This window comes from Pseudarthrobacter scleromae (assembly GCF_014644515.1).
Lineage (GTDB): Bacteria > Actinomycetota > Actinomycetes > Actinomycetales > Micrococcaceae > Arthrobacter > Arthrobacter scleromae.
In genome coordinates this window covers 1,003,639-1,053,602 of the sequence record NZ_BMKV01000001.1, presented here as the reverse complement: position 1 = coordinate 1,053,602, position 49,964 = coordinate 1,003,639, and the positions used below count along the sequence as shown (strand labels likewise).

The 49,964-nt window shown below is 67.2% G+C and carries 46 protein-coding genes and 1 riboswitch (1 of these 47 running past the window's edge); of the genes, 14 read left to right on the top strand and 32 right to left on the bottom strand.

The window, feature by feature from the left end; translation table 11 throughout:
• The 6 genes from aceE to IEX33_RS04880 all read left to right on the top strand — a co-directional run.
• Window positions 1-2,313 (top strand): pyruvate dehydrogenase (acetyl-transferring), homodimeric type (aceE, locus tag IEX33_RS04905; protein WP_188728071.1); only part of this gene is annotated, 2,313 nt, incomplete at its 5' end.
• Between the two features lie 154 nt (window positions 2,314-2,467).
• On the top strand, window positions 2,468-3,712 hold the full coding sequence (locus tag IEX33_RS04900) for a PucR family transcriptional regulator (protein ID WP_188728069.1): 1,245 nt from the start codon (window positions 2,468-2,470) through the stop codon (window positions 3,710-3,712).
• Between the two features lie 88 nt (window positions 3,713-3,800).
• The gene (locus IEX33_RS04895) at window positions 3,801-4,730 is read left to right on the top strand and encodes an ACP S-malonyltransferase (protein ID WP_188728067.1); all 930 of its coding nucleotides are present in this window, start codon (window positions 3,801-3,803) and stop codon (window positions 4,728-4,730) included.
• Window positions 4,727-5,788, top strand: a complete 1,062-nt coding sequence (locus tag IEX33_RS04890) for a beta-ketoacyl-ACP synthase III (protein ID WP_188728064.1) — start codon at window positions 4,727-4,729, stop codon at window positions 5,786-5,788. Before IEX33_RS04895 ends, IEX33_RS04890 begins: the two co-directional genes overlap by 4 nt.
• Window positions 5,789-5,867: 79 nt before the next feature.
• Complete coding sequence (locus tag IEX33_RS04885) at window positions 5,868-6,113, top strand: acyl carrier protein (RefSeq protein WP_009359314.1); 246 nt, start codon at window positions 5,868-5,870, stop codon at window positions 6,111-6,113.
• Window positions 6,114-6,321: 208 nt separating this feature from the next.
• Window positions 6,322-7,557: a beta-ketoacyl-[acyl-carrier-protein] synthase family protein gene (locus tag IEX33_RS04880; protein WP_188728062.1), complete on the top strand. Its 1,236-nt coding sequence runs from the start codon at window positions 6,322-6,324 to the stop codon at window positions 7,555-7,557.
• Between the two features lie 88 nt (window positions 7,558-7,645).
• Here the strand turns inward: IEX33_RS04880 and IEX33_RS04875 are convergent, their stop codons facing one another.
• The 17 genes from IEX33_RS04875 to IEX33_RS04795 form a co-directional block, all read right to left on the bottom strand.
• Window positions 7,646-8,149, bottom strand: a complete 504-nt coding sequence (locus IEX33_RS04875) for a DUF3145 domain-containing protein (RefSeq protein ID WP_066276789.1) — start codon at window positions 8,147-8,149, stop codon at window positions 7,646-7,648.
• A 241-nt stretch (window positions 8,150-8,390) separates the two neighbouring features.
• Entirely contained in the window at window positions 8,391-9,317 is a 927-nt protein-coding gene (locus IEX33_RS04870) for a tyrosine recombinase XerC (RefSeq protein WP_188728060.1), read from the bottom strand.
• A 109-nt stretch (window positions 9,318-9,426) separates the two neighbouring features.
• Window positions 9,427-10,632: a DNA-processing protein DprA gene (gene dprA / locus IEX33_RS04865; RefSeq protein ID WP_377089934.1), complete on the bottom strand. Its 1,206-nt coding sequence runs from the start codon at window positions 10,630-10,632 to the stop codon at window positions 9,427-9,429.
• Entirely contained in the window at window positions 10,629-12,173 is a 1,545-nt protein-coding gene (locus IEX33_RS04860; RefSeq protein ID WP_188728059.1) for a YifB family Mg chelatase-like AAA ATPase, read from the bottom strand. The genes dprA and IEX33_RS04860 overlap by 4 nt, the downstream gene beginning before the upstream one ends.
• Window positions 12,174-12,530: a YraN family protein gene (locus IEX33_RS04855; RefSeq protein WP_066276799.1), complete on the bottom strand. Its 357-nt coding sequence runs from the start codon at window positions 12,528-12,530 to the stop codon at window positions 12,174-12,176.
• Window positions 12,531-12,669: 139 nt separating this feature from the next.
• Window positions 12,670-12,996, bottom strand: a complete 327-nt coding sequence (locus tag IEX33_RS04850; protein WP_056335405.1) for a DUF2469 domain-containing protein — start codon at window positions 12,994-12,996, stop codon at window positions 12,670-12,672.
• A gap of 48 nt (window positions 12,997-13,044) precedes the next feature.
• On the bottom strand, window positions 13,045-13,854 hold the full coding sequence (locus IEX33_RS04845) for a ribonuclease HII (protein ID WP_229675225.1): 810 nt from the start codon (window positions 13,852-13,854) through the stop codon (window positions 13,045-13,047).
• 2 nt (window positions 13,855-13,856) lie between these two features.
• A complete protein-coding gene (lepB, locus tag IEX33_RS04840; protein WP_188728057.1) occupies window positions 13,857-14,684 on the bottom strand; it encodes a signal peptidase I in 828 nt (275 codons plus the stop codon).
• Window positions 14,685-15,359 (bottom strand): signal peptidase I, encoded by a 675-nt coding sequence (gene lepB, locus IEX33_RS04835; RefSeq protein WP_188728055.1) that lies wholly within the window; start codon window positions 15,357-15,359, stop codon window positions 14,685-14,687.
• 85 nt (window positions 15,360-15,444) lie between these two features.
• Entirely contained in the window at window positions 15,445-15,804 is a 360-nt protein-coding gene (gene rplS, locus IEX33_RS04830) for a 50S ribosomal protein L19 (RefSeq protein WP_066276805.1), read from the bottom strand.
• A gap of 275 nt (window positions 15,805-16,079) precedes the next feature.
• Window positions 16,080-16,892 carry a tRNA (guanosine(37)-N1)-methyltransferase TrmD gene (gene trmD, locus IEX33_RS04825; RefSeq protein ID WP_188728053.1) on the bottom strand — a complete coding sequence of 271 codons (813 nt, stop codon included), beginning with the start codon at window positions 16,890-16,892 and terminating at the stop codon, window positions 16,080-16,082.
• On the bottom strand, window positions 16,893-17,441 hold the full coding sequence (gene rimM, locus IEX33_RS04820; RefSeq protein WP_188728051.1) for a ribosome maturation factor RimM: 549 nt from the start codon (window positions 17,439-17,441) through the stop codon (window positions 16,893-16,895). It abuts the gene before it with no gap.
• Window positions 17,442-17,548: 107 nt separating this feature from the next.
• The gene (locus tag IEX33_RS04815; RefSeq protein ID WP_018759999.1) at window positions 17,549-17,791 is read right to left on the bottom strand and encodes an RNA-binding protein; all 243 of its coding nucleotides are present in this window, start codon (window positions 17,789-17,791) and stop codon (window positions 17,549-17,551) included.
• A 1-nt stretch (window position 17,792) separates the two neighbouring features.
• The gene (rpsP, locus tag IEX33_RS04810) at window positions 17,793-18,215 is read right to left on the bottom strand and encodes a 30S ribosomal protein S16 (protein ID WP_188728049.1); all 423 of its coding nucleotides are present in this window, start codon (window positions 18,213-18,215) and stop codon (window positions 17,793-17,795) included.
• Window positions 18,216-18,430: 215 nt separating this feature from the next.
• Window positions 18,431-18,871 (bottom strand): hypothetical protein, encoded by a 441-nt coding sequence (locus tag IEX33_RS04805; protein ID WP_188728238.1) that lies wholly within the window; start codon window positions 18,869-18,871, stop codon window positions 18,431-18,433.
• A gap of 135 nt (window positions 18,872-19,006) precedes the next feature.
• Window positions 19,007-19,882, bottom strand: a complete 876-nt coding sequence (locus IEX33_RS04800; protein WP_188728047.1) for a VOC family protein — start codon at window positions 19,880-19,882, stop codon at window positions 19,007-19,009.
• Between the two features lie 100 nt (window positions 19,883-19,982).
• Complete coding sequence (locus tag IEX33_RS04795; protein WP_188728045.1) at window positions 19,983-21,065, bottom strand: amidohydrolase family protein; 1,083 nt, start codon at window positions 21,063-21,065, stop codon at window positions 19,983-19,985.
• A gap of 77 nt (window positions 21,066-21,142) precedes the next feature.
• Window positions 21,143-21,250: riboswitch (TPP riboswitch) on the top strand.
• On the opposite strand from IEX33_RS04795, the gene thiC reads away from it, so the two are divergent.
• A complete protein-coding gene (gene thiC, locus IEX33_RS04790) occupies window positions 21,245-23,068 on the top strand; it encodes a phosphomethylpyrimidine synthase ThiC (RefSeq protein ID WP_188728040.1) in 1,824 nt (607 codons plus the stop codon). It overlaps the preceding riboswitch by 6 nt.
• A 76-nt stretch (window positions 23,069-23,144) precedes the next feature.
• Here thiC and IEX33_RS04785 read toward each other — a convergent pair whose 3' ends face one another.
• Window positions 23,145-23,876, bottom strand: coding sequence for an alpha/beta fold hydrolase (locus tag IEX33_RS04785; protein WP_188728038.1), 732 nt, complete (start codon window positions 23,874-23,876; stop codon window positions 23,145-23,147).
• 107 nt (window positions 23,877-23,983) lie between these two features.
• The gene (ffh, locus tag IEX33_RS04780) at window positions 23,984-25,567 is read right to left on the bottom strand and encodes a signal recognition particle protein (RefSeq protein WP_188728037.1); all 1,584 of its coding nucleotides are present in this window, start codon (window positions 25,565-25,567) and stop codon (window positions 23,984-23,986) included.
• A 117-nt stretch (window positions 25,568-25,684) separates the two neighbouring features.
• On the opposite strand from ffh, the gene IEX33_RS04775 reads away from it, so the two are divergent.
• A complete protein-coding gene (locus IEX33_RS04775; RefSeq protein ID WP_188728035.1) occupies window positions 25,685-27,088 on the top strand; it encodes a glucose-6-phosphate dehydrogenase in 1,404 nt (467 codons plus the stop codon).
• A gap of 139 nt (window positions 27,089-27,227) precedes the next feature.
• On the opposite strand, the gene IEX33_RS04770 is transcribed toward IEX33_RS04775, so the two are convergent.
• On the bottom strand, window positions 27,228-27,566 hold the full coding sequence (locus IEX33_RS04770; RefSeq protein WP_104184824.1) for a P-II family nitrogen regulator: 339 nt from the start codon (window positions 27,564-27,566) through the stop codon (window positions 27,228-27,230).
• Window positions 27,563-28,924 carry an ammonium transporter gene (locus IEX33_RS04765; protein WP_188728033.1) on the bottom strand — a complete coding sequence of 454 codons (1,362 nt, stop codon included), beginning with the start codon at window positions 28,922-28,924 and terminating at the stop codon, window positions 27,563-27,565. The genes IEX33_RS04770 and IEX33_RS04765 overlap by 4 nt, the downstream gene beginning before the upstream one ends.
• A 281-nt stretch (window positions 28,925-29,205) precedes the next feature.
• Here IEX33_RS04765 and IEX33_RS04760 point away from each other — a divergent pair, with 281 nt between their 5' ends.
• Entirely contained in the window at window positions 29,206-30,396 is a 1,191-nt protein-coding gene (locus tag IEX33_RS04760) for an MFS transporter (protein ID WP_188728237.1), read from the top strand.
• Between the two features lie 16 nt (window positions 30,397-30,412).
• Here IEX33_RS04760 and ftsY read toward each other — a convergent pair whose 3' ends face one another.
• Both ftsY and smc read right to left on the bottom strand, forming a co-directional pair.
• Entirely contained in the window at window positions 30,413-31,621 is a 1,209-nt protein-coding gene (gene ftsY / locus IEX33_RS04755) for a signal recognition particle-docking protein FtsY (protein ID WP_188728031.1), read from the bottom strand.
• A gap of 75 nt (window positions 31,622-31,696) precedes the next feature.
• Entirely contained in the window at window positions 31,697-35,284 is a 3,588-nt protein-coding gene (gene smc, locus IEX33_RS04750; RefSeq protein WP_188728028.1) for a chromosome segregation protein SMC, read from the bottom strand.
• Window positions 35,285-35,517: 233 nt separating this feature from the next.
• On the opposite strand from smc, the gene IEX33_RS04745 reads away from it, so the two are divergent.
• The 3 genes from IEX33_RS04745 to IEX33_RS04735 are packed head-to-tail and all read left to right on the top strand — an operon-like array spanning window position 35,518 to window position 40,270.
• A complete protein-coding gene (locus IEX33_RS04745) occupies window positions 35,518-36,540 on the top strand; it encodes a 3-oxoacyl-ACP synthase III (RefSeq protein ID WP_188728026.1) in 1,023 nt (340 codons plus the stop codon).
• Entirely contained in the window at window positions 36,534-39,302 is a 2,769-nt protein-coding gene (locus IEX33_RS04740) for an alpha/beta fold hydrolase (protein WP_188728024.1), read from the top strand. Before IEX33_RS04745 ends, IEX33_RS04740 begins: the two co-directional genes overlap by 7 nt.
• A complete protein-coding gene (locus tag IEX33_RS04735) occupies window positions 39,299-40,270 on the top strand; it encodes an NAD-dependent epimerase/dehydratase family protein (RefSeq protein WP_188728022.1) in 972 nt (323 codons plus the stop codon). The genes IEX33_RS04740 and IEX33_RS04735 overlap by 4 nt, the downstream gene beginning before the upstream one ends.
• A 35-nt stretch (window positions 40,271-40,305) precedes the next feature.
• Here IEX33_RS04735 and mutM read toward each other — a convergent pair whose 3' ends face one another.
• The 5 genes from mutM to coaD all read right to left on the bottom strand — a co-directional run bounded on the left by mutM (window position 40,306) and on the right by coaD (window position 43,418).
• On the bottom strand, window positions 40,306-41,277 hold the full coding sequence (gene mutM, locus IEX33_RS04730; protein ID WP_188728020.1) for a bifunctional DNA-formamidopyrimidine glycosylase/DNA-(apurinic or apyrimidinic site) lyase: 972 nt from the start codon (window positions 41,275-41,277) through the stop codon (window positions 40,306-40,308).
• Window positions 41,278-41,279: 2 nt separating this feature from the next.
• Window positions 41,280-42,008, bottom strand: coding sequence for a ribonuclease III (gene rnc, locus IEX33_RS04725; RefSeq protein ID WP_188728018.1), 729 nt, complete (start codon window positions 42,006-42,008; stop codon window positions 41,280-41,282).
• Window positions 42,009-42,029: 21 nt separating this feature from the next.
• Window positions 42,030-42,233, bottom strand: a complete 204-nt coding sequence (gene rpmF / locus IEX33_RS04720) for a 50S ribosomal protein L32 (RefSeq protein ID WP_009356569.1) — start codon at window positions 42,231-42,233, stop codon at window positions 42,030-42,032.
• A 36-nt stretch (window positions 42,234-42,269) separates the two neighbouring features.
• Window positions 42,270-42,794: a YceD family protein gene (locus tag IEX33_RS04715; protein ID WP_188728016.1), complete on the bottom strand. Its 525-nt coding sequence runs from the start codon at window positions 42,792-42,794 to the stop codon at window positions 42,270-42,272.
• A 123-nt stretch (window positions 42,795-42,917) separates the two neighbouring features.
• Window positions 42,918-43,418, bottom strand: coding sequence for a pantetheine-phosphate adenylyltransferase (gene coaD / locus IEX33_RS04710; RefSeq protein ID WP_104184832.1), 501 nt, complete (start codon window positions 43,416-43,418; stop codon window positions 42,918-42,920).
• Window positions 43,419-43,461: 43 nt separating this feature from the next.
• On the opposite strand from coaD, the gene IEX33_RS04705 reads away from it, so the two are divergent.
• Window positions 43,462-44,691 carry an aminotransferase class I/II-fold pyridoxal phosphate-dependent enzyme gene (locus IEX33_RS04705; protein WP_229675224.1) on the top strand — a complete coding sequence of 410 codons (1,230 nt, stop codon included), beginning with the start codon at window positions 43,462-43,464 and terminating at the stop codon, window positions 44,689-44,691.
• A complete protein-coding gene (locus IEX33_RS04700) occupies window positions 44,691-45,476 on the top strand; it encodes a spermidine synthase (protein WP_188728012.1) in 786 nt (261 codons plus the stop codon). Before IEX33_RS04705 ends, IEX33_RS04700 begins: the two co-directional genes overlap by 1 nt.
• Before the next feature lie 28 nt (window positions 45,477-45,504).
• On the opposite strand, the gene rsmD is transcribed toward IEX33_RS04700, so the two are convergent.
• The 4 genes in view from rsmD to thiL are tightly spaced (at most 45 nt apart) and all read right to left on the bottom strand, a layout consistent with a single transcriptional unit that may run on beyond the window.
• Complete coding sequence (gene rsmD / locus IEX33_RS04695; RefSeq protein WP_188728009.1) at window positions 45,505-46,128, bottom strand: 16S rRNA (guanine(966)-N(2))-methyltransferase RsmD; 624 nt, start codon at window positions 46,126-46,128, stop codon at window positions 45,505-45,507.
• 45 nt (window positions 46,129-46,173) lie between these two features.
• Window positions 46,174-48,441 carry an ATP-dependent DNA helicase RecG gene (locus IEX33_RS04690; protein ID WP_188728007.1) on the bottom strand — a complete coding sequence of 756 codons (2,268 nt, stop codon included), beginning with the start codon at window positions 48,439-48,441 and terminating at the stop codon, window positions 46,174-46,176.
• Window positions 48,431-49,417 carry a DAK2 domain-containing protein gene (locus IEX33_RS04685; protein WP_188728005.1) on the bottom strand — a complete coding sequence of 329 codons (987 nt, stop codon included), beginning with the start codon at window positions 49,415-49,417 and terminating at the stop codon, window positions 48,431-48,433. The genes IEX33_RS04690 and IEX33_RS04685 overlap by 11 nt, the downstream gene beginning before the upstream one ends.
• Window positions 49,418-49,439: 22 nt before the next feature.
• Window positions 49,440-49,964: the 3' portion of a thiamine-phosphate kinase gene (gene thiL, locus IEX33_RS04680; protein ID WP_188728235.1), read on the bottom strand. It continues 426 nt past the right edge of the window; 525 of the gene's 951 nt are visible here — the last part of the coding sequence; its start codon lies off the right edge, out of view; it ends in the stop codon at window positions 49,440-49,442.

Below are 49,964 nucleotides of genomic sequence, written 5' to 3'. Positions count from 1 at the left end.
GGCGGCGGTGACCAGGTCTTCTTCCAGGGCCACGCCTCCCCCGGCATGTACGCCCGGGCGTTCATGGAGGGCCGGTTCTCGGAGGAGGACCTGGACGGGTTCCGGCAGGAAAAGTCCAAGGAAGGCCACGCCCTGTCCTCCTACCCGCACCCGCGGCTGATGCCTGAGTTCTGGGAGTTCCCCACCGTGTCCATGGGCATCGGGCCGATGAACGCGATCTACCAGGCCCAGTCCAACCGGTACCTGCACAACCGGGGCCTGAAAGACACCTCCGACCAGCAGGTCTGGGCGTTCCTGGGCGACGGGGAAATGGACGAGCCCGAGTCCCGCGGCCTGCTCCAGCTCGCCGCGAACGAGAACCTGGACAACCTGAACTTCGTGATCAACTGCAACCTCCAGCGCCTGGACGGGCCCGTGCGGGGCAACGGCAAGATCATGCAGGAACTCGAAGCGTTCTTCCGCGGCGCGGGCTGGAACGTCATCAAGGTCGTCTGGGGCCGGGAATGGGATGACCTGCTCACCAAAGACACCGACGGGTCGCTGGTGAAGATCATGAACGAAACCCCCGACGGGGACTACCAGACCTACAAGGCAGAATCCGGCGGGTTCGTCCGCGAACACTTCTTCGGCAAAGACCCCCGCACCAAAGACCTCGTCGCGGACCTCACCGATGACCAGATCTGGAACCTCAAACGCGGCGGCCACGACTACCGCAAGGTCTACGCCGCGTACAAGGCAGCCACCGAATTCAAGGGCAAGCCCACCGTCATCCTCGCCAAAACCGTCAAAGGCTACGGCCTCGGACCGCACTTCGAGGGCCGCAACGCGACCCACCAGATGAAGAAGCTCACCCTGGATGACCTGAAGAAGTTCCGCGACCACCTGCGGATCCCCGTCACGGACGAACAGCTCGAAAAAGACCTGTACCAGCCCCCGTACTACCACCCCGGCACCGACGCTCCGGAAATCAAGTACATGATGGAGCGCCGCGCCGCCCTGGGCGGGTCCGTTCCCGAACGCCGGTCCAAGCACGCCGAGATCACCCTGCCCGAGGCCAAGTCCTACGAGGTCGCCAAACGAGGCTCGGGCAAACAGCAGGCCGCCACCACCATGGCCTTCGTGCGCCTGCTCAAGGACCTGATGCGGGACAAGAACTTCGGCAAGCACATCGCCCCGATCATTCCGGACGAGGCACGCACGTTCGGCATGGACGCGTTCTTCCCCACCGCGAAGATCTACAACCCCAAGGGCCAGAACTACCTCTCCGTGGACCGGGACCTGGTCCTGGCCTACAAGGAATCCGCCCAGGGCCAGCTGATCCACCCCGGCATCAACGAAGCCGGCGCCGTGGCAGCCTTCACCGCCGCCGGCACCGCCTACGCCACCCACGGCGTGCCCCTGGTCCCGGTCTACGTGTTCTACTCCATGTTCGGCTTCCAGCGCACCGGCGACGCGTTCTGGGCCGCCGCGGACCAGATGACCCGCGGCTTCATCATCGGCGCCACCGCAGGACGGACCACCCTCACCGGCGAAGGACTCCAGCACGCCGACGGCCACTCCCCCCTGCTCGCCTCCACCAACCCCGCCGTCGTCACCTACGACCCCGCCTACGGCTACGAAATGGGCCACATCATCCGCGACGGCCTCGAACGCATGTACGGGCCGGAATCGGAAGACCGGAACCTCATGTACTACCTCACCGTGTACAACGAGCCGATTACCCAGCCCGCCGAACCGGAGGAACTGGACGTCGAGGGCGTCATCAAGGGCATCTACCTGCTCGCCCCGGCAAAGATCGACGGTCCCCGGGCCCAGATCCTGGCCTCCGGCGTCTCCGTCCCCTGGGCCATCGAAGCCCAGCGGATCCTCGCCGAAGACTGGTCAGTCTCCGCCGACGTCTGGTCCGTGACCTCCTGGAACGAACTGCGCCGCGACGGACTCGCCGCCGAAGAGGAAGCCTTCCTCAACCCCGGCGAACCCGCCCGCGTCCCCTTCGTCACCCGGCAGCTCGAAGGAGCCACCGGACCCGTCGTCGCCGTGTCCGACTACATGAAAGCCGTCCCCGACCAGATCCGCCAATTCGTCCCCAACGAATTCGCCACCCTCGGCGCCGACGGCTTCGGCTTCTCCGACACCCGCGCCGCAGCCCGCCGCTTCTTCAAGAACGACACCCACTCCATCGTGGTGCGTTCACTGGAGATGCTCGCCCGCCGCGGCGAGGTGGATGCGCAGGCCCCGATCAAGGCGATTGAGAAGTACAGGCTTCACAACGTCAATGCGGGCACCACGGGCAACGCTGGCGGCGAAGCCTAGCCTGTCTCCTAAGTAAAGACGCGACGGCGGCCCCCTCCGAAAGGCGGGGGCCGCCGTCGTCCGTTAAGGCCCAGGGGCCATGTGACGCAGGGCAAGGTGGATTGTAGCCTTTGCACAAATGGAGGTTGCGGGACGCTGCCCGTATGCTCAAAGAATGCCAGCACCTGCCACCCCGTCCGCCAAGCGCAAACCGTCCACTCCGGGGGTTACTCCGGAGAAGTCGGAGACCCTCAAGAAACTGCGGGCAAACGTGGGCCAGCTGTCCACCACCACCATGCGCGAGCTGGAAAAGTCCCTGCCCTGGTACAGCCGGCTCAGCTCGGACGAGCGCTCGGCGCTGGGCATGGTGGCACAGAACGGCATTGCGGCTTTCGTCACGTGGTATGAGAGGCCCAGCTCTCCGTCGTGGATCCTGACGGACGTCTTTGGAACAGCACCCACCGAACTGACCCGCTCCATCAGCCTGCAGAAAGCGCTGCAGTTGATCCGGATCGTGGTGGAGGTGGTGGAGGACCAGGTACCGGTCATTGCACCGGAGGCCGACCAGCCGTCCCTCCGTGAAGCCGTGTTGCGCTACTCGAGGGAAGTTGCCTTCGCTGCGGCGGACGTCTACGCGCGTGCCGCGGAATCCCGGGGGTCCTGGGATACCCGGCTCGAGGCCCTGATTGTGGACGCCATCCTGCGCGGCGAGAACACGGACGCTTTGCGCTCCAGGATCGCGGCGCTTGGCTGGAAGGCCCAGGAGCGCTTCACGGTCATGGTGGGCAACTCCCCTTCGGAGCCCAGTGCCAGCTACGTCAGCGAGCTGCGCCGGATGGCCGGCCGGTACGCGGAGGACGCACTGGTGGGCATCCAGGGCGACCGGCTCATCCTCATCCTGGGCGGCGTGCAGGACAGGGAAACCGCATATGTGAAGCTCAGCGAGATGTTTGCTCCCGGCCCTGTGGTGTACGGCCCCGAGGCCGGTTCACTGTTGGAGGCCAGCGGTTCCGCCCAGTCGGCATTTGCCGGCCTGACCGCGGCCAGGGCGTGGCCCTCGGCCCCCCGGCCCGTGGCTGCCGACGATTTGCTGCCGGAACGGGTCATCTCCGGGGACGACGCCGCCCGCCGTTCCCTGGTCAAGAACATCTACCGCCCCTTGCTGGCCGCGTCCAACGGGCTTGTTGAAACCCTCGGCACCTACCTGGAGCTGGGGCATTCACTGGAGGCGACAGCCCGGGAACTCTTCGTTCACGCGAACACCGTGCGGTACCGTTTGAAGCGCGTCTGCGACGTCACAGGGTGGGATCCGCTCCTGCCGAGGGAGGCTTTTGTCCTGCAGGCCGCTCTCGTTGTGGGCCGTCTTTCGACGCCACCGAAAGCTGCGGTTGAACGCCAGCCGTCCCGGAATCAGCCCTGACGCGTTGTAGACTTCCTACAACCTGACCCCGTGAGCTTGGTGCGGACAAACACCGCTGGATCACACAGTAATTTGGAAAGCTGGATACGTGCTTGCAATAGTCTGCCCTGGACAGGGCTCACAGACCCCGGGTTTTCTGGCCCCCTGGCTGGAACTGCCCCCGGTGGCAGGCCAGCTGGCCGCCCTCAGCGACATCGCGGGCATTGACCTGATCGCCCACGGGACCACCTCAGATGAAGAAACCATCAAGGACACCGCCGTAGCGCAGCCCCTGATCGTCGCCGCCGGCCTGGTTGCGGCCGCTTCCCTGTTCGATGTTGAGCTCAGCTCCCTTCCGGTCATCCTGGCAGGCCACTCCGTTGGTGAAATCACCGCCTCCGCCCTTGCAGGCGTACTCACCGAGCAGGAGGCCATGACGTTCGTCCGGGAGCGTGCCAACAGCATGGCTGCAGCCGCTGCCGTCACCCCCACCGGCATGAGCGCAGTGGTGGGCGGCGACCCCGCCGACGTCCTGGCGGCCATCACGGCCGCGGGCGCCACCCCGGCCAACGTCAACGGCGCGGGCCAGACCGTTGCCGCGGGAACCTTTGACCAGCTGAAGGCCCTGGCCGACAACCCGCCGGCCAAGGCCCGGGTCATTCCCCTGAAGGTGGCCGGAGCCTTCCACACGAGCCACATGGCTCCCGCAGTCAGTGCCCTGAAGGCGCTGGAACCCCAGCTGAAGCCGCAGGCACCGAAGGTGCCGCTGCTGTCCAACTACGACGGCGGTGAAGTCACCGACGGCCACGCCGCCGTCGGGAGCCTCATTGCCCAGGTGTCACGTCCTGTCCGTTGGGACCGGTGCATGGAAACTATGGTCGCGCGGGGCGTCACCGGCGTCATTGAACTTGCTCCTGCCGGCACGCTTGTCGGCCTCGCCAAGCGGGGCATGCCCGGCGTCAAAACCGTCGCGGTCAAAACCCCTGACGACCTTTCCGCCGCACTGGCGCTTTTCGCAGAACTGGAGGGCAACGCATGAGCGTTCCCACGCTGAAACAGGCCCCGATTCAGGAGCACACCCGGATTCTCGGCCTGGGTGCCTTCCGGCCGGACGTTATCGTCACCAATGAGGACGTATGCCAGTGGATCGATTCCTCCGATGAATGGATCCGCCAGCGCACCGGCATCGTGACCCGGCACCGGGCCCCGGCCGGAGTCAGCGTCATCGACATGGCCGAGGGCGCTGCCCGCGAGGCCATGGATAAGGCTGGAATCCAGGCCTCGGACCTGGGGGCTGTCATTGTCTCCACCGTGACCCATCCCTACGCCACGCCGTCTGCCGCGGCCGCCCTGGCGGACCGCCTCGGCGCCACCCCGGCGCCTGCCTTTGACATCTCCGCGGCCTGCGCCGGCTACTGCTACGGCATCGCCCAGGGGGACGCCCTGGTCCGTTCAGGCGCCGCGAAGTATGTCCTGGTGGTGGGCGCCGAGAAGTTGTCAGACGTCATCGACAACCGTGAACGCACCATCTCCTTCCTGCTTGGGGACGGTGCCGGCGCCGTCGTCATTGGCCCCTCCGAAACTCCCGGAATCGCACCGTCGGTCTGGGGGTCGGACGGCAGCAAGTGGGACGCCATCGGCATGACCCGTTCCATGCTCGATGTCCGCGACCTTGGCCTGGCTGCCCGCCAGTCGGACTCGACAGGGGACCTTGCCCTGCTCGAGGAAGCCCAGGAACTGTACCCCACCCTCCGCCAGGACGGCCAGACCGTCTTCCGCTGGGCGGTGTGGGAGATGGCAAAGGTGGCCCAGCAGGCCATGGACGCCGCCGGAGTCCGAGCCGAGGACCTGGTGGCCTTCATCCCCCACCAGGCCAACATGCGCATCATCGATGAGATGGTGAAGAAACTGAAGCTGCCCGAGACGGTTACAGTGGCACGGGACATCGCTGATGCAGGTAACACCTCGGCAGCGTCCATTCCGCTGGCCACCCACCGCCTGCTGGCCGAAAAGCCGGAACTGAGCGGCGGACTGGCTCTCCAGATCGGATTCGGAGCCGGGCTCGTCTTCGGCGCACAGGTAGTTGTCCTTCCTTAGGAACGCCCCAACAGGCCGCAACCGCGTCCTGAACCATTTCCGGCAGCCCCTGCCGGCAATACAAGAAAAGGAGCCATCAATGGCTAGCAACGAAGAGATCCTGGCCGGCTTGGCTGAAATCGTCAACGAAGAAACAGGCCTGGCCCCCGAGGCCGTGGAGCTGGACAAGTCCTTCACCGAGGACCTGGACATCGACTCCATCTCCATGATGACCATTGTGGTCAACGCCGAAGAAAAGTTCGGCGTGCGCATCCCGGACGAAGAGGTCAAGAACCTCAAGACCGTCGGCGACGCCGTCAGCTTCATCGCCGGAGCACAGGCCTAGCCTGGGCTTTCGCCGTTCAATCGGCATGGCAGGGCTGCCGGTCCGGACGACCGGGCCGGCAGCCCGCCGCATTTTCCGGCACCTGCCCACGCAGGGACTGCTCCCAAGGGCCCTGTTCCTGGCAGTGTTGTTGCTTGCAGCAGAGTGCCGATCATCAATACGCGGGACCTCCGGCAGACGGATTCCCCACCGACGAAAGAGTGATCCCATGACACGCAAAGTAGTCATCACCGGTCTGGGTGCCACCACGCCCATCGGCGGCGATGTACCCACGATGTGGAACAACGCGCTCAAGGGGGTCTCCGGTGCCCGCACCCTGGAGGACGACTGGGTTGCCAAGTACGAGCTGCCCGTCCACTTCGCCGCGCGCTGCAGCACCCCGGCCCTGGACGTGCTCAGCCGCGTCGAGGCCAAGCGCATGGACCCGTCCACCCAGTTCGGCGTCATCGCAGCCCGTGAAGCCTGGGCTGACTCCGGCATCACCGACTTTGACAAGGACAGGCTGGCAGTCGCCTTCGCCACGGGTATTGGCGGCGTCTGGACGCTCCTTGATGCCTGGGACACCCTCAAGGAAAAAGGCCCCCGCCGGGTCCTCCCGATGACCGTTCCCATGCTGATGCCCAACGGTGTTGCCGCAGCCGTCAGCCTGGACCTCGGCGCCCGCGCCGGCGCCCACACCCCTGTTTCCGCCTGCGCGTCCGGCACCGAGGCCCTGCACCTTGGGCTCGACCTGATCCGCTCAGGCAAGGCCGACGTGGTCATGTGCGGCGGCGCCGAAGCCGCCATCCACCCGATGCCCCTCGCAGCCTTCGCCTCCATGCAGGCACTCTCCCGCCGGAACGACGACCCGCAGGGCGCCTCCCGTCCCTACGACACGGGCCGCGACGGCTTTGTCATGGGTGAAGGCGCCGGTGCACTGGTCCTCGAGGCTGAGGAGCACGCCTTGGCCCGCGGAGCGCGCATCTACGGTGAACTGGCGGGAACGTCCGTCACCGCAGACGCCTACCACATCACGGCTCCTGACCCCGCAGGCCTGGGTGCCACCCGTGCACTCAAAGCTGCCATGTTCGATGGCCGCATCCAGCCTGAGGACGTGGTGCACGTGAACGCGCACGCCACGTCAACGCCGGTGGGAGACAAGCCTGAATACACTGCCCTCCGGGCTGCACTGGGAAACCATGTGGACAACGTCGCCGTTTCCGCGACGAAGTCCCAGATGGGCCACCTCCTGGGCGCATCCGGTGCTGTCGAGGCCGTCCTGACAGTGCTTGCTGTTTACGACCGGAAGGCACCGGTCACCATCAACCTGGAAAACCAGGACCCGGAGATCCCGCTCGACGTCGTCACCTCGGCCCGCGACCTGCCGGCCGGCAACATCGTGGCGCTGAGCAACTCGTTCGGCTTCGGTGGCCACAACGCCGTCATTGCGGTCCGCAGCGTCTGACCTTCAGGACGTTGTACCGCCTACAAGAGGAGGCCCCGCCATTCGGCGGGGCCTCCTCTTTGCTATGGAAAAGTCAGGTCGACGGCGGTCAGCCCACCTGGTGGAGCCAACGAACGGGTGCGCCTTCGGCGGCGTGCCGGAACGGCTCGAGTTCCTCGTCCCAGGCCTCGCCGAGGGCAAGGGAAAGCTCGTGGTAGACGGCTGCGGGGTCACCGGCGCCTGACTCGTAGGCGTACCGGATCCTGTCCTCTGACACCATGATGTTGCCGTGCACGTCGGTGACAGCGTGGAAGATGCCCAGCTCAGGGGTGTGGGACCAGCGGCCGCCGTCGACACCCTGGCTCGGCTCCTCGGTGACCTCATACCGGAGATGCGCCCACCCCCGCAGGGACGACGCAAGCTGTGATCCCGTACCGGGGGCACCGGTCCAGGACAGCTCCGCCCGGAACATTCCGGGCGCGGCAGGCTGAGGGGTCCACTCAAGGTCCGTCCGCTTGTCCACGACAGATCCGATGGCCCACTCAACGTGGGGGCACAGAGCCGTAGGGGCCGAGTGAACGAACAGCACACCGCGGGTCATTGCAACAGACATTCCATCCTCCATAGCTCTAGGTACGTCTTCCCCAACGACCTCTGCCTGGATGGAACTGCCGTGCCGTGCACTGCGGCTGTGGTTCCTGCCTGCGTATTCAGATGTATCAGATAAAGCTGTGTCCGGGCTTACCGTGACGCAGGAAGCTGCTAGCTTCAAGCGGGACTTGAAAGTTGCCGGACGTGACTCTTATTGTGCCGTACCGCACCAAATTACGCCAGTGCGATTCTGCCCTTCGGACTTACGCCCTTGGGTGGGCCTGCTGGTAGCTCTGGCGCAGCCGGTCAACCGAGACGTGGGTATAGATCTGGGTGGTGGCCAGGCTGCTGTGCCCGAGGATTTCCTGCACTGCGCGCAGATCGGCTCCGCCGTCCAGCAGGTGCGTGGCCGCCGAATGCCGCAGCGCGTGCGGGCCTGACGCGGAGGTGTCCCCGAGTCCGGCGAAAAGGTCGTTGACCATGGAGCGGACCTGCCGCTGGTCCACCCTTCCGCCCCGGGCGCCCAGGAAGAGGGCCGGCCCGCTGTTGTCCCGGGCAAGCAGTGGCCTGCCGCGCCGCAGCCAGTCATCCACCGCGAGGGCTGCCGGAACACCGTACGGGACAGTGCGCTCCTTATTGCCCTTGCCGATGACGCGCAAAGTGCGCCGGTCCGGGTCCAGGTCATCAACATCCAGCCCCGCCAGTTCGCCCACCCGGACTCCCGTGGCGTAGAGCAGCTCCACGATGGCACGGTCCCGCAGGGCGAGCGGCGCACCCTCGGCCGCAGCTTCTTCCAGGGTGGACAGCAGCCTGGTCAACTGCCCGGCCTGCAGTACCCCGGGCAGGGACTGCCCGCGTTTCGGGGCCTTGAGCCGGAGCGCGGGATCGGTGGCGATACGCTCCTCCGCCATGGCCCAGGCCGTGAAAACCCTGACAGAGGCGGACCGGCGGGCCAGGGTGCTGCGCGCCGCACCCTCCTGGCTTTGGGCACCGAGCCATCGCCGGAGCGTTCCGAGCTCCAGGTCCTGGAGCCGGACAGCGCCTTCAGACGCAGCGTGGGACAGGAGGCTGCGGACATCGCCCAGGTATCCGCGGAGGGTGTGGGGCGAGACCGCACGCTCGGCGGAGAGGTACCGCGCGAAAGCGTCAAGCGCCCCGCCGAGCTCCGCCGGCAATCCCTCATGATCCACCCACCTACTCTCTCAGCTGCGGCAGGGAAACTACTGGCTGACACGCTCCACTCAACCGGGTGCCTGCGCTTCCCGTCCCGGGCGGCCCGGACCCGCCGGGCCGTGGGCGTCAGCCGGTTGCCCTGCCGCGTTTCCATCCTCCCCGTTCTGAGACGGCGAGGCCCAGCAGGCCCAGCCGGCCCAGCCCGGCCCGCACCGACTCCTGGGCCAGGCCAGCCACCACCGAGAGCTTTTCGACCGACGTCACGGAGCGCAGCGGCAGCGCGTCCAGGAGGATCAGATCCTCCAGCGTCAGCCCGTCCTGCACTGCAGCCTGCCCGTGGCGGGCATCAGGGAGGGCGGAGCCACTGGGGCCGGCCAGCTCGGCGACCTCGGCAGCATCCGTCACGCAGACGGCGCCTCCGTCACGCAGAAGCCGGTGGCATCCTGCCGAGTTGGCGCTGTGCACGGACCCCGGCACAGCGCCGACCGCCCGGCCAAGGGTCTCCGCGTGATGGGCGGTGTTGAGCGCCCCGGACCGCCACCTGGCCTCCACCACCACGGTCACGGCGGACAGGGCGGCAATGATGCGGTTGCGTTGCAGGAACCGGTAGCGGGTGGGGGCGGAGCCCGGAGGAACCTCGGCCAGGACGGCGCCCTGGTTGGATACGGCCCGCAGGAGGTCCTCGTTCCCCGAAGGATAGAACCGGTCCACTCCCCCTGCCATCACAGCAATGGTGGGGACCGCACCGGACGCTCCGGCGAGGGCGGCCCGGTGGGCATGCGCGTCGATGCCGTAGGCCCCTCCTGACACCACGGTGAAGCCACGCTGGGCCAGCGAGTAGGCAAGATCGCCGGTGACGGCGGCGCCGTAACTGGTGCTGTCCCGCGAGCCAACCAGGGCTATGGATGTTGCTGCTCCGGGCAGCGGCTGTTCCTGGCCCCGCCACCAGAGGCAGATCGGCTCCTGGATTCCGAGGTCTGCCAGCTGGACCGGCCACAATTCGTCCGACGGGATGATCAGCCGGCCGCCCAGTCGCGCCATGGTTGCAAGGTCCCGCTCGGGGGCCAGGTCGGGTATCCGGGGATGCCAGCGTTTCAGGGAAGCGGCCATCCCTGCCCAGCTGGTGCCGGAACCCCCGTCCGAGAGCAGCGCGGTGATCTCCCGCTCCAGCTCGGGGCCGGCTGACAGTTGCCCCGTGGCGATCCGCAGGGCGTCCACTGCGCCGGCCGCCTGCACCAGGGCAAGTCCGGCCGCGTCCTGGGGTTCCATGAGGCGTGAGAGGGCGGCTCGGGAACGCCGCTCGATGCCCATATCCATGGCTGCCTCTTTCATGCTGCCGCCGCCGCTGCCTGCCGAAGCCCCAGCGCCTGGCCGATGTCGTTGATGTCCGGTTGCTCCCGGTATCCCAAATCGGCAAGGGTCCATGCGAGCCGAAGCACCCGGTCATAGCCGCGCGCCGTGAGGACGCCGCGTTCCAGGGAATGGTCCAGGATGCGGGTGACTGCCGGCGGGAGCCGAAGCTCACCCCGGAGTATGCGGCCGGGGACCTGCGCATTGGTTTCCAGCCCGTAGGCGGCCAACCTCTCCAACTGACGGGACCGTGCGCCCAGCACCCGCCGTGCGACTGTTGCCGTGTCTTCCTCGGCCCCGGCCTGTCCGAAGTCGGCCAGGGAGACCCGTTCCACCTGAAGCTGGATGTCCACCCTGTCGAGGAGCGGACCGGACATCCTGGCCAGGTAACGCCGCCGCATCATGGGCGTGCAGGTGCAGTCGAGGCCTTTACCGGAGGCTTTGCCGCAGGGACAGGGGTTGGCGGCGAGCACAAGCTGGAACCTTGCCGGATAAGCAGCGGTTCCGGCTGAGCGGTGGATCACCAGTTCTCCGCTTTCCAGGGGTTGGCGGAGGGCATCCAGCACGCGGCGTTCGTACTCTGGTGCCTCGTCAAGGAACAGGACTCCGCGGTGGGCACGGGACGCGGCTCCGGGCCGGGGAAGCCCGGAGCCGCCCCCAATGATTGCCGCGGCGGTTGCGGAATGGTGCGGACTTTCGAACGGTGGCCGCCGGAGCAGCTGCACGGACGATGATGGCAGCCCGCACAACGAATGGATGGCCGTGACCTCCATGGACTCATGGTCGCCAAGATCCGGCAGGAGCCCGGGCAGGCGTTCCGCCAGCATGGTCTTGCCCGCACCCGGAGGCCCCGTCACGAGGAGGTGGTGGGCCCCGGCAGCTGCGACTTCCAGTGCGCGCCGGGCATCCCCCTGGCCGGAGACGTCCGCCATGTCAGGGTAGGTGCCGGCCTCCACTCCTGCGTCCCCGGGGCTGTCCGGGTCCTCAGGTTCGAAATCCAGCGCAAGCTCCTGGGGATCCGCGCCGAATTCCAGCGCCAGCCGGGCCAGGGTGCTGAACCCCCGCACCCTGGCATCAGGAACCAACGATGCCTCCGCCAAGTTTGCCTGCGCTACGACGATGTCCGGATAACCGGCCTGCACCGAGGCCATCACCGCCGGAAGGATGCCGCGAACAGGGCGCAGCCGGCCGTCGAGTCCCAGCTCGGCGATAAACACCGTCCGCCCGGTGGGTTTGATGTCATTGGCGGCACGGAGTACGGCCATGGTCACCGCCAGGTCGAATCCGGATCCCCGCTTCGGCAGGGACGCGGGGATGAGGTTGGCGGTGATCTTCCGGCGGCTCAGCGGAATTCCGGAATTCTTCGCAGCCGACCGGATCCGTTCCTTGGCCTCGTTCAGGGAGGCGTCCGGCAACCCGAGCAATACGAATGCAGGGAGGGTCTGGCCAATGTCGGCCTCGACCTCCACCATGTAGCCGTTGAGCCCCACCAGGGCGATGGAGTAGGTGCGTCCCAGGGGCATTCAGCCCACCCCCCTGAGGTGCTCCACCAGGGGCGACCCGCCGCCGTCGTCAATCACCGCGATGACGTCAACGCGCCGCAGCGGCATCCGAAGCTCACGGTCCCGGCACCATGCGGCCCCGAGCCGGTGCAACCGCGCCAGCTTGTCCGGGCCAACGGCTTCAAAGGGATGGCCGTAATCGAGAGTACGGCGGGTTTTGACCTCGGCAATCACCAGGGCATCGCCGTCGAGCGCGACGATGTCTATTTCGCCCTCGGTGCAGCGCCAGTTGCGCTCCACCACGAGCATGCCGAGGGTTTCCAGGTAACCGGCGGCAAGGTCCTCGCCGTGCCGGCCCAGCAGGTCTTTCGATTTCATGTCTACCTCCGCAACCAGCCTGGACGGGCTGGGACACGAAGGACAGGACGGCGGTCCCCTATGTGGATGAACCTGGGCCGGCAGGCCCTGTGCAGGAAAGGTCAGCTGTGCAGGAGAAGTCCGGGCCCGTGCAAAAGCGCTAGTTGCCCAGGTCGACATCCTTGGGCAGGGCAAGCTCTTCGTTGCGCGGAAGCTCTTCGACGTTGACGTCCTTGAAGGTCAGGACGCGGACACTCTTGACGAACCGTGCGGAACGGTAGACGTCCCAGACCCAGGCATCCTGCAGGGTCAGGTCAAAGTAGACCTCGCCGTCTGCGCTGCGGGCCTGCAGGTCCACGTGGTTGGCCAGGTAGAAGCGGCGTTCGGTCTCGACAACGTAGCTGAACAGCCCGACGACATCGCGGTATTCACGGTAGAGCTGAAGCTCCATGTCGGTTTCGTAGTTTTCAAGATCCTCGGCACTCATGCTTCCATCTTGCACCATCGGCAGGGCGGCTGGTGTCCGGCGCGGGGCTCAGTCCCCCGCGGCAGCAGCTTCTTCCCCGCCTGGCCCTGCACCGTCCGGCAGGCCGGCGTCAGCCAGTTCCCCACCAAGGAGCCGCCAGCTGACCCGGTGGTATGGCGTGGGCCCGGCCGCACGGAGGACATCCCGGTGCAGTGCGGTGGCGTAGCCCTTGTTGACGTCCCAGCCGAAGTCAGGGAACTCACCGTGGAGCTCCCGCATCATCCGGTCCCGCTCAACCTTTGCGATGACGCTGGCAGCCGCCACGCTCAGGCACTGCATATCCGCCTTGACCTTGGTGTGAACCGGAGCGTCGCAGCTGGCCTCCACCATGGGCTCGTCGAACAGGGACAGCTGCCCGGCAGGTGAAAGCCAGTTGTGGCTTCCGTCCAGGAGCACCGCCTCGGGGCGGACACCCGCAGAAAGGACTTCCTGCCACGCCCTGGTTCCTGCAAGGCGCAACGCGGCGATGATGCCGATGGAGTCGATTTCCTGCGCTGAGGCGTGGCCCACTGCCGAGGCCACGCTCCACCGGCGGACCAGCGGGTCAAGGCGTTCCCGCTCCGCCGGGGCCAGGAGTTTGCTGTCCCGGACCCCGGCCAGGGGCTTCTGCCGTTCCAGGTCAACCACGGCGATGCCCACGCTGACGGGCCCGGCAAGCGCGCCGCGCCCCACCTCGTCCACACCGGCAAGGTACCGGATCCCCTGGGCCTTGAAGGTCCGCTCGTGCCGAAGGGTGGGCGCCTTCCCCGGTGAGGGAATTTTGGTGCCCGGTGAGGGAACCTTGGTGGAACCGGACCTGGGCTTGAGTGCGGCGGGCATGGTCAGGGCGCCGCCGGTACGTTGCGGAACACGTCCGGATAGTTGCCCAAGGTGGTGAACCGGCTCAGTGGCCAGGCAATGACGGCGGCCTTGCCTTCGAGGTCGGCAATGTCGATGAATCCGCCGTCGGAGTCCATGTGGGCGCGGGAGTCGGCGGAATGGTTGCGGTTGTCTCCCATCACCCACACCTTGCCCTCGGGGACAGTTACGTCGAAGTTGCGGATCTGCGGGATTTCAGCCGGATTGATATAGCTCTCGTTGATGGCGGTCCCGTTAATTGTCAGTCTACCGCCGGCATCGCAGCAGACCACATGGTCCCCCGGGAGCCCGATGACCCTCTTGACCAGGTGCTGCTCGGAGTTGTCCGGCAGCAGGCCAACGAACGTCAGCCCGTCCTGGACCCAGGTGAAGGGACCCTGCGGTTGTTCGGGCGCGGCCTGGAGCCAACCCTTGGTATCCCGGAAAACCACGACGTCGCCGCGGTTCAGTGCGAACGGCTCGGGGACCAGGAGGTTGACGAAGATGCGGTCGTCCACTTCCAGGGTATTGACCATGGATTCGGACGGGATGAAGAACGCACGGAACAGGAAGGTCTTGATCAGGAAGGAGAGGACGACGGCGATCACCACCACCGTGGCCACTTCCTTCAGCCATGCGAAGACGGGGCTGCCGGCGGGCTTCGCCGCTGACTTGGCGGCGGCGCGGCTGCCCGCGGCGCCGGACGCCGGCGCGTCAGGACCCTGGGCGGAAGTCCCGGGAACGGCATCGGCCGGAACGTCCGAAGCGCCTTCGTGGCGTGGTTCGGGAGTCCGCGCGTGGTTCTCGGGCATCTACTGTCCGTTCTCTGTTGTTGGTCCTGCAGGCGGACGGGGTACTGAAGCAAATCTATCAAGCGGCCAGATGATCTGGACCGGCCTGCCGATCACCCTGTCCAGCGGGACCATGCCGCCGCCGGGGGCTCCGAGCAGGCTGCGCGAATCGGCGGACACGGAGCGGTGGTCCCCCATCAGCCACAGTCGGCCATCAGGGACCACGGCACTGAACTTTTGGGTACTGGGGGCATCTCCGTTGAAGATGTAGGGTTCCGCCAGGGCCTCTCCGTTCACCGTCACGTTGCCGCCGGCGTCGCAGCAGGCCACCGAGTCCCCCGGGAGCCCGATGACCCTCTTGACGTAGGTGGTGTCGCTGCCGGTGAGGCCGATCCAGTGGGTGACGGCGGCCGCGCTGTCCACCAAGGGGCCGTTGCCGCTGTTGAGCGGGGCGAAACTGCCCCTTCCGTCAAAAACGACAATGTCCCCGCGCCGGATGGGCTCGGCGCGGAAGTCGGTCCGGGAAACCAGGATGCGGTCCCCGCCTTCCAGCACGGGTTCCATGGACGCGGACGGGATGAAGTACACATCAAGCCACAGCGATCGGACCAGTCCGCTGACCGCAACGGCCAGGATGACGGCCAGGAACGCAAAACGCCAGCCCATTTTCCGGGGCTGGCGTTTTGTGTGGTCCATGGTCCGTATCCTGGGCGCTGGTGCTGAATGGCTCCGGCGCTGGCCGGATACGGCTGCGGCCCGGCCTCTGCAGGTCCGAAAGGACCTACTTGGCGGTGCTGAAGTCGCGCTTTTCCTTGATCTTCGCAGCCTTACCGCGCAGTGCGCGCATGTAGTAAAGCTTCGCGCGGCGGACGTCACCCTTGGTGACGACCTCGATCTTGTCGATGATCGGGGAGTGAACCGGGAAGGTACGCTCCACACCGACGCCGAAGGAAACCTTGCGGACCGTGAAGGTCTCACGGACACCGTCGCCCTGGCGGCCCAGGACGAAGCCCTGGAATACCTGGACACGGGAGTTCTTGCCTTCGATGATGTTCACGTGCACCTTGAGGGTGTCACCCGCGCGGAACTCGGGAACATCGGTACGCAGCGAGGCTGCATCGAGGGAATCGAGAATATGCATAATTGCACTCCTGGTGAACGCCACAGGTCATTCACTTTGGGTCACGGCAGCAAAACCTGGGGCGCTCGTGGCGCACCGGGGATCTCCGCCGAAAGGTAAGTGGTCCGGCCACTTCACTGATTGATGAGGCCGGTTGCCTTAGCTGTTGGTTGCGCTCCCCCTGTGGCAGGTGCGGACCCAGCAGACACAAGGACTAATTTTGCCACACCACGGGGGCTACAGCCAATCCTGCAGCTTCCGGAACCCAGGGAGCTGGCCACGGCAGCATGACGCCATTAGTCCTGCGGGATGCCTTCAGCGCCGGGGCGGCGGCGCAGGCGGCCGTCCACGACGTCGTATCCCAGGTCCTGCAGTTCCGTGCGGTCGGCACGTGGCAGCCTGCCGGCGTCGAACGCTTCGAGGAGGTCGGGGCGGCGCTCCGCCGTCCGCCGGAACTGTTCGTGGCGGCGCCACTGCGCGATCCTGCCGTGGTTCCCGCTCAGCAGCACGGCAGGCACTTCCCGCTCGCGCCACACAGAGGGCTTGGTGTAGACGGGGTATTCCAGGAGCCCGTCGGCATGGGATTCCTCCACCAGGGACTCGGGGTTGCCCACCACGCCCGGCAGCAGGCGTCCAATGGCTTCCACCATGGCCAGCACCGCAACCTCGCCGCCATTGAGGACGTAGTCCCCCAGACTGACGGGGCGGACGTCAAAATGCTCCCGGGACCACTCAATGACGCGCTCGTCGATGCCCTCGTAGCGTCCGCAGGCGAACGCAAGGTGCTCCTGCTCGGCCAGTTCGTACGCCAGCGCCTGGGTGAACCTCTCCCCCGCCGGCGACGGCACGATCAGGACCGGCCTGCCCGATCCCTCCGGGCGGTCGGCAGCGATGGACTCCAGGGCCTGCGCCCATGGTTCGGGCTTCATCACCATGCCGGCGCCCCCGCCGTAAGGCGTGTCGTCGACGGTGCGGTGCCTGTCCGTGGTGAAGGCGCGGAGGTCGTGGACGCGGAGGTCCAGGATCCCGTCCTGGCGGGCTTTTCCGATCAGGGACAGTTCCAGCGGTGCCAGGTATTCGGGAAAAATACTGACGACGTCGATCCGCATCTAGGCTTTCTCCTCCGGCTCCGAAGCGGCTGCTTCGTCCTCCGCATTCAGCTCGAAGAGGCCGTCCGGCGGCGTGAGGAGGATGAACCCGCCGTCAACATTGACCTCGGGCACGATCTGCTCCACGAAGGGAACCAGGATTTCCTTGCCCTCCGGCGTGGTGACCATGAGCAGGTCCTGGACAGGCATGGTGTTCAGTGCGGTGACCTTGCCGACCACGCGGGGACCGATCCTGGCCTCCAGGCCAACGAGTTCGTGCTCGTACCAGCCTTCGTCGTCGTCTTCGTCCAGCTCCTCGGTTTCGATGAAAAGCTTGGCGCCCCGGAGTGTTTCCGCTTCGTTGCGGGTCCCAATTTCGTCAAAGCCCAGCAGCAGGATGTCCTTGTTCCAGCGGGCGCTGATTACGGTGAGCGGGCCCGCTGACGCCGGCTCAACCACGAACTCGGTGCCCGGCACGAACCTGTCCCCAGGGGCGTCGGTCAGGACCTGGACCGTCACTTCGCCGCGGATGCCGTGCGGTTTGCCGATTCGTGCCACCTGAAGCTGCATGTGTTCCTCTGTGTTGGATGTGGTTTTCGGTGCTCTGGTAAAAGCACTCCGGCCCCTCCACCGCATGGGTGGAGGGGCCGGAGCTAAAACTGAATAGTGCCGAGCGCTCAGCGGCGGCGGTCGGTGTCGACAACGTCGACCCGTACCGGCTCGCCACCGGCCAGGGCTGCCACCACGGTGCGCAGTGCACGCGCCGTGCGGCCCTGGCGGCCAATCACCCTTCCGAGGTCGTCCTGATGAACGCGCACTTCGAGGGTGTCCCCGCGGCGGTTGTTCTTGGAGCTGACCTTGACGTCATCCGGGGAATCAACGATTCCGCGGACCAGGTGTTCCAGCGCTTCTGCCAGCAATCTACTCAGCCTCGGTGGTCTCTGCTTCGGCCTCGGCGGGAGCTTCGGCTGCATCAGACTTGGATGCCTTCTTGGTGATGGCTTCCGGGATGATCACGGAACCTTTTTCCGGGGCGACGAAGGCTTCCTTCTGGGTCTTGGTCTTCAGGGTGCCTTCCTGGCCCGGCAGGCCCTTGAACTTCTGCCAGTCGCCGGTGATCTTGAGGATCGCGGCAACCTGCTCGGACGGCTGGGCGCCGACGGACAGCCAGTACTGGGCACGCTCGGAGTCGACCTCGATGTATGAGGGCTCTTCGGTGGGGTGGTACTTGCCGATCTCTTCGATGGCGCGGCCGTCACGCTTGGTGCGTGAGTCCGCGACGACGATGCGGTAGTACGGTGCGCGCATCTTGCCAAAGCGCTTAAGGCGAATCTTTACGGCCACTGTTGTGGTCACTCCTGTTTCAGAAAAGGGGGTGAACCCGGCGTTCTGCACCCGTGGGGCGGGCCATACTTGCGGGCTCGAAGGACAGGATCCAGACGCGGAGAGAGGGGCCACGCAGATCGAGTACCTGTTTATTGTGCCAGATCAGCGCCAGGATTTCGACTCGGCGCGGCGTGACACGGGCGACGCCGGCTGGAGGTTCCGGCCGGATCAGCTCAGGCGGACCAGACGTACAGGCCGGTGCGCTCCGAGTCGTCAATTCCGCTGGCGAGTTCGGCCAGCCGCTGCACGTAGGTCCGCGCCTCTGCAGCGCCGAACGGCATGTCATCCTGCGCGGCCCATTGTTCGGCAACCTCTTCGAGGATGTCGCCTTCCCCTTCGGTTTCATAGGACAGCAGGTCCGCCAGGGCGCGCACCATGGCCGGGGGCACGGCCAGGAGCGAATCGCTGCCCACATCCACCATGGTCAGTTCGTAATCCGCTCCTCCGGCGTGCACGGCGGTACCGGCCAGGTCGCCCAGCTGCTCCACTTCGAAATCGCTGATGTCCGGGATCCGGACCGCGTCACCTGCGGGAGCGCTGCCGCCGCCGTCAAGGACGCCGGCACGCTTCAGTGCTGCGTCGTGGGTGGCAACAAAGATCTCGGTGAAGCCCATGGGGATTGCCCTCATTCCGTTGGCGGTGGTGCCGCCGGGAGGCTGCTCCTGCCCGGCCGTTCGAATTCAGCCTAGTTCGAATTCAGCCCAGTTCGGATTCAGCCTGGTTGGAATCATGCGTGGCACAGCCGGTGCTCAGCGCACAGCCACACGGATGCGGTTGCGCCACGGATCCTCGAAGCGGAGTTCGGCTCCGGTGTGGTGCGCGGCAACGCCGGCGACCTTGAGGCGGTCGGCGAGGGAGCCGACGTCGTCCCCTGACGGCACCTCGATAAGGACCTCGCCCAGGCCGAGGGTGTCCTTGCGCGGTCCCGCCCCGCGGCTGTTCCAGACGTTCATGGCCATGTGGTGGTGGTAGCGGCCGGCAGAGACAAACAGGGCCTGTCCGTGCCAGCCGGCGGTCTTCTCGAAGCCGAGGGTCCCCACGTAGAAGTCGCGGGCCGTCTGGACGTCGCCCACCTGGAGGTGCACGTGGCCGACGCCCGCCACGGACCCGAGCTGGCGCTCCAGGGAATTTTCCGTCAGGTGCTGCTCGAGGTACCGCTGCGGCGGGAGGGCCAGGCTGTCCATCACCACGTCAGTGCCGTTCCAGGACCAGTTGCTGCGCGGCCTGTCCCAGTAGAGCTCGATGCCGTTGCCCTCGGGGTCGTTGAAGTAGAAGGCTTCGCTGACAAGGTGGTCGGCGCTGCCGGTGAACGAGCGCGGTTCGAACCGGGCGGCGGTGGCGATGGTGGCGGCCAGGTCTGCCTGGTTCTCAAACAGCAGCGCAGTGTGGAACAGGCCGGCCTCTCCCCTGCCCGGAAGGTTCAGCCCGGGCGCGGGAGCCAGGTGCACAAGCGGCTTCTGCAGCCGGCCGAGGTAGATTCCGCCGTCCTGCTCGGCAATGACCTCCAGGCCGAGGGCGCGCTGGTAGTAATCGGTCATCACCTCCATGTCGCCCACCTTGAGCATCACGGTGCCCATGGCGAGGTCGGCAGGCAGAAGGTCCTGGCTTGCGGCTTGTGCAGTCATTGATAACTCCCGGTGCTGTGGGCCTTCCGGTCGGCAGCCCTTACACTCTTAAAATTACTTGAAGCTTCAATTTATTCCAAGTCCCGGGCCGGATATCTTTTCAGCGGATGACCCGACCGCCCAGGACAACGTGCGCCAGGCCATGGACCGCCTCCGGTACCTTCCGCGGGTCTTCCCGGCACACGACAACATCTGCCCGCGCCCCTTCTTCCAGGCCGTCCGCGCCCAGCCACTCCCGCGCACTCCAGCACGCGGCGTCCAGGGCAGACGCCATGGGCAGGCCCGCAGCATGGAGGGCCAGGATCTCGTCGGCGATCCTGCCGTGCCTGATCACGCTGCCGGCGTCGGTCCCGGCGTAGATCCGCACGCCTGCCTCGAACGCCTCAAGCACCCGTTCCTTCCGCCGTTCCCACAGTGAACGCATGTGCGCCGCATACCGCGGAAACTTGGGCGCCGCCTGGGCAGCAATGTCCGGGAACGTGGCGATGTTGACCAGGGTGGGCACAATGGGCACCTTCTGCTCCACGAACCTGGGCAGGTGCCTCGGCAGGAGGCCGGTGGCGTGCTCGACGCAGTCGATGCCGGCGTCCAGCACGTCATCGAGCGTCTCTTCCGCGAAGCAGTGGGCGGTAACGCGTGCGCCTTCGTCATGGGCGGCCAAGACGGCATCGCGGACGACGGCGGCAGGGAACGACGGCGCGAGGTCGCCGGCGTCGCGGTCAATCCAGTCCCCCACGAGCTTGACCCATCCGTCGCCTTCCCTGGCCTGTTTACGGACAGCTTCCACCAGGCCCTCCGGTTCGACTTCCTCAGCGAAACCCCGCAGGTACCGGCGCGTGCGCGCAACGTGGCGTCCGGCGCGGATCAGCACCGGGACGTCTTTTCTGTCCTGCAGCCACCGCGTGTCAGCAGGGGAACCTGCGTCACGGATCAACAGTGTGCCGGCCATCAGGTCCGTCCGCGCCTGCTCTTCGGCGGTCGGAGCATCCACCGCCCCTCCCACGCCGAGCCCGATGTGGCAGTGGGCATCCACGAAGCCCGGCAGCACCCATCCCGCCAGGATCCGGTCCGGGGCCTTTGCCGGCCGGCGGAACGTCAGGCGCCCGTCAACAGACCACAGTCCGCGCTGTCCACTCCCGGGTCCGGTCAGGACCGTCCCCGTGAACTCGATGATTTCTGCCATGTGCACCTCTTTCCTGCCCGGTCAGGCTAGCACCGGCAATGTGACAAGCTCCGAAAGAAAGGCTGTGGTAGCTTTCATCTTGACCACACGGGTGCCCCTGCAGGGGCTGAGATCGGGCTGACGCAGCCTGCGACCGTCGAACCTGTCCGGGTAATGCCGGCGAAGGAAGTGAGTATTCCTTGAATACACCAAATCAGCAGCTGAACCCTGCCCGCAACACCCCGGGTGCCACCACTGACGGGAACCCGCCCCCGGTGACGCAATCCCTGAAATCCCATTCCCTGGCCTACCTCGAGGACGCCGGGACCGGTATCCGTGTTCCCGTGACGGAAATCGCGTTGGAGCCGTCCCCCAACGGCGTTCCGAACCAGCCGTTCCGGACTTACCGGACGGCCGGTCCGGGGAGCGACCCCGTTCAGGGTCTTCCTCCTTTCCGCAAGGATTGGATCGAGGCGCGGGCAGACACGGAAGCGTACAGCGGCAGGGAGAGGAACCTGCTCGACGACGGCCGCTCGGCCGTGCGCCGCGGCGCCGCCAGCGCGGAGTGGAAGGGAGCGCCTCCCGTGCCCCGCCGCGCCGTCGAGGGACGGACCGTGACACAGATGCACTACGCACGGCAGGGCGTCATAACCCCGGAAATGCGCTTCGTGGCGCTGCGGGAAAACTGCGATGTTGAACTGGTCCGGAGCGAACTCGCCGCAGGACGGGCCATCATTCCCAACAACATCAACCACCCCGAATCCGAGCCGATGATCATCGGCAAGGCCTTCCTGGTGAAGATCAACGCCAACATCGGCAACTCTGCAGTGACCAGTTCAATCGCCGAAGAGGTGGACAAGCTGCAGTGGGCAACCCGGTGGGGCGCCGACACCGTCATGGATCTCTCCACCGGCGAGGACATCCACACCACCCGGGAATGGATCATCCGCAACTCGCCTGTCCCGATCGGCACCGTCCCCATCTACCAGGCCCTGGAGAAAGTCAACGGCGAGGCCAACGCCCTGACCTGGGAGATCTTCCGCGACACCGTCATCGAACAGTGCGAACAGGGCGTGGACTACATGACCATCCACGCCGGCGTGCTGCTCCGGTACGTTCCCCTGACCGCCAACCGCGTCACCGGCATTGTGTCCCGCGGCGGATCAATCATGGCGGGGTGGTGCCTGGCGCACCACCGGGAGAACTTCCTCTACACGCACTTCGACGAGCTCTGCGGGATCTTCGCGCGGTACGACGTCGCGTTTTCCCTGGGCGACGGCCTGCGGCCGGGCGCGACGGCGGATGCCAACGACGCCGCGCAGTTTGCCGAGCTGGACACCCTCGCCGAGCTCACGCAGCGTGCCTGGGAGTACGACGTCCAGGTGATGGTGGAGGGTCCTGGACACGTTCCGTTCCACCTGGTCAGGGAGAACGTTGAACGGCAGCAGGAGCTGTGCAAGGGCGCACCGTTCTACACGCTGGGCCCGCTGGTGACCGACGTTGCCCCGGGCTATGACCACATCACCTCCGCCATTGGAGCCACGGAAATTGCCCGCTACGGCACGGCGATGCTGTGCTACGTCACGCCCAAGGAACACCTGGGGCTGCCCAACAAGGACGACGTCAAGACAGGGGTGATCACGTACAAGATCGCTGCCCATGCGGCAGACCTTGCCAAAGGCCACCCGGGCGCCCACGAACGTGATGACGCACTGTCCAAGGCACGCTTCGAGTTCCGCTGGCGTGACCAGTTTGCGTTGTCGCTGGACCCGGAGACGGCCGAGGCCTTCCACGACGAGACCCTCCCGGCCGAACCGGCCAAGACGGCACACTTCTGCTCCATGTGCGGGCCCAAGTTTTGCTCCATGCGGATCAGCCAGGACATCCGGGACGAATACGGATCCGCGGAGGCACAGGCAGCCCTTGCTGAAGCGGCAGCCGGCATGCGGGGCAAGAGCGAAGAATTCCTGGCTGCCGGCGGGAAAGTTTATCTGCCGGAGCTGAGCGTTCCGCCGGGGCGGTAGGAGCCTGCAGGTTCCGTCCGGCTGGTCATTGGGGGCCGGCCGGACGGGCTCCTGTGGAGGGCAGGTTCGGGCGGGATCAGGAGGCGCGTGCCTCCACGCGGCCTGAGTCGCTGATGAACGAACGGATGATGCGGTCCCCTTCCGGGGAGTCGTGGGGCCGGTGGCCGCCGGCGGCCGTGCGGTGAACCGCCCCGGTCTCACGGAGGTAGCCGGCGATCTCCTCGTAGAGCGGCTCCCAGCCGCCGGTCAGGACGAGCGTGGGCACGCCGGGAACGATATGCAGCGGGGCTTCCCAGGACGGCGCCTGCAGCCGCAGCCGCCTGGCAGAACGCTTCTCCTCGGCAGTCACCGGCTGCTGCAGGTCGGTGGCATAGACCCTGCGGACGAACTCGCGCTGGAAATCCTCGTCACTGAGTTGATGCCGGGCGTTGAACAGGGGCTGCATCAGCCCGATGTGCGCCGCCGTGGCCGGCAGTTCAGCGGTCAGGGACAGGCAGGCCGGCTCCACCAGGGTCAGCGAGTACACAAGGTCCGGACGTTCGACGGCGGCCATCATGGCGGAGATGGCTCCTTGCGCATGCGCCACGACGTGCCCGCCGGCGGTGCCCCGGCCGTCGTCCCCAAGGGATTCCAGCAGGATGCGCGTGTCCTCCGCGAACGAGGACGCAGTGGGTTCGGCAACGGGATCGAAGCCGTGGCGGCGCAGGAACAGGGCATCGTAGGACAGGGCTATCCCGTGCTGGCGGGGCCAGGCTGCGGCGCCGAAGCTGCCCGCGCCGTGCGCGAACACTACCCTCTGCTTGAACATGACCCAACCCTATTCCACGGCACCGGTATCCCAACCAAGTAGCGCCAAGTGTCGTTATGAACGGTCAAAACGACACCTGGCGCTACCTAGCTGGGAGAGGGGGATGGCTACTTGCCGAGGAACTTGTCGAAGCCCTTGGGCAGGTTCAGCTGGGAGGGATCGAAGTCGCCCGCCTGCTGGCCAAAAGCTGCGCCGGTGGGCAGCGCCTTGGCGGCGTTCGCCCGGCGGGCCTCGGCGTCCTTGCGCTCCTGCGCGGCTTTGGCCGGGTTGCCGGATTTGGCCTTCTTCTTGGGCGCGTTCTTGGCGTTCTTCCGGGCACCGCCGCCGGCCCCCGGCATCCCGGGCATCCCTGGCATGCCCGGCATCCCGCCCTGGGCCATCTTCTTCATCATCTTCTGGGCCTGCGCGAAGCGCTCCAGCAGGCCGTTGACCTCGGAAACGTGGACGCCGGAACCGCGGGCGATGCGGGCACGGCGGGAGCCGTTGATGATCTTGGGGGCCACGCGCTCATGCGGCGTCATGGACCTGACGATGGCCTCCACGCGGTCGATCTCGCGCTCGTCGAACTGCTCCAGCTGCTGGCGGATGTTCTGGGCACCCGGCATCATCATGAGCATTTTCTTCATGGAGCCCATGTTGCGGATCTGCTGCATCTGGGCCAGGAAGTCGTCAAGGGTGAAGTCCTCCTGGTCGGCGAACTTCTTCGCCATCCGGGCGGCTTCGTCCTTGTCCCAGGACTTCTCGGCCTGCTCGATCAGGGTGAGGACGTCACCCATGTCCAGGATGCGCGAGGCCATCCGGTCCGGGTGGAAAAGCTCAAAGTCGTCCAGGCCCTCGCCGGTGGACGCAAACATCACCGGCTTGCCCGTGACTGACGCGACGGAAAGGGCGGCACCGCCGCGGGCGTCGCCGTCGAGCTTGGACAGCACGATGCCGGTGAAGTTGACGCCTTCGTCGAAAGCGAGCGCCGTGTTCACGGCGTCCTGGCCGATCATCGAGTCGATGACGAACAGGACCTCGTTGGGCACGATGGCGCGGCGGATCTGGCGCGCCTGCTCCATCATGTCGGCATCGACGCCCAGCCGGCCGGCGGTGTCCACGATGACGACGTCGTGGAGTTTCTGGCGTGCTTCCTCCACACCGGCGCGGGCAACCTCAACTGGGTCCCCGGCAGGGTGTTCGAGCTCGGTGTAGGTGGCGCCGGGGTGCGGTGCGAAGACGGGCACCTTGGCGCGCTGGCCCACGATCTGCAACTGCGTCACGGCGTTGGGGCGCTGGAGGTCACAGGCCACGAGCATCGGGCTGTGGCCCTGTGCCTTCAGCCACTTGGACAGCTTTCCGGCGAGGGTGGTCTTGCCGGCACCCTGGAGGCCGGCCAGCATGATGACGGTGGGGCCGCTCTTGGCCAGGCGGATCCGGCGGGTTTCACCACCGAGGATCTCCACCAGTTCCTCGTTGACGATCTTGACGATCTGCTGGCTCGGGTTCAGTGCACCGGAGACCTCAGCGCCCAGGGCGCGTTCCCGTACCCGGCCGGTGAACTCACGGACAACTGGAACGGCAACATCGGCGTCCAAAAGGGCGCGGCGGATCTCGCGGACTGTGGCATCGACGTCGGCTTCGGTAAGCCTGCCTTTACCGCGCAGGTTCTTGAAGGTTGCTGTCAACCGGTCAGAGAGTGAATTGAACACGCGACGTGCACTTCTTTCAGTGGATGATCAGGGCAGTGGATGATCAAAGGCTGTTGATGATCGGGACTCGACTATCTAGGGTACCAAGCCGGGCCCGCAAGGTGGCATGCTGGCCAAATGACGAGCCAACCAACTGTTAAGACCCTGCTCATCCTCGGCGCCTCGGGGGACCTGACGGGCAGGCTGCTCCTGCCGGGACTGGCGCGCCTGGTGGCGAGGGGGCGTGCTGCGGGCCTCCGGCTGGTGGGGGCCGGATCCGATCCCTGGACCCCGGAACAGTGGCGGGAACGGGTGCATGCGTCCTTCGAGGCAGCCGCCGGGTCCGCAACCCCCGAGGGGAAGGAGGCCCTCCAGTCCCTTGAGAAGGAAACGGTATACCACCAGCTGGATGTCACCGCCGAGGGAGCGCTGGCCTCGCTTCTTGGGGCGCTCGAGGGACCCACCGCCGTCTACTTCGCCCTGCCGCCGCGCATCAGCCAGCTTGCCTGTGAGTCCCTCCGGCCGGAGCAGGTCCCGCCGGGCACGCGGCTGGTGATGGAAAAGCCCTTCGGTTCCAGTGAGGACTCGGCCCGCTCGCTCAACCAGACCCTGGTCCGGCTGGTCCCCGAAGACCATGTCCACCGGGTGGACCACTTCCTGGGCAAGGCCACGGTGCTGAACATCCTGGGCCTGCGGTTCGCCAACAATTTCCTGGAACCGGTGTGGGACCGGCACCACGTGGAAAAGGTGGAAATCATCTTCGACGAGGACCTCGCGCTGGAGGGGCGGGCCCGCTACTACGACGGCGCCGGCGCACTGCGGGACATGATCCAGAGCCACCTGCTGCAGATCATGGCCCTGCTGGCCATCGAGCCTCCGGCCACCATCGGTGAACGGGACCTGCGGGATGCCATTTCCGCCGTCCTCCGGGCCAGCAGCGTACCGGAGCCCTATGCCGGTTCCACCCGCAGGGCACGTTACACAGCCGGCCAGGCAGGAGGGAAGGACGTACCCGACTACGCACGGGAGGAAGGCGTGGACGCTGAACGCGGGACGGAGACGCTGGCCGAGATCCAGGTCAACATCGACAACTGGCGCTGGAACGGGGTCCCGTTCATTCTTCGGTCCGGCAAGGCAATGGGCGCCAAGCGGAAGGAGGCAGTGGTCACCTTCCGCCCGGTTCCCCACCTGCCCCGGGGCTTCACCGGCGTGGACTCCCCCAACAAGCTGCGCATCGGCTTCGGCCCGGACACCCTAAGGTTCGACGTCGACGTGAACGGGCCCGGGAACATCTTCAGCCTGAGCCGGGCCACCCTGGAAACCGAGCTCAGCGGCTCCGACCTCCTCCCCTACGGCGAAGTCCTGGAGGGGGTACTGGCGGGCGACCCGCTGCTGTCCGTCCGCGGAGATACGGCGGAGGAGTGCTGGCGGATAGTAGAGCCGGTCCTGCACGCCTGGCAGCAGGACTCGGTCCCCCTGGAAGAGTACGACGCCGGCTCTGCCGGGCCCGCAGCCTGGCCCACCGCGGTGCCCGGGGACTGAGCCGCAGCGGCTTGGGGCGGCGGCCAAGCCGCCGATCTGCGGCCCTGCCTTAAACAACGGAAGAGCGGGCAGGAAACCCTGGGGGTTCCTGCCCGCTCTTCTTGCTGTTCACGGATATTTCCGTGGAGTACCGCCGGCCCTAGATTGCGGCGACGCCGCGTTCACCGGTGCGGACCCGGACGGCTTCGGAGACATCCACGGTCCAGACCTTGCCGTCACCTGCCCGGCCGGTGTTGGAGCTGGCGATGATGACATCGAGGATGTCGTCCGCCTGCTCGTTTGTGGCCAGGACCTCCACGCGGATCTTTGGCAGCAGATCCACGTTGTACTCCGCTCCGCGGTAGACCTCGGTATAGCCGCGCTGCCGGCCATAGCCGCTGGCCGCGCTGACCGTCAGACCCTGCACGCCGTAGGCCTCCAGTCCTTCCCGGATGGCTTCGAGCTTTTCCGGCCTGACGATCGCTGTAATCAGTTTCATGCCCCCACGCTTTCCTTACCTGTTGCTGATTCTGTCTTCTGCGCACCCGTTGCTGCGTCGGATGCCTGCGCGGCGTCCGCCTGGGTCTTTCCGGTGATCATGTCGTGCAGGGGCTGGAAGCTTCCGCCGTGTCCCCCGACGCCGAACTCGTAGGCGGTTTCGGCGTGCAGGCTGAGGTCCACACCCACCGTCTCCTGTTCCTGCGAGACCCGGAAGCCCATGGTCTTGTGGATTGCCAGGGCGATGATCGTGGTCAGGATCGCGGAGTAGGCAATGGCAATGCCGGCTGCTGCGAGCTGCGCCCACATCTGGGTCATGCCGCCGCCGTAGAAGAGGCCGCCGCCGGCGCCTTCCTCGGGAAGGGCGATGAAGCCAAGGGCCACGGTGCCGATGATGCCGGAAACCAGGTGGACACCCACGACGTCGAGCGAGTCATCGAAGCCCCAGCGGAACTTCAGCCCAACTGCCAGGGCGGAGGCGACGCCTGCCACAATGCCCAGGCCAAGGGCACCGACCGGGCTGACGTTGGCGCAGGCGGGGGTGATGGCAACGAGGCCTGCCACCACGCCGGAGGCTGCACCGAGTGAGGTGGGGTGGCCGTCGCGGATGCGCTCCGTGACCAGCCAGCCGAGCATTGCTGCTGCCGGGGCGGCGAGGGTGTTGACCCAGATGAGGCCGCCCTGCTCTGCGGTGGAGGCTGCGCCGCCGTTGAAGCCGAACCAGCCAAACCAGAGAATGGCAGCGCCGAGCATCACGAACGGGATGTTGTGCGGGCGGTGGTTGGGGTCCTTGCCGAAGCCCCGGCGGTTACCGACGATGAAGACGAGGATCAGGGCTGCAACACCGGCGTTGATGTGCACCACGGTGCCGCCGGCGAAGTCGATGGCCTCGCCGAGTGCAGCGCCGACAGCGCCTTCGGTGCTGAACAGGCCGCCGCCCCACACCATGTAGGCAAGCGGGCAGTAGACCAGCGTGACCCAGACCGGAACGAAGACGGTCCAGGCGCCGAACTTGGCGCGGTCAGCGATGGCGCCGCTGATGAGGGCCACCGTGATGATGGCGAAGGTGGCGCCGAAGCCCACCGTGATGAGCCCGTCAGGGCTGTCAATGCCTTCAAGCCCGAAGTTGGCGAAGGGGCTGCCCACCATCTGAAGGAAGCCGTCCCCGGTGGTCATTGAGTATCCCCACAGGACCCAGATGACCCCCACCATGCCGATGGAGATGAAGCTCATCATCATCATGTTCAGCGCGGCCTTGGCCCGGGTCATGCCGCCGTAGAAAAATGCCAGACCCGGTGTCATCAACAGCACAAGCGCCGCCGACACCATGATCCATACGTGACCTGCGGTAAGTTCCATGGTGCACGCCTCTCTTGTCTATTTGGTCGAAATTGCGGAGATGATCCGCCTGCCAACGCCTTTTGCGTCCTGTAACGAGTGTGTCGGCGCTGTGTTTCGGCCGCGGAGGATTTGTATTGCGGGGCTGTTACAACAACCTCTAGGAAGTAAATGGTGCATATCTGGCTTGTTACGGTTATGTTTCACCCCTCCCGCCGAAGCCCGGCACCCACGTACGCAAGGACCACTGGACCATGACGGCAGATACCCGCGTGAGCCGCGCAACATTGCGGATTTTTTCGATGCTGCGCCGGGACAGGCAGAAGCTCCCGCGCGACATCAAGGTGATGCTGGCCGCGGCCTTCCTGATTGCGCTGGGATTCGGTCTTGTTGCCCCCGTGTTGCCGCAATTCGCCACAACCTTCGGGGTGGGAAATACCGAGGCGTCCGTGATCGTGGCCATCTTCGCGTTCATGCGGCTGGTCTTTGCCCCTGCGGGCGGCGCCCTGATAGGCCGGCTGGGCGAGCGCCCCGTCTATGTCACGGGGCTGCTGATCGTGGCGGCGTCCACCGCTGCGTGCGCCTTCGCCCAGGATTACTGGCAGCTGCTGCTGTTCCGCGGGCTTGGCGGCGCCGGCTCAGTGATGTTCACGGTGGCGTCGATGGCGCTGGTGGTGCGGCTCGCGCCGCCCGAGAGCAGGGGCCGCGTCTCGGGTGCCTATGCGTCCGCGTTCCTCATCGGGAACGTGTGCGGCCCGATCGTGGGCGGGCTGCTGGCAGGTTTCGGCCTGCGCGTTCCCTTCCTGGCGTACGCGGCTGCCCTGGTGGTGGCCGCCGTCGTGGTCCAGACGCAGCTGAGCCATCAGCGCCGGGGCAGCGGGCCCCGGCAGGAACGCCCCGACATGCCGCTGGCCGAGGCCCTTGCTGTAGGGACGTACCGGACGGCGCTGGTGTCCAGCTTCGTTAACGGCTGGGCCACGTTCGGGGTCCGGATGGCCACCGTTCCGCTGTTCGCGGTGGCCGCCCTCGGCGCGGGGCCTGAAGCGGCGGGGTTCGCGCTGGCGGTCTTTGCTGCCGGCAACGCTGCCGCCCTGACGTTCTCGGGCCGGCTGGCCGATACCTTGGGCCGCAAGCCCATGATGGTGGCCGGACTTCTCGTGGCGGGTGCCTCCACGGCTGCCATCGGCTTCACCACCGGGCTGGGCTGGTTCCTGGCGGCATCGGCGCTGGCCGGCATCGGCTCGGGACTCTTCGGCCCTGCCCAGCAGGCCGCCGTCGCCGATGTGATCGGCAACGGGCGGTCCGGCGGGAAGGTGCTGGCCGTGTACCAGATGACGTCCGACGTCGGCGCGATTGTGGGGCCGGTCCTGGCCGGCGTGCTGGCCGACCGGCTGGGCTACGGCTGGGCCTTCGGGGTGACCGGCGGCATCATGGTGGTGGCGGCGTGCACCTGGCTTGCCACCCGGGAGAGCCTGCGGAAGCCCGCGGCGTAACGGCCGGCTTCTGCTGCTAGTTCAGCAGCGCGTCCACGAAGCCCTCAACCTCGAAGGGGGCAAGGTCGTCCGCCCCTTCCCCGAGGCCGATCAGCTTCACCGGGACGCCCAAGGCCTTCTGGATTGCGACGACGATGCCGCCCTTGGCGGTTCCGTCCAGTTTGGTCAGGACGATGCCGGTGATGTTGACCACTTCGGAGAACACGCGGGCCTGGTTCAATCCGTTCTGGCCTGTGGTTGCGTCCAGCACCAGGAGGACCTCGTCCACCTCGGCCAGCTTCTCCACCACGCGCTTGACCTTCCGGAGTTCGTCCATCAGGCCAACCTTGTTCTGCAGCCGGCCGGCGGTGTCGATCATGACCACGTCGACTTCCTGGTCGATGCCGGCCTTGACCGCCTCGTAGGCAACCGAGGCGGGATCTGCGCCGTCGATGTCCGACTTGACGGTGGGAACGCCGACGCGCTGGCCCCAGGTTGCCAGCTGCTCTGCGGCGGCAGCACGGAACGTGTCCGCCGCACCGAGCAGGACGTCCTTGTCTTCTGCCACCAGCACCCGGGCAAGCTTGCCTACGGTGGTGGTCTTGCCGACGCCGTTCACGCCGACCACCATCATCACGGCAGGCCTGTCGGCGTGCCGCTGGACGTTGAGCGTGCGGTCCATGGTGGGATCGACGAGCTTGATAAGCTCCTCCCGCAGCAGCAGTTTGACCTGCTCAGGAGTCCGTGTGCCCAGCACCTTCACGCGTTCGCGCAGCGCGTCCACGAGCTGCATGGTGGGTTCGGTGCCGAGGTCTGCGAGGAGGAGCGTTTCCTCCACTTCGTCCCAGACGTTTTCGTCGATCTTGTCGCTCGAGAGCAGGGCCAGGAGCCCCTTGCCCATGACGTTGTTGGAGCGGACCAGCCGTTCGCGGAGACGGACCAGCCGGCCTGCCACAGGCAGCGGGGTTTCCACCGGAATGACTTCAAGTCCTGCGGCGTTGTCCGGGACCTCGGTGGTTTCCAGCCCTTCAAGGTCCGCGCCGTCCGGGGCCGTGCGGTCTGCCACCGAGCCCGGCCGGTCCTCCACGGCCGTGCTGCCGCCCCGCGGCTGGACGGGGTCGTTGGCGTCCCGCGTGCCGGGGTAGCGCGTGATGTTCTTCCGGGTCTTCATCAGGACCGGAATCAGCCCGCCGAGAACCACCAGGGCAGCAAGGATGGACAGAAGTATGGGAAGGATGTCATTCACTCCCCTAGCTTCTCATAGACCCCGGGGCTCTTTTGGGGCCGGCAAGGCAGTTGACCTGCCGTTACACCGGCAGCGTCAGACCTCGGCCCCAAGCCTCTGGCTGATCACGGTGGAGACGCCGTCGCCGCGCATGGTGACGCCGTACAGGGCATCGGCAACTTCCATGGTCCGCTTCTGGTGGGTGATGACGATGAGCTGGCTGGATTCCCGGAGTTCTTCGAAGATCGTGATGAGCCGGCCCAGGTTGGTGTCGTCCAGGGCCGCCTCCACCTCGTCCATGACGTAGAACGGCGAAGGCCGCGCCTTGAAGATGGCAACGAGCAGGGCCACGGCGGTCAGCGAGCGTTCGCCGCCGGACAGGAGTGACAGCCGCTTGATCTTCTTGCCGGCGGGACGGGCCTCCACGTCGATGCCGGTGGTGAGCATGTCGGAGGGGTCGGTCAGGACCAGCCGCCCCTCGCCGCCCGGGAAGAGCCTGGCGAAGACCCGGGTGAACTGGGCCTGGGTATCCTCGAACGCCTCCGTGAACACCCGCTGGACGCGGTCATCCACTTCCTTAATGATGTCCAGGAGGTCCTTCCGGCTGGCCTTCAGGTCCTCCAGCTGGGCGCTGAGGAACTGGTGGCGCTCCTCAAGCGCGGCGAATTCCTCCAGCGCCAGGGGGTTGACCCTGCCCAGGCCGGCGAGGTCCCGTTCGGCCTTACGCAGCCGCTTTTCCTGCTCTGCCCTGACGTAGGGCTTACCCTCCACGATGTCCGCGCCGGTGTGGTCCACGGGGGCGCGAAGGGCGGCCCATTTGTCACCGCTCTCCCCGGCCGGGACGGGAACCGGGACGTCCGGGCCGAACTCGGCCACCAGGGCATCGGGGGTGATCCCCAGTTCGTCAATGGAGCGGCTCTCGAGGGCCTCGATCCGTGCCTTTTGCTGGGTCCGGGCGAGCTCATCTCGGTGGACGTTGTCCGTGAGGTCGGCGAGCTCGCGGGCCAGCAGTTCGTTTGCGGTCCGGATCGCGGCGAGCTCCCGGTCCCGCTGCTCCCTGTTTTCTTCCGCAAGGTCCCGCTCATGCTGTGCCAGGTCCACGGACACGTCCACATGGCGAAGTGCCAGGCCGACGGCGGCGCAAACGGCTGCTGCCCGCCGCGCCTTGATGCGGCGGACCCGGGCGCGTTCGGCAGCTTCCTCGCGTGCCCTGCGTTCCGTGGCGGCTGCGCGCTCCAGGGATGCGGCCCGGTTCCGTGTGGCAGCGAGCTGCTCTTCGGCGCTGCGGAGCGACAGCCGTGCCTCCACTTCGGCGCTGCGGGCATGGGAGGCCGCTTGGGCCAGCGCGTCACGGTGCCCGGTGGAGGGCTCCTGTTCCAGCGGGACTTCCTGTGCTGCGGCCAAACGGGCGGTGACGGCAGCGAGCGCTTCCTCTTCAGCGGCAACGTTCTGCTCAGCCTTGGCCAGCGATGCCGCCAGGCGGTCGCTTTCCCCGACGGCGCTGCGAAGGACGGAGTTCAGGTGGCCCAGGCGTTCTGCCACGGCGGCCAGCCGGGCATCTGAGTCATGCAGCCTGTCCAGTGCGGCGTCGGCGCGCTCCTGCGCCTCGGCGCGTTGGGCCTCTGCGCCGGACAGGGCGAACCTGTTCCGCTCCAGGTCTGCCGTGACCTCGGCAAGCCCGCTCTCGGCGTCGTCCACGGCCGCCTGCACCTCAAGGAGGGACGGCGCCTTCGCCGAGCCGCCCGTGGCTGACAGGGCTGTAAAGATGTCTCCGGCCCGGGTGACGGCAGTCAGCTCCGGGTGGGCCGCCACCAGGGCGGAAGCGGCCTGGATGTCGGGGACGACGGCGGTGCAGGACAGCAGGTGCGCCACAAGCGGTGTGCACGGGGACGCTGAGGTGACGAGGTCCGCTGCCCAGTGTGCCTCCTCAGGGAGGGGCACTGTGGCGTCCCCTGGCCTTTCCGCAGCGTCAGCGGCCGATTCGACGAGCAGCGACGCGCGTCCGGCGTCGTGGTCCTTGAGAAGCTGGACCACGGCAACAGCAGTTGCGGAATCCTGGACCAGGACGGCCTCGGAGGCCTCGCCCAGGACCGCAGCGATGGCGGTCTCGAAGCCCGGTGTCACAGTCAGTTGCCCTGCCAGGGTTCCGTGGATCCCTTCGAGGCCTGCATGCAGGGCGTGGCTTGCGCCGTCCTTCCGTTCGAGGCCCAGCTTCAGGGCGTCCCGCCGCGCCACCAGGGCGTCGCGCTTCCGAACGCCCTCGCTGACGGCGGCCTGGAGGCCTGCAATCTGCTGGACCACCATGTCCAGGGCGTCGCTGGCGGCCTCGTACTCGGCGTCGAGGGATTCCTCCCCCTCCTCAACGCCCGCCACCTGGTTTTCCAGGGCCGCGAATTCGGCCTGGGCGCGGGCCCGCCGCTCGGTCCCGGCGGCAAGTGATTCGCGCAGCCTGCCCAGCTCCGCCTGGGCGGATTCCACGCGGGACCTCGCCGCCGCCACCTGGCCGGCCAGGCGGGCCAGCCCCTCACGACGGTCTGCTGCCGCGCGGAGCTCTGCGGTGAGCCGCTTGTCCTCTTCCAGGGCAGCGCGTTCCGCTTCGGCCTTGTCCGCAGATGCTGTTTCGAGGGCGCTTCGCCGGTCCAGGATGTCGCGCTCCAGCTCGGCAAGCTCCTCACGGACCCTGGCCGCCTGGCGTTCCAGCTGTTCCGGATCGCGGCCGGGCGGCGGGGCCTCCACGGAACCGAGGAGGCTGTTGCGTTCCTGCGCCAAGGAGCCCAGGGAACGCAGGCGCTCCCTGGTGGCGGACAAACGGTACCAGGCGTCCCTGGCGGCGTTCAGCTGGGGGGTTGCTTCAGCTGCACGTTGTTCCAGCACGGCCTGCTGGCGGCGGCCGGTCTCCAGCTGCCCGGCAACGAGGGCCCGGCGTTCCTTGAGGGCGGCCTCGTCCGCTACGTCCTGTTCCAGCGCCAGCTGCAGCTGGACGAGGTCGTCTGCCAGGAGGCGGGCGCGGGCATCGCGGACATCGAACTGGACACGCTGGGCCCGTCGGGCCACTTCGGCCTGCTTCCCCAAGGGCGTGAGCTGGCGGCGGATTTCTCCGGTGAGGTCGTTGAGGCGCTGCAGGTTGGCCTGCATGGCGTCCAGCTTGCGCACCGTTCTTTCCTTGCGCCGGCGGTGCTTCAGGATGCCGGCCGCTTCCTCGATGAAGCCCCGGCGGTCCTCCGGGGTGGCGTGCAGGACGCGGTCGAGCTGGCCCTGGCCCACAATGACGTGCATCTCGCGGCCGAGGCCGGAATCCGACAGAAGTTCCTGGATATCCAGCAGGCGGCACCCGGCGCCGTTGATGGCATATTCCGAGCCGCCCGAGCGGAACAGGGTCCGCGAAATGGTCACTTCGCTGTACTCGATGGGCAGGGCGCCGTCAGCGTTGTCGATGGTCAGCGAGACGTGGGCCCGGCCCAGGGGCGGCCGGCCCGAGGTGCCGGCGAAGATGACGTCCTCCATCTTGCCGCCGCGAAGGGTCTTGGCACCCTGCTCCCCCATAACCCACGCCAAGGCGTCCACCACATTGGACTTTCCGGATCCATTGGGGCCAACAACCGCGGTAACCCCAGGCTCGAAATTGAAGGTGGTGGCGGACGCGAATGACTTGAACCCCCGGACGGTCAGGCTTTTGAGGTGCAAGGCGTTTCGGTTCTCCTGCTCGGCGGACGCGGATGGTGGGGACAGCCACGGATACCTACAATCTACTGCGGGGCCGGGGCATTTTCGCGCAGAAGCCCGCGCGGGCCGGGCCGGATGTCCTGCCAGGCATGTGCAGGAATGGACCGGCACCGGGCATGATTAGTCCTTGGGCTTTGTGCTTGAGGGGGCGGTTACCCGCCACAGCACAGGACGGACACGAACAGAGGCTTGATTTGATAGGGAATGCAACGTTCCGGCACCGCAACACCGCTCTGCTCTCGGTGATCAGCGTCCAGGCTCCGCGGATTGTCAGTTCCACGGAATTCGACCACCGGCTGGCATCCACCCTGCGCCGGCTGAAATTTCCCCCAAAGCTGCTCGAACGGGTAGCCGGTGTCACGCACCGCAGATGGTGGGCCCCCGGTACCTCCTTCGACGACGCCGCCATCGAGGCGGGAGCGAAGGCCCTGGCGGACTCCGGCATTGAAGCGTCCGAGGTGGGACTGCTGATCAACACCTCCGTCACGCGGCGGAACCTCGAACCGTCTGTCGCGGTCAAGGTCCACCACGGACTGGGCCTCCCGTCCTCGGCCATGAATTTCGACGTCGCCAACGCCTGCCTGGGATTCGTCAACGGCATGACCCTGGCCGCGAACATGATCGACTCCGGCCAGATAAAGTACGCGGTGATCGTCAACGGCGAGGATGCCCAGGCCACGCAGGAGGCCACCCTGGACCGGCTGCAGAGGCCCGAAACAACCCGCGAGGACTTCAACCGCGAGTTCGCCACGCTCACGCTGGGCTCAGGGGCGGCTGCGGCCGTCCTGGGGCCGGCGGACGAACACCCGGGGGCGCACCGGATCCTCGGCGGCGTGATGCGGGCCGGGACGGAACACCACGAGCTGTGCGTCGGCGGCATCGACGGCATGGCCACTGACACAAAGGGCCTTCTCGACGGCGGCCTGCAGTTGGTGCTCGACGCCTGGCATGAGGCCCAGCCGGAGTGGGATTGGGGCTCGATGGACCGTTACGTCACGCACCAGGTGAGTACGGCGTACACCCAGGCCATCGTTGACGCCATTGACCTGGACCCGGACAAGGTGCCCATCACGTTCCCGCACTGGGGCAATGTGGGGCCGGCTTCCCTCCCCATGACGCTGGCCGCCGAGGCGCAGAACCTTAATGAAGGGGACCGCGTACTGTGCATGGGCGTCGGTTCCGGCCTCAACACCGCCATGGTGGAGATCGTTTGGTAGCCGTCGACTGGCCCGGCGTCGACCCGGAATGGTCACGCACAATCGATGTGCCGTCCACCTCAGGCGCGGATGAACCCGGAACGGTGCGCCGCTGGCACCTTCTGGACAACGGACCGCAGCTGTCCCGCCGCGGCCTGGCTCCCGCCGGCACGCTGCTGTGCGTGCACGGCAACCCGACCTGGTCCTACCTGTGGCGGACTCTGCTGGCCGCCGGATCCCATCCGGAGCAGCAGCCGTGGCGCGTGGTGGCCGTGGACCAGCTGGACATGGGCTTCTCCGAGCGGACCGGGACATTCCGGCGGCTGGCGGACAGGATCAACGATCTTGGCGACCTCACCGCCGCCCTGGGGCTGGACGGCCCCGTGGTCACCGTCGGCCACGACTGGGGCGGCGTGATCAGCCTCGGCTGGGCCCTGGCCCATCAGCAGCAGCTCGCCGGGGTGGTGCTGACCAACACCGCGGTCCACCAGCCTGCCGGCTCACCCATCCCGCCGGCTCTGCGGCTTGCCCTGCACCCCGCGGTGCATAAGTGGGGCACAACGACGTCGGACGCTTTCCTGCGGGTGACCCATGCCCTGGCCCGCCCGCAGCTTGCCCCCAAGGTCCGCCGCGCGTTTATGGCCCCGTACGCGGGCGCCGGCCGCCGCGGGGGCGTGGGGAACTTCGTGGCTGACATCCCCGCAGACGCATCCCATCCCAGCTTTGCCGCGCTCAGGCGCGTCGCCGAAGGAGTGCGGGGGCTGAACGTTCCAGCGCTGCTGCTCTGGGGCCCGCGGGATCCCATCTTTTCCGACCGGTACCTCAAGGACCTGATCGGCCGGCTGCCGGCCGCGAAAGTACACCGCTTCGAAGGAGCCGGCCACCTGGTCGCGGAGGACCGGGACATCGCCGGTCCCGTCTTCGAGTGGCTCGCCGGGTATGGCGGGGACAGTACGCCTGTTGGCGGAGGGACTGTGTCCGCGGCGGCAGCTCAGCCTGCCGTGCCTCGCCAGGCTGAATCTCCCGCGCCTGCGCCTTCCCCGACGCCGTCTTCACCTGCGGTGCCTTCACCTACGGTGCCTTCCTTTGCGGAAGATTCCGGCACCCGCTTCACGCCTTTGTGGGAACCACTGGCGGAGCTCGCGGCAGGAGCGGCCGGCGGGGACACCGCCGTCGCGGAAATGGCCGCGGACGGGAGTGTTTCCCGTTCGCTCAGCTGGCTGGAGCTTGAACAGCAGATCGCCGCCGTCGCCAATGGACTCCGGCAGGCCGGGGTGCGGACGGGCAGTCGCGTGAGCCTGATGGTTCCACCCGGCGTGGACCTGACCGTGGTCCTCTACGCCTGCCTGCGGCTCGGCGCAGTGGTGGTGGTGGCGGACGCCGGACTCGGCACGCGGGGCCTGAGCCGCGCCGTCAAGGGCTCCGTCCCGGATTTCCTTATTGGCATCGACAAGGCCCTCGCGGCAGCATCGGTACTCGGCTGGCCCGGGCGGCGCATCAGCGTGCGGGACCTGCCGCCCGCCCGCCGCCGGCTCCTCGCCGTCGAGACCTCCCTCGCCGCCCTGGCCCGCCAGGGCAAGCTCCCGACACCTGTCCTGCAGGACCCGGACCCGGATGCGCCCGCCGCGGTGCTCTTCACCTCCGGATCCACCGGACCCGCCAAGGGTGTGGTGTACACGCAGCGGCGGCTGACGGCGATGCGGGATACCGTGGCCGCGACATTGGGGATCCGCCCCGGCGCACGCCTGGTGGCCGGATTCGCGCCGTTCGCGCTGCTGGGACCGGCCCTGGGGGCCGTCTCCGTGACGCCCGCCATGGACGTCACCGCACCGCGCACCCTCACAGCCCGCGCACTGGCGGACGCCGCCGCGGCCATCGACGCCACCGTGGTCTTCGCCTCCCCCGCGGCACTGCGCAACGTCCTCGCCACCCGGATCGGCTTGGGCCAGGCCGGCCAGCAGGCCCTGGGACGCGTGGAACTGCTGCTCTCGGCCGGCGCACCCGTGGCCGAAACGCTCCTCGCGGAGATGCAGCGGCTGCTGCCCCACGCCTCGCTGCACACCCCCTACGGAATGACCGAGGCACTGCCGGTCACCGACATCAGCTTTGAACAGATCCGTGCCGCCGCGGCAGACGCTGCCGCCGGACATACGGCTGGTGCCGGCAACGGCGTGTGCGTGGGACGGCCGGTGCACGGCGCCCGCGTAGCTGTCATCCCGCTTGCTGCGGACGGTACCGCCGCCGGCAACACCCCCGTCACGGAGCCTGGAGTCACCGGCGAGATCCTGGTGAGCGCACCGCATGTGAAGGAAAGCTACGATCGGCTCTGGCTGACCCAGCGTGAGAGCATCCGCACGGCCGGCTGGCACCGCACCGGCGACGTCGGGCACTTCGACAGTGCCGGCCGGCTCTGGGTGGAAGGGCGCCTGGCCCATGTCGTGACCGCGCCGGACGCCGTGGTGACTCCGGTGGGCGCAGAGCAGGCCATCGAGCGCGTGGCCGGCGTCGGGCTGGCGGCCGTCGTCGGCGTCGGACCTTCCGGGACGCAGGCTGTGGTGGCCGTCGTCGAGACGCTGCCGCAGGCCCGCCGGGCGGGTCCCGCCGCGCCGCAGCTCGCAGCGCGGGTCCGTGAAGCGGCCCGGACGCAAGGCGTAAGCGTCTCCGCCGTCCTGGTTGTCCCCTTCCAGCCCACCGACATCCGCCATAACGCCAAGATCGACCGGACCCGGCTGTCCCGGTGGGCCGCCGCGGTGCTGTCCGGTGGCCGGGCGGGCAGGCCATGAGGGTCCTGGTCACCGGAGCGAGCGGCCTGCTGGGCGGCGGGGTGGCTCGGCTGCTGGTCCGCCAGGGCCATGCCGTCAGCACCTTCCAGCGGCGCCCGGCCGGCGTCGACGGCGCCACGGACCATACCGGGTCCATCACGGACGACGACGCCGTCCGCCGCGCTGTTGCCGGCGCGGAGGGCGTTATCCACCTGGCCGCCAAGGTCTCCTTCACGGGCAAGGCCGCGGACTTCGATGCCGTGAACGTGGACGGCACGCGCCGCCTGCTCCGCGCGGCCCGCAGGGCGGGCGTCAGGGACGTGGTCTTCGTTTCCTCGCCGTCCGTGGCCAACTCGGGGGCCGCCATAGCGGGGTTGGGCGCCGAACCCGCGGACCCTGCCCGCGCACATGGAGACTATTCGCGCACCAAAGCCGAAGCCGAGCTGCTGGCGCTGGCTGCGGACTCCCCGGATTTCCGGGTCGCAGCGGTGCGCCCGCACATCGTCTGGGGCCCTGGTGACACACAACTGGTGGAACGGGTCCTGGACCGTGCCCGCCGCCGCCGGTTGCACCTGCTCGGCGACGGGGCTGCCCTGATCGACACAACCTACGTGGACAATGCCGCCTCAGCCATCGCCGCGGCGCTGCACCGCATGGACCACATCCACGGCCGGGCGCTCGTGGTCAGCAACGGTGAACCACGGCCGGTGGGCGAGCTGCTGGCGGGCATCTGCGCCGCCGGCGGCGTCCCGGCTCCGTCCTGGTCCGTTCCGGGCGGCCTGGCGCGGGCGGCAGGATCGCTGATCGAAGTTTTGTGGACCCGGGCCGGGCGGGCCGGGGAACCACCGATGACCAGGTTCCTCGCCGAACAGCTCTCCACCGCCCACTGGTTCGACCAGCGTGAAACCCGCCGGCTCCTGGACTGGGCACCGGCAGTATCCATTGACGAGGGCCTGGCGAGGCTGGCCGGACACTACCGCGCCCGATAGCCGGCTGCTTTATCCGGCCTCCCGCGAGCGTTCCGCTACCAGCGGCCGTTCCGCGGCCGGGGCTGGCAGGCCGGGCAGGTGTAGGACGAACGGTTCATGAACTGCTCGCGCTTCATGCGGCTGGACACGCCAATTGCAGCGCAGCGCTTACACTCCAACCCTTCGCGGCCGTAGGCATTCAGGGAACGGTCGAAGTATCCGGAGGCGCCGTTGACGTTGACGTAAAGGGAGTCAAAGCTGGTCCCGCCGGCGGCCAGGGCGTCCAGCATGACCTCCCGGGCTTCCGCGATGACGCGTTCCGCCTCGGCACGCCGGAGCGTGTCCGTGGGCCTGGCGTAGTGCAGTCGGGCGCGCCAGAGGGCTTCATCGGCATAGATGTTTCCGATGCCCGACACCAGGCCCTGGTCCAGCAGTGCCCGCTTCAGCCCGGTTTTGCGTTTCCGGAGACGCCGGTAGAAGAGGTCGAACGAGAAAGCCGGGTCGAGCGGGTCCCGTGCGATGTGCGCCGCCTCTCCGGCGATCAGCGGAAGGGGCGATTCACCGAGGCCGCCGGGGCCGCCGTCGTCTGTTGGAACCAGGCCCGTGACAAACAGGCCCCCGAAAATCCGCTGGTCCACGAACCGCAGCTGGTCGGGCATGCCGCTGCGCGGGCTGAGCCGGAAACGGACTTTGAGGTGCTTTTCGTCCGGCACGTCCCCGCCCTGCATCAGGAGCTGGCCGCTCATGCCCAGGTGTGCCATAAGCGCCACCTGCGGGACGCCGGCACTCTCCCGGGTTCCCGCCGGCGCGCCGGCGCCGGTGTCCAGAAGCGGCATCCAGAGAAACTTGCCCCGCCGCACAACGTCCCCGACGGTGGCACCCTGCAGGTTCCCGATAAAGTCCTCGGTGCCCAGCGCGTGCCGGCGGATCGAGCGTGGATCAACCACCTCCACCGCATCGATGGTCCGTCCCCGGACCCAGCTCACCAGTCCGCGCCGGACCACCTCGACTTCGGGAAGTTCGGGCACGGCTACGTTGCGGGGACGGAACCGGCGGACGTAGCTGCCCCCGGAGGGTTGCCGGCTCCGGAGAGTACCCGCCAGGCGTCAGCAGCAGCTTCCTGCTCCGCTTCCTTCTTGGAGTGGCCGGAGCCCTTCCCGTAGGCGGTGCCACCGACGTGCAGGACTGCAGTGAAGGTCCGCGCATGGTCCGGCCCGGCACCATCCACGGCGTAGTGGATGGTACCCAGCTGGCGGCTGGCGGCCAGCTCCTGGATGCTGGTCTTCCAGTCCGTCCCGGCGCCCAGGGCGGCGGCGTCCTTGAGTAGCGGGCCGATCAGGCGCATCACCAGCTGGCGGGCTGTTTCGATGTCGTTGGAGACGTAGGTGGCGCCGATCAGGGCCTCCATGGTGTCTGCCAGGATTGACGCCTTGTTCTTGCCCTGGGTGAGCTTTTCGCCCTGCCCTAGGTAGATGAACTCCCCGATGCCCAGGCTGCGGCCGATGCCGGCCAGCGCGCGGGTGCTGACGACGGCGGAACGCCGTTTGGCCAGGTCGCCTTCGGGAAGGTCCGGGTTGTCCCGGTACAGGGCGTCCGTGACGGAGAATCCCAGAATGGAGTCGCCCAGGAATTCCAGGCGCTCGTTCGTGGGAATGCCGCCGTTTTCGTAGGCGTAGGAACGGTGGGTGAGCGCAAGACGAAGCGTCCCGGCGTCAATAGAGACACCGAGACGCTTCAGAAGCTCTTCAGTTGAAGACATCATGTCAGCCTGAGTGGCCGATTAGACGTCTGCGACCTTGCGTCCCTTGTACTCAAGGAACAGCGCAGTGCCGGCCGAGTCGGTGACGACCTTTGCCTGGTGCGGCAGGCTGTAGGTGACCTGGCCGTTCTCGACGGTCTTCACCAGGTGGGGGGCGGTCGCCTTCCACTGGGAGCGGCGGGCGCGGGTATTCGAGCGAGACATTTTCCGCTTGGGAACAGCCACGGCTAACTCATTTCTCTCTAGACAAACACGTACACATCAATTTTGCCGGTCAGGCTTAGCCATATCAGCTAGGGCAGCCCAGCGAGGATCCAGGACCTCGTGGTGGTGCCCCGGCTCGTCTTCCAGGCGAACTCCACATTCGGAGCAAAGGCCCTGGCAGTCTTCCCGGCACACCGGCTGGAACGGCAGCGCGGTCACTACTGCGTCCCGCAACACCGGTTCAAGATCGATTACATCGTGCTCGACTCGACGTTGCTCTTCATTATCTTCTTCGTCCGAAAGCTCCACGCCCTCATAGAAGAAAAGTTCCTGCACATTGACCTCAAGGTCATACGCAAGGGGATCCAGGCATCGGCCGCACTCACCTGTTACCTCGGTGAGCACGGTACCTGATACCAGAATTCCTTCGTGTACGGCCTCAAGCCTCAGGTCCAGCTCGACATCCGAGCCTTCCTGAACGCCAATGAGCGCCACACCAAGGTCACCTGGTGCGGGTACATGTTCCGTCAGTGTCCGCATGCTTCCCGGGCTGCGCCCGAGGTCCTTGACGTCGAACGCCAAGGGCGAACCAGCATCTCTTTTAATGAGAACTCCTGTTGGACATATGACCGACGTACCATCTTAGCCTGAAGAGCCACGGGGACTCAAACCGGCCGGCGCACAGTGCCGAAGTACCGGACAAGCCTACCCTTTTGGGTGCTGGTTGTGCGGAGGCTCGCCCGAGACCATCCGCCGCTGCACCGACCGGGGCACGTAGTCCGACACGTTGCCGCCAAGGCCTGCCACCTCCTTGATGAGGGTGGAGGACAGGTGAAGATAGTGCGCCTCAGCCGGCAGGAAGACTGTTTCCACGCCGCTGAGCTGCCGGTTCATGGTGGCCATGGGCAGTTCGTAGTCGAAGTCCGACGACGACCTCAGCCCTTTGACGATGGCTGAGACGCCCCGCTGCCGGCAGTACTCGGCCAGCAACCCTTCCCCTACGGGTTCCACCACGATGCCCTTGAGTGAGGCGAGGGTTTCCCGCGCCATCTCCAGGCGCTCGGTCAGGGTGAACCTGTAGTTCTTGGCCTGGTTGGTGGATACGGCCACGATGACTTCATCGAAGAGGCCGGCCGCCCGTGCAATAACCTCGAGATGGCCGTTGTGGATGGGGTCGAAGGATCCGGGGCAGACAGCGCGTCTCATGCTCCGAACCTACCCCATGGGACGGCCGGGATACCATGACTGGATGCATGCACCACGGGAAGTTTCCGCCCCCACGGCTCCCGCTCCCTGGCAGCGCACAGCCCTCGGAGCAAACCTCCTCTCCCCCGGCGGAGGGCTGGGCGTCACTATCTTCGAGGAGATGACCACCCTGGCTGTCCAGACAGGCGCCATCAACCTCGGCCAGGGATTTCCGGACGAGGACGGACCACTGGAAATCAGGGAAGCCGCCCGGGCCGCCATCGCAGCAGGCGCGAACCAGTATGCGCCCGGTAAGGGCATCCCGGAACTGCGGGAGGCAGTGGCGGCACACCAGCAGCGCTTCTATGGCCTTTCGCCCGATCCCGCCTCCGAGGTGGTTATCACCACCGGCGCCACCGAGGCCATTGCCGCCTCACTCCTGGCGTTTGCCGGGCCCGGCGACGAGGTGCTGACGCTGGAACCCTTCTACGATTCCTACGGCGCGGTCATCGGCCTGTCCGGCGCAACCCACGTGACCGCCCCGCTGCTGGCCCCGGACTTTATGCCGGACATGGCAGCGCTCGAAGCCGCGTTCAGCCCCCGGACAAAGATTGTCCTCCTGAACAACCCCCACAACCCCACCGGCGCTGTCTTCCCGCGGGAAGTGCTGCAGCGGATCGTCGACCTGGCGCGCACCCACAACAGCGTCATCGTTACGGATGAGGTTTATGAACACCTCACGTTCGGCGTCAGCCACGTGCCGGTGGCATCCCTGCCCGGAGCCGCAGACCGCACCATCACCATCTCCTCCGCGGGCAAGACGTTCTCCCTGACGGGGTGGAAGATCGGCTGGCTCACGGGCCCGGAGAACCTGGTGGCCGCCGTGCGGACAGTCAAGCAGTTCCTCACCTACAGTTCGGGCACCCCGTTCCAGTCGGCCATCGCCCTGGGGCTGGGCCTGCCGGACTCCTTCTACGAGGGCATCGCGGCATCGCTGCAGAACAAGCGGGACATCCTGAGCGAAGGGCTCCGCGCCGCAGGGTTCGACGTCTTTTCCCCGCAGGGCACGTACTTCGTCAATGTTGACACTGCTCCCCTGGGCATCACTGACTCTGTGGACCTGGCCCGGAGGCTCCCGGCGCTGGTGGGAGTCGCCGCGATTCCCGTCCCCGTGTTCTGCCACGAGGAGGGTGCGCAGCGGACCCGAAGCCTGCTCCGGTTCGCCTTCTGCAAGAAGGACGGCGTCCTGCACGAGGCCGCCGGGCGCCTGGCTTCCCTCAGCGGCAGGCTCTGATGTCCGCCGGGCGTGAAACCCGGGCGCGGTTCCTGCGGACCACCGGGCAGCACGCGTCCATTGAACCGGATGCCTTCACCGAAGGCAGCTACGTCCTGAGTATCGGCGGCGCGGAACAGTCCCACGTCAACCTTGTCCGGCCGGAGGAAATCTTCTACGAGTACCTCCGCCGGATCGGCCACCTGGTGGACCTTGAAGCACCTGCCGGGGAGCCTGTCCGCGCACTGCACCTGGGGGCCGGGGCACTGACCCTGGCGCGGTACATCCAGGCAACCCGGCCGGGATCGGTGCAGTACGCCGTGGAGCTGGAGCGCGAGCTGCTTGACTTCGTCCTGCGCCAGCTCCCCCTGCCCGAGGGCACGGACCTGCGCACTGTCACGGGCGATGCCCGGGAATCACTGGCCCGGCTGGACCAGGAACTCCGGTTCGACGTCGTCATCCTGGACATCTTCTCCGGGCCGGAGGCACCGGCGCACCTGGCATGCAGTGCGTTCTACCGGGAAATAAGGGACCGGCTCAGCCCCGGCGGCGTGCTGATCGTCAATGTGGGTGACGAACCGGGGCTCACACTGGTCCGAAGCCAGGTGGCGGCCATGCGGGAGGCCATGGCGGATGTGGCTGCCTTCGCAGAAGCGGGCATGTTCGAGGGCCGCCACCCCGGAAACGTCATCCTCACGGGCACGCAGATCCCATGGCCCCGGGACTGGACAGCGAAACTGACCGCCTTGGGGCCGCACCCGGCGAAAGTCCTGGCCGGACTGGATCTGGACCCCTTTGCGGGCTGACCGCTGAACGGGGCAGGCTCCGGCCCGGCTAGCGTTCCGCCTGTTCCGCCGCTTCCGGAACGTCGCCCTCGTCAATGGCGTCAGGCACGTTGGGCTCCGCGTACCACAGCATGGTTTCCCCGTATTTCTTCTCGGCGAACCTGGCCAGGGCGTCAGGCCACTGCGGCTCCGGGGAACGGGATGACCGCTCCACCACCACCACGGCGGCAGCCGACAGGTGCGGTACGAGCTTCTGGAGCGCGGCACTCAACGCCACCTCCTCAAGCGGGTACGGCGGGTCCATAAAGACAAGGTCCCACTCAGCGGTCTCCGGGGCACGGTCCAGGAAGGGTTCGACCTTCGAGCGGTGCACGGTGACGGCCTTGCGCCCCAGCACGCCGTTGACGAGGTCGGCATTGCGCTGGCACACGGCGCTTGCCTTTCCGTCCGATTCCACCAGGTCGACTGTCTGCGCTCCCCTGCTGCCGCTCTCAACCCCCAGGGAACCGGAGCCGGCATAAAGGTCCAGGACCCTGGCACCGGCAATGACGTTGAAGGCATCAAGCCGGGAGAAAAGCGCCTCCTTGACCCGGTCCGTGGTGGGCCTGGTCAGGGAACCGGGAACGGCTGTGAGGGGGGAGCCGCCGGCGGCCCCCGCAATGATCCGGCTCACTGGGCACTCCTGTCTGCGAAGCCAGGCAACCCGGCGCGCACCATGCTATCCGCGTTCAAGGAACGCCTCCTTTTCCGGATTGAGGTACTTCTCTATCGCTTCGGCAAGCTCGGGACGGTCCGCCAGGGCGGGGTCCCCGCCCACGATCTGCTGTGCATCTTCCCGTGCCCTGGCAATAACATCCCCGTGTTCCAGGACCCGCAGCAGCTTCAGGGTGGAGCGTCCGCCCGACTGCGAGGCCCCAAGGATGTCGCCCTCGCGACGCATCTTGAGGTCCTCCTCGGACAGCGCAAACCCGTCGGTGGTCGCGGCCACTGCCTCCAGCCTGCGCCGGCTAGGGTGGCCCGGCTCAAGGGAGGTTACCAGCAGGCAGGTCCCCGGGAGCCCGCCCCGGCCCACCCGGCCGCGGAGCTGATGCAGCTGGGAGACCCCGAACCTGTCGGCATCAAGGATGACCATCAGGGTTGCATTGTGGACGTCCACGCCCACCTCGATCACGGTGGTGGACACCAGCAGCTTGATGCGGTTCGCCGCAAAATCGTCCATCACCCGGAACTTCAGGTCCGGCTCCTGCCGGCCATGGAGCGGCGCCAGCGGCACCCCGGACAACGACGGCTCCTCCAACAAATGCTCGACGACGGCGCTCACCGACGCGAGCTCCCGCCCGCCGTCGCCTTCCGTGTCCCCCGCCGGTGGCGCCGCTTCACCGGGACTGAAATCGCCGTCGTCGTCCGTACCGATCCTGGGGCAGACGACGTACACCTGGTGGCCCGCGTCAATCTCCTCCCGCGCCCTTGCCCAGATACGGCCTGCCCATGCCGGGTTCTCGGCGAGCCCCACCAGGTGCGTGGAAATGGGGGCCCTGCCGGCCGGCAGTTCGTTCAGGACGGACGTTTCGAGGTCACCAAAAACGGTCATGGCGACCGTCCGCGGGATAGGTGTGGCAGTCATGACGAGCAGGTGCGGGGGCTTCCTGGCCTTGGCCCGGAGCGCGTCACGCTGCTCCACGCCGAACCGGTGCTGCTCATCCACCACGATCAGGCCGAGGTCGTAAAAGGAGACGTTGTCGCTGAGCAGGGCATGGGTACCGATGACGATCCCCGCGGTTCCGGACGCGGCATCGAGCATGGCCTGGCGGCGTGCGGCTGTGGGCATGGACCCGGTGAGCAGCGAGACCTGGACGGAGGCGCCGTCCATTCCGCCCAGCAGGCCGTCGCTGGACAGGGGTCCCAGCGTGCGGCGGATCGAATCGAAATGCTGCGCGGCGAGGACTTCCGTGGGCGCCAGCAGGGCCGCCTGGCCCCCGGCATCCACCACCTGCAGCATGGCCCTGAGCGCCACTACTGTCTTGCCGGAGCCCACTTCGCCCTGCAGGAGCCGGTTCATGGGGGTGTCCCGGGCCAGCTCGCCCCCCAGGGTCTCCCCGACGGCGGCCTGCCCGGCAGTGAGGGTGAAGGGAAGATCGGCGTCGAAGCGGGCCAGGAGACCGTCCGGGACGGGCCTGCGGGCGGTGGCTTCCTCCGCGCCAAGCTGGGCGCGGCGGCGGGCCAGCGCGGACTGCAGCACCAGCGCTTCCTGGTAGCGGAAACGGCGGCGGGCCTGCTGCCAGTCACCGGCTGACTCCGGCTCGTGGATCAGCCGGTACGCCGAGGCAATGGGGAGGAACTTCTCCCGTGCCGCGATGTCGGCAGGGATGGGGTCGGGCAGGGAGTCGAGGTCAGCGGTTTCGAGCAGCGTGGAGACGGCCTTCTGGATTTTCCAGCTGGGCAGCTTGGACGTGGCCGGGTACACGGGGATGGGCATGGCGGCCATCTTTTCCGGATCGCGGCCGTTGCCACTGAACATGTCCTCGTCCAGGAGCTGGTAGTCCGGGTTGGTGAGGCCGAGGGATCCCTTGAAGCTGGTGACCTTGCCGGAAAAGAGGGCCAGCCGGCCCTGGAGCAGCTCCGCCTGGGCCTTGTAGCCGTTGAAGAAGCTGATCTTGAGCGTCCCTGGCGCTTTGCCACGGTACTCCGTGCCACCTACCAGCCGAAGTCCCTGTTTCCCGTCGTCGTCCGAAACCACGACGTCGGTGATGGTGCCGCGCCGCGCCTGCATGCGGCGGGTGCTGCTGGACAGGACCCGCGCGATCAGGGTGACTTCCTCGTCCCGCGGGATCTCGCTGATGGGGGTCAGCTCCCCCCGGTTCATGTAGCGGCGCGGGTAATAGTTAAGCAGGCCCTCCACCGTGGTGATGCCCAGGTGCTTTTCGATGACTGCGGCGGAACGCTTGCCAAGCCGGCGTTCCAGCGCCAGGTCCAGTTCAGCGCTCATGCCCGCTGGAGTTCACTGCATCCGCTGCCGGATCGCGCGGCAGGGCAAGTTCGCTGATGCTGATGTTGGCTGGCTCACCGAGGGACCGGATGATCTCGACGGCGGGCTCCCCCTCGGGCACGTGGACGTGGACGCGCCACCGGTAGTTGCCCTCGGGGTCGGGCCCGCTGCCCACCTGGCTCATGATGACCGATTCGCCGATCTCGTCCAGCCGCTGCCGGAGGGTGGCTGCGTTGAGCGGGGAAAGGCTGATGGTGCACATGACTTCCACGCCGTCGTCGTCCGGCATGGCGCTGTGGATGTGCGGATCCGACACGTCGTAGCCGTGCAGTCCGTCGAGGAGCTCGCTTTGGAGCTCCTCGCCCAGGATCGCCGAGCGCAGGCAATCGAGGATCAGCAGCATTCCCACCCCGCCGGCGTCCACCACGTGCGCGGAGGTCAGGGCGGCCAGTTGGCCTTCGGTGTGGATCACGGCTGCGAGGGCAGCTTCGACGGCGGCGTCCAGGGCGAGGCCCAGGGCGTGGTTGCTGTCGTCACCGTTTTGCCCTGCGTCCACGGCCGCGGCAGCCCGGGCTGCCGCTTCCATGACGGAGAGCATGGTGCCGGGAACGGGGTCGCTCAAGGCTGACCAGGCGCGGATCTGGGCGCGGTTAAGCGCTGCTGCGAGGAGGGTGGATGTCAGGCGGGTGTGTCCCGCGAGCGGCTCAGCGGCGGCCGTCAGGAACACCGAGAGAAGCGTTCCCGAGTTTCCCCGTGCTTCCTCCATGGCGGCCTGGCCTGCGGTGGCCAGGACGGCGCCCACGTCCATCTGCGCAGGCTGGTCCCCGCCGGCGGATACGGCCCGGGCGGCCGCCCGCACGGTGACGTAGAGGTTGGTCCCGGTGTCGCCATCGGCCACCGGGAAAATATTGATGGCATTCAGGCGGTCGCTGTGGTTGCCAAGTGCCGTCTCAGCCTTGCCCAACCACCTCTTCATCGCTTGCGCGTTGGCGGCAACCTTAGTGTGCAAAGTGATCCCATCCCCCGGTGTCCGCGGACCGGCCCGCTATTGTGACGACCGGGCGCTCGTTGATTCCCAGTGCTTGTATTGAGCCTATCGCAGTGAATCCGGCGGGCAGCAGGGTGCCGGAGGGGAATGTGGCCAGCAGCCCGTGGTCTTCCCCGCCGCCGAGCACCCAGCCGCCGGCATCCGTGTGCAGAAGGTCCGCTGCGGGCCGCAGGACGTCCTTGAGCCGCTCCAGCGGGCGCGGATGGAGGTCGACGGCGACACCGCTGGCTGCCGCCAGCCGCAGGCCGTCCCGCAGCATGCCGTCCGAGATGTCCAGCATCGCTGTTGCGCCGGCAGCCCTCGCGGCAGGTCCCGCGGCCAGGGGCGGCCGCGGCCTGCACTGGAGTTCGGCCAGGCCGCGGAGCTCGGCGCTGAGTGTTTCCAGTGGAATGGTGGACTCCAGCAGGGCGAGGCCGGCGGCGGCGTGGCCGGCGGTGCCTGCGAGGGCCAGGGTGTCTCCGGGTTTGGCCCCGGA

Bases quoted from the DNA above. Each gene is read 5' to 3' on its own strand.
- IEX33_RS04900 (WP_188728069.1), top strand. From the start codon at position 2,468: ATGCCAGCACCTGCCACCCCGTCCGCCAAGCGCAAACCGTCCACTCCG.
- IEX33_RS04890 (WP_188728064.1), top strand. From the start codon at position 4,727: ATGAGCGTTCCCACGCTGAAACAGGCCCCGATTCAGGAGCACACCCGG.
- IEX33_RS04885 (WP_009359314.1), top strand. From the start codon at position 5,868: ATGGCTAGCAACGAAGAGATCCTGGCCGGCTTGGCTGAAATCGTCAAC.
- IEX33_RS04880 (WP_188728062.1), top strand. From the start codon at position 6,322: ATGACACGCAAAGTAGTCATCACCGGTCTGGGTGCCACCACGCCCATC.
- IEX33_RS04875 (WP_066276789.1), bottom strand. From the start codon at position 8,149: ATGTCTGTTGCAATGACCCGCGGTGTGCTGTTCGTTCACTCGGCCCCT.
- dprA (WP_377089934.1), bottom strand. From the start codon at position 10,632: ATGAAAGAGGCAGCCATGGATATGGGCATCGAGCGGCGTTCCCGAGCC.
- IEX33_RS04860 (WP_188728059.1), bottom strand. From the start codon at position 12,173: ATGCCCCTGGGACGCACCTACTCCATCGCCCTGGTGGGGCTCAACGGC.
- IEX33_RS04855 (WP_066276799.1), bottom strand. From the start codon at position 12,530: ATGAAATCGAAAGACCTGCTGGGCCGGCACGGCGAGGACCTTGCCGCC.
- IEX33_RS04850 (WP_056335405.1), bottom strand. From the start codon at position 12,996: ATGAGTGCCGAGGATCTTGAAAACTACGAAACCGACATGGAGCTTCAG.
- IEX33_RS04845 (WP_229675225.1), bottom strand. From the start codon at position 13,854: ATGCCCGCCGCACTCAAGCCCAGGTCCGGTTCCACCAAGGTTCCCTCA.
- lepB (WP_188728057.1), bottom strand. From the start codon at position 14,684: ATGCCCGAGAACCACGCGCGGACTCCCGAACCACGCCACGAAGGCGCT.
- lepB (WP_188728055.1), bottom strand. From the start codon at position 15,359: ATGGACCACACAAAACGCCAGCCCCGGAAAATGGGCTGGCGTTTTGCG.
- rplS (WP_066276805.1), bottom strand. From the start codon at position 15,804: ATGCATATTCTCGATTCCCTCGATGCAGCCTCGCTGCGTACCGATGTT.
- trmD (WP_188728053.1), bottom strand. From the start codon at position 16,892: ATGCGGATCGACGTCGTCAGTATTTTTCCCGAATACCTGGCACCGCTG.
- rimM (WP_188728051.1), bottom strand. From the start codon at position 17,441: ATGCAGCTTCAGGTGGCACGAATCGGCAAACCGCACGGCATCCGCGGC.
- IEX33_RS04805 (WP_188728238.1), bottom strand. From the start codon at position 18,871: ATGGGCTTCACCGAGATCTTTGTTGCCACCCACGACGCAGCACTGAAG.
- IEX33_RS04800 (WP_188728047.1), bottom strand. From the start codon at position 19,882: ATGACTGCACAAGCCGCAAGCCAGGACCTTCTGCCTGCCGACCTCGCC.
- IEX33_RS04795 (WP_188728045.1), bottom strand. From the start codon at position 21,065: ATGGCAGAAATCATCGAGTTCACGGGGACGGTCCTGACCGGACCCGGG.
- IEX33_RS04785 (WP_188728038.1), bottom strand. From the start codon at position 23,876: ATGTTCAAGCAGAGGGTAGTGTTCGCGCACGGCGCGGGCAGCTTCGGC.
- IEX33_RS04775 (WP_188728035.1), top strand. From the start codon at position 25,685: ATGACGAGCCAACCAACTGTTAAGACCCTGCTCATCCTCGGCGCCTCG.
- IEX33_RS04770 (WP_104184824.1), bottom strand. From the start codon at position 27,566: ATGAAACTGATTACAGCGATCGTCAGGCCGGAAAAGCTCGAAGCCATC.
- IEX33_RS04765 (WP_188728033.1), bottom strand. From the start codon at position 28,924: ATGGAACTTACCGCAGGTCACGTATGGATCATGGTGTCGGCGGCGCTT.
- IEX33_RS04760 (WP_188728237.1), top strand. From the start codon at position 29,206: ATGCTGCGCCGGGACAGGCAGAAGCTCCCGCGCGACATCAAGGTGATG.
- IEX33_RS04735 (WP_188728022.1), top strand. From the start codon at position 39,299: ATGAGGGTCCTGGTCACCGGAGCGAGCGGCCTGCTGGGCGGCGGGGTG.
- rnc (WP_188728018.1), bottom strand. From the start codon at position 42,008: ATGTCTTCAACTGAAGAGCTTCTGAAGCGTCTCGGTGTCTCTATTGAC.
- coaD (WP_104184832.1), bottom strand. From the start codon at position 43,418: ATGAGACGCGCTGTCTGCCCCGGATCCTTCGACCCCATCCACAACGGC.
- IEX33_RS04705 (WP_229675224.1), top strand. From the start codon at position 43,462: ATGCATGCACCACGGGAAGTTTCCGCCCCCACGGCTCCCGCTCCCTGG.
- IEX33_RS04700 (WP_188728012.1), top strand. From the start codon at position 44,691: ATGTCCGCCGGGCGTGAAACCCGGGCGCGGTTCCTGCGGACCACCGGG.
- IEX33_RS04690 (WP_188728007.1), bottom strand. From the start codon at position 48,441: ATGAGCGCTGAACTGGACCTGGCGCTGGAACGCCGGCTTGGCAAGCGT.
- IEX33_RS04685 (WP_188728005.1), bottom strand. From the start codon at position 49,417: ATGAAGAGGTGGTTGGGCAAGGCTGAGACGGCACTTGGCAACCACAGC.